Source organism: Acinetobacter sp. ANC 4173 (assembly GCF_004331255.1).
GTDB lineage: Bacteria > Pseudomonadota > Gammaproteobacteria > Pseudomonadales > Moraxellaceae > Acinetobacter.
In genome coordinates, this window is record NZ_SJOF01000018.1 from 1 (window position 1) to 56,716 (window position 56,716).

The 56,716-nt window shown below is 39.5% G+C and carries 56 protein-coding genes and 3 tRNA genes; 20 read left to right on the plus strand and 39 right to left on the minus strand.

Annotated features, from left to right (window positions below):
• The 4 genes from hfq to tsaE form a co-directional block, all read right to left on the minus strand.
• The coding region (gene hfq / locus E0H94_RS16490) for an RNA chaperone Hfq (protein WP_131327494.1) at positions 1 to 305 on the minus strand (305 nt) is incomplete at its 3' end.
• 96 nt (positions 306 to 401) lie between these two features.
• Positions 402 to 1,346 (minus strand): tRNA (adenosine(37)-N6)-dimethylallyltransferase MiaA, encoded by a 945-nt coding sequence (gene miaA / locus E0H94_RS16495; protein WP_131327495.1) that lies wholly within the window; start codon positions 1,344 to 1,346, stop codon positions 402 to 404.
• Between the two features lie 6 nt (positions 1,347 to 1,352).
• Complete coding sequence (gene mutL / locus E0H94_RS16500; RefSeq protein WP_131327496.1) at positions 1,353 to 3,290, minus strand: DNA mismatch repair endonuclease MutL; 1,938 nt, start codon at positions 3,288 to 3,290, stop codon at positions 1,353 to 1,355.
• Positions 3,283 to 3,759 carry a tRNA (adenosine(37)-N6)-threonylcarbamoyltransferase complex ATPase subunit type 1 TsaE gene (tsaE, locus tag E0H94_RS16505; RefSeq protein ID WP_131327497.1) on the minus strand — a complete coding sequence of 159 codons (477 nt, stop codon included), beginning with the start codon at positions 3,757 to 3,759 and terminating at the stop codon, positions 3,283 to 3,285. The genes mutL and tsaE overlap by 8 nt, the downstream gene beginning before the upstream one ends.
• 132 nt (positions 3,760 to 3,891) lie before the next feature.
• Between tsaE and E0H94_RS16510 the strand changes: the two genes are divergently transcribed.
• The 3 genes from E0H94_RS16510 to E0H94_RS16520 all read left to right on the plus strand — a co-directional run bounded on the left by E0H94_RS16510 (position 3,892) and on the right by E0H94_RS16520 (position 5,793).
• The gene (locus E0H94_RS16510; protein ID WP_131327498.1) at positions 3,892 to 4,797 is read left to right on the plus strand and encodes an RluA family pseudouridine synthase; all 906 of its coding nucleotides are present in this window, start codon (positions 3,892 to 3,894) and stop codon (positions 4,795 to 4,797) included.
• 108 nt (positions 4,798 to 4,905) lie between these two features.
• On the plus strand, positions 4,906 to 5,256 hold the full coding sequence (locus tag E0H94_RS16515; RefSeq protein WP_131327499.1) for a type II toxin-antitoxin system RelB/DinJ family antitoxin: 351 nt from the start codon (positions 4,906 to 4,908) through the stop codon (positions 5,254 to 5,256).
• Between the two features lie 93 nt (positions 5,257 to 5,349).
• Complete coding sequence (locus tag E0H94_RS16520) at positions 5,350 to 5,793, plus strand: GNAT family N-acetyltransferase (RefSeq protein ID WP_131327500.1); 444 nt, start codon at positions 5,350 to 5,352, stop codon at positions 5,791 to 5,793.
• On the opposite strand, the gene E0H94_RS16525 is transcribed toward E0H94_RS16520, so the two are convergent.
• Positions 5,786 to 6,496, minus strand: coding sequence for a pseudouridine synthase (locus E0H94_RS16525; protein ID WP_131327501.1), 711 nt, complete (start codon positions 6,494 to 6,496; stop codon positions 5,786 to 5,788). The genes E0H94_RS16520 and E0H94_RS16525 overlap by 8 nt on opposite strands.
• 125 nt (positions 6,497 to 6,621) lie before the next feature.
• Here E0H94_RS16525 and E0H94_RS16530 point away from each other — a divergent pair, with 125 nt between their 5' ends.
• Positions 6,622 to 7,074: a DUF441 domain-containing protein gene (locus E0H94_RS16530; RefSeq protein ID WP_131327502.1), complete on the plus strand. Its 453-nt coding sequence runs from the start codon at positions 6,622 to 6,624 to the stop codon at positions 7,072 to 7,074.
• 68 nt (positions 7,075 to 7,142) lie between these two features.
• On the opposite strand, the gene E0H94_RS16535 is transcribed toward E0H94_RS16530, so the two are convergent.
• Positions 7,143 to 8,063: a LysR family transcriptional regulator gene (locus tag E0H94_RS16535; RefSeq protein ID WP_131327503.1), complete on the minus strand. Its 921-nt coding sequence runs from the start codon at positions 8,061 to 8,063 to the stop codon at positions 7,143 to 7,145.
• 490 nt (positions 8,064 to 8,553) lie between these two features.
• Here E0H94_RS16535 and E0H94_RS16540 point away from each other — a divergent pair, with 490 nt between their 5' ends.
• Positions 8,554 to 9,780 carry an MFS transporter gene (locus tag E0H94_RS16540; protein ID WP_131327504.1) on the plus strand — a complete coding sequence of 409 codons (1,227 nt, stop codon included), beginning with the start codon at positions 8,554 to 8,556 and terminating at the stop codon, positions 9,778 to 9,780.
• 96 nt (positions 9,781 to 9,876) lie between these two features.
• Here E0H94_RS16540 and E0H94_RS16545 read toward each other — a convergent pair whose 3' ends face one another.
• The 3 genes from E0H94_RS16545 to E0H94_RS16555 form a co-directional block, all read right to left on the minus strand.
• Positions 9,877 to 10,860, minus strand: coding sequence for an ion transporter (locus E0H94_RS16545; protein ID WP_131327505.1), 984 nt, complete (start codon positions 10,858 to 10,860; stop codon positions 9,877 to 9,879).
• A 103-nt stretch (positions 10,861 to 10,963) separates the two neighbouring features.
• Positions 10,964 to 12,679: an AAA family ATPase gene (locus E0H94_RS16550; protein ID WP_131327542.1), complete on the minus strand. Its 1,716-nt coding sequence runs from the start codon at positions 12,677 to 12,679 to the stop codon at positions 10,964 to 10,966.
• A 177-nt stretch (positions 12,680 to 12,856) separates the two neighbouring features.
• Entirely contained in the window at positions 12,857 to 14,866 is a 2,010-nt protein-coding gene (locus E0H94_RS16555) for a hypothetical protein (RefSeq protein WP_131327506.1), read from the minus strand.
• Between the two features lie 287 nt (positions 14,867 to 15,153).
• Here E0H94_RS16555 and mdh point away from each other — a divergent pair, with 287 nt between their 5' ends.
• Positions 15,154 to 16,365: an iron-dependent methanol dehydrogenase gene (gene mdh, locus E0H94_RS16560; RefSeq protein WP_131327507.1), complete on the plus strand. Its 1,212-nt coding sequence runs from the start codon at positions 15,154 to 15,156 to the stop codon at positions 16,363 to 16,365.
• A gap of 215 nt (positions 16,366 to 16,580) precedes the next feature.
• Positions 16,581 to 17,549 (plus strand): alpha/beta hydrolase, encoded by a 969-nt coding sequence (locus tag E0H94_RS16565; RefSeq protein ID WP_131327508.1) that lies wholly within the window; start codon positions 16,581 to 16,583, stop codon positions 17,547 to 17,549.
• Position 17,550: 1 nt separating this feature from the next.
• Here E0H94_RS16565 and E0H94_RS16570 read toward each other — a convergent pair whose 3' ends face one another.
• Positions 17,551 to 18,741 (minus strand): transcriptional regulator, encoded by a 1,191-nt coding sequence (locus tag E0H94_RS16570; protein WP_131327509.1) that lies wholly within the window; start codon positions 18,739 to 18,741, stop codon positions 17,551 to 17,553.
• A 196-nt stretch (positions 18,742 to 18,937) separates the two neighbouring features.
• On the opposite strand from E0H94_RS16570, the gene E0H94_RS16575 reads away from it, so the two are divergent.
• A complete protein-coding gene (locus E0H94_RS16575) occupies positions 18,938 to 20,449 on the plus strand; it encodes an aldehyde dehydrogenase family protein (protein ID WP_131327510.1) in 1,512 nt (503 codons plus the stop codon).
• 98 nt (positions 20,450 to 20,547) lie between these two features.
• Here E0H94_RS16575 and E0H94_RS16580 read toward each other — a convergent pair whose 3' ends face one another.
• The 4 genes from E0H94_RS16580 to E0H94_RS16595 form a co-directional block, all read right to left on the minus strand.
• Entirely contained in the window at positions 20,548 to 21,489 is a 942-nt protein-coding gene (locus E0H94_RS16580; RefSeq protein ID WP_131327511.1) for a DMT family transporter, read from the minus strand.
• Positions 21,486 to 22,064 carry a TetR/AcrR family transcriptional regulator gene (locus E0H94_RS16585; RefSeq protein WP_131327512.1) on the minus strand — a complete coding sequence of 193 codons (579 nt, stop codon included), beginning with the start codon at positions 22,062 to 22,064 and terminating at the stop codon, positions 21,486 to 21,488. The genes E0H94_RS16580 and E0H94_RS16585 overlap by 4 nt, the downstream gene beginning before the upstream one ends.
• A gap of 205 nt (positions 22,065 to 22,269) precedes the next feature.
• Positions 22,270 to 22,863, minus strand: a complete 594-nt coding sequence (locus E0H94_RS16590; protein WP_131327513.1) for a 2-hydroxychromene-2-carboxylate isomerase — start codon at positions 22,861 to 22,863, stop codon at positions 22,270 to 22,272.
• Positions 22,864 to 22,902: 39 nt separating this feature from the next.
• Positions 22,903 to 23,655 (minus strand): SDR family oxidoreductase, encoded by a 753-nt coding sequence (locus tag E0H94_RS16595; protein ID WP_131327514.1) that lies wholly within the window; start codon positions 23,653 to 23,655, stop codon positions 22,903 to 22,905.
• Positions 23,656 to 23,746: 91 nt separating this feature from the next.
• Between E0H94_RS16595 and E0H94_RS16600 the strand changes: the two genes are divergently transcribed.
• Both E0H94_RS16600 and E0H94_RS16605 read left to right on the plus strand, forming a co-directional pair.
• Positions 23,747 to 24,307 (plus strand): TetR/AcrR family transcriptional regulator, encoded by a 561-nt coding sequence (locus E0H94_RS16600; protein ID WP_131327515.1) that lies wholly within the window; start codon positions 23,747 to 23,749, stop codon positions 24,305 to 24,307.
• A gap of 78 nt (positions 24,308 to 24,385) precedes the next feature.
• Positions 24,386 to 25,099: a glutamine amidotransferase gene (locus tag E0H94_RS16605; protein WP_131327516.1), complete on the plus strand. Its 714-nt coding sequence runs from the start codon at positions 24,386 to 24,388 to the stop codon at positions 25,097 to 25,099.
• 95 nt (positions 25,100 to 25,194) lie between these two features.
• Here E0H94_RS16605 and E0H94_RS16610 read toward each other — a convergent pair whose 3' ends face one another.
• Positions 25,195 to 25,779 carry a YceI family protein gene (locus tag E0H94_RS16610; RefSeq protein ID WP_131327517.1) on the minus strand — a complete coding sequence of 195 codons (585 nt, stop codon included), beginning with the start codon at positions 25,777 to 25,779 and terminating at the stop codon, positions 25,195 to 25,197.
• Positions 25,780 to 26,051: 272 nt separating this feature from the next.
• Positions 26,052 to 28,040, minus strand: coding sequence for a transketolase (gene tkt / locus E0H94_RS16615; protein WP_131327518.1), 1,989 nt, complete (start codon positions 28,038 to 28,040; stop codon positions 26,052 to 26,054).
• 1,495 nt (positions 28,041 to 29,535) lie between these two features.
• Here tkt and metK point away from each other — a divergent pair.
• A complete protein-coding gene (metK, locus tag E0H94_RS16620) occupies positions 29,536 to 30,702 on the plus strand; it encodes a methionine adenosyltransferase (RefSeq protein WP_116758925.1) in 1,167 nt (388 codons plus the stop codon).
• A gap of 352 nt (positions 30,703 to 31,054) precedes the next feature.
• Positions 31,055 to 31,258 carry a hypothetical protein gene (locus E0H94_RS16625; RefSeq protein WP_016167644.1) on the plus strand — a complete coding sequence of 68 codons (204 nt, stop codon included), beginning with the start codon at positions 31,055 to 31,057 and terminating at the stop codon, positions 31,256 to 31,258.
• 295 nt (positions 31,259 to 31,553) lie between these two features.
• On the opposite strand, the gene E0H94_RS16630 is transcribed toward E0H94_RS16625, so the two are convergent.
• The 5 genes from E0H94_RS16630 to E0H94_RS16650 all read right to left on the minus strand — a co-directional run bounded on the left by E0H94_RS16630 (position 31,554) and on the right by E0H94_RS16650 (position 34,294).
• Positions 31,554 to 31,638: transfer RNA gene (locus tag E0H94_RS16630), tRNA-Leu, on the minus strand.
• A gap of 30 nt (positions 31,639 to 31,668) precedes the next feature.
• Positions 31,669 to 31,742 (minus strand) — tRNA-Trp (locus E0H94_RS16635).
• 31 nt (positions 31,743 to 31,773) lie between these two features.
• Positions 31,774 to 31,858: transfer RNA gene (locus E0H94_RS16640), tRNA-Leu, on the minus strand.
• 107 nt (positions 31,859 to 31,965) lie between these two features.
• Complete coding sequence (locus E0H94_RS16645; protein WP_227548663.1) at positions 31,966 to 32,760, minus strand: serine/threonine protein kinase; 795 nt, start codon at positions 32,758 to 32,760, stop codon at positions 31,966 to 31,968.
• Between the two features lie 19 nt (positions 32,761 to 32,779).
• A complete protein-coding gene (locus E0H94_RS16650) occupies positions 32,780 to 34,294 on the minus strand; it encodes a DUF3336 domain-containing protein (RefSeq protein ID WP_131327520.1) in 1,515 nt (504 codons plus the stop codon).
• A gap of 183 nt (positions 34,295 to 34,477) precedes the next feature.
• Between E0H94_RS16650 and E0H94_RS16655 the strand changes: the two genes are divergently transcribed.
• The gene (locus E0H94_RS16655) at positions 34,478 to 35,350 is read left to right on the plus strand and encodes an ATP-binding protein (RefSeq protein WP_131327521.1); all 873 of its coding nucleotides are present in this window, start codon (positions 34,478 to 34,480) and stop codon (positions 35,348 to 35,350) included.
• A gap of 120 nt (positions 35,351 to 35,470) precedes the next feature.
• Here E0H94_RS16655 and E0H94_RS16660 read toward each other — a convergent pair whose 3' ends face one another.
• A complete protein-coding gene (locus E0H94_RS16660; RefSeq protein ID WP_131327522.1) occupies positions 35,471 to 36,598 on the minus strand; it encodes a tetratricopeptide repeat protein in 1,128 nt (375 codons plus the stop codon).
• Positions 36,599 to 37,137: 539 nt separating this feature from the next.
• Positions 37,138 to 38,154 (minus strand): tRNA (adenosine(37)-N6)-threonylcarbamoyltransferase complex transferase subunit TsaD, encoded by a 1,017-nt coding sequence (tsaD, locus tag E0H94_RS16665; RefSeq protein WP_131327523.1) that lies wholly within the window; start codon positions 38,152 to 38,154, stop codon positions 37,138 to 37,140.
• 145 nt (positions 38,155 to 38,299) lie between these two features.
• Between tsaD and rpsU the strand changes: the two genes are divergently transcribed.
• Both rpsU and E0H94_RS16675 read left to right on the plus strand, forming a co-directional pair.
• Positions 38,300 to 38,515 (plus strand): 30S ribosomal protein S21, encoded by a 216-nt coding sequence (gene rpsU / locus E0H94_RS16670; protein WP_001136722.1) that lies wholly within the window; start codon positions 38,300 to 38,302, stop codon positions 38,513 to 38,515.
• A 33-nt stretch (positions 38,516 to 38,548) separates the two neighbouring features.
• A complete protein-coding gene (locus E0H94_RS16675; protein WP_116758918.1) occupies positions 38,549 to 38,995 on the plus strand; it encodes a GatB/YqeY domain-containing protein in 447 nt (148 codons plus the stop codon).
• Between the two features lie 68 nt (positions 38,996 to 39,063).
• On the opposite strand, the gene E0H94_RS16680 is transcribed toward E0H94_RS16675, so the two are convergent.
• From E0H94_RS16680 to E0H94_RS16745, 14 genes are all read right to left on the minus strand, one after another.
• Positions 39,064 to 39,429, minus strand: a complete 366-nt coding sequence (locus E0H94_RS16680) for a hypothetical protein (protein WP_131327524.1) — start codon at positions 39,427 to 39,429, stop codon at positions 39,064 to 39,066.
• 71 nt (positions 39,430 to 39,500) lie between these two features.
• On the minus strand, positions 39,501 to 39,866 hold the full coding sequence (locus tag E0H94_RS16685) for a GFA family protein (protein ID WP_131327525.1): 366 nt from the start codon (positions 39,864 to 39,866) through the stop codon (positions 39,501 to 39,503).
• Positions 39,867 to 39,913: 47 nt separating this feature from the next.
• Entirely contained in the window at positions 39,914 to 41,317 is a 1,404-nt protein-coding gene (locus E0H94_RS16690) for a M48 family metalloprotease (protein ID WP_227548665.1), read from the minus strand.
• A gap of 120 nt (positions 41,318 to 41,437) precedes the next feature.
• Complete coding sequence (locus E0H94_RS16695) at positions 41,438 to 42,403, minus strand: 2-hydroxyacid dehydrogenase (protein WP_131327527.1); 966 nt, start codon at positions 42,401 to 42,403, stop codon at positions 41,438 to 41,440.
• Positions 42,396 to 43,088, minus strand: a complete 693-nt coding sequence (locus E0H94_RS16700; protein WP_227548664.1) for a hypothetical protein — start codon at positions 43,086 to 43,088, stop codon at positions 42,396 to 42,398. Before E0H94_RS16700 ends, E0H94_RS16695 begins: the two co-directional genes overlap by 8 nt.
• A 97-nt stretch (positions 43,089 to 43,185) precedes the next feature.
• Positions 43,186 to 45,066, minus strand: a complete 1,881-nt coding sequence (locus tag E0H94_RS16705; protein ID WP_413773025.1) for a M48 family metallopeptidase — start codon at positions 45,064 to 45,066, stop codon at positions 43,186 to 43,188.
• Positions 45,067 to 45,166: 100 nt separating this feature from the next.
• Entirely contained in the window at positions 45,167 to 46,708 is a 1,542-nt protein-coding gene (gene purF, locus E0H94_RS16710; RefSeq protein WP_131327529.1) for an amidophosphoribosyltransferase, read from the minus strand.
• Between the two features lie 24 nt (positions 46,709 to 46,732).
• A complete protein-coding gene (locus E0H94_RS16715; protein ID WP_131327530.1) occupies positions 46,733 to 47,317 on the minus strand; it encodes a CvpA family protein in 585 nt (194 codons plus the stop codon).
• On the minus strand, positions 47,314 to 48,324 hold the full coding sequence (locus E0H94_RS16720; RefSeq protein ID WP_131327531.1) for a quinone-dependent dihydroorotate dehydrogenase: 1,011 nt from the start codon (positions 48,322 to 48,324) through the stop codon (positions 47,314 to 47,316). Before E0H94_RS16720 ends, E0H94_RS16715 begins: the two co-directional genes overlap by 4 nt.
• A 90-nt stretch (positions 48,325 to 48,414) precedes the next feature.
• On the minus strand, positions 48,415 to 48,894 hold the full coding sequence (gspM, locus tag E0H94_RS16725; RefSeq protein ID WP_131327532.1) for a type II secretion system protein GspM: 480 nt from the start codon (positions 48,892 to 48,894) through the stop codon (positions 48,415 to 48,417).
• Positions 48,894 to 50,036, minus strand: a complete 1,143-nt coding sequence (gene gspL, locus E0H94_RS16730; RefSeq protein WP_131327533.1) for a type II secretion system protein GspL — start codon at positions 50,034 to 50,036, stop codon at positions 48,894 to 48,896. Before gspL ends, gspM begins: the two co-directional genes overlap by 1 nt.
• A 27-nt stretch (positions 50,037 to 50,063) precedes the next feature.
• The gene (locus tag E0H94_RS16735) at positions 50,064 to 50,519 is read right to left on the minus strand and encodes a SixA phosphatase family protein (RefSeq protein WP_131327534.1); all 456 of its coding nucleotides are present in this window, start codon (positions 50,517 to 50,519) and stop codon (positions 50,064 to 50,066) included.
• A 113-nt stretch (positions 50,520 to 50,632) separates the two neighbouring features.
• A complete protein-coding gene (locus E0H94_RS16740) occupies positions 50,633 to 51,706 on the minus strand; it encodes an NAD(P)H-dependent glycerol-3-phosphate dehydrogenase (protein WP_131327535.1) in 1,074 nt (357 codons plus the stop codon).
• Positions 51,707 to 51,735: 29 nt separating this feature from the next.
• Positions 51,736 to 52,311 carry a nitroreductase family protein gene (locus tag E0H94_RS16745; RefSeq protein ID WP_131327536.1) on the minus strand — a complete coding sequence of 192 codons (576 nt, stop codon included), beginning with the start codon at positions 52,309 to 52,311 and terminating at the stop codon, positions 51,736 to 51,738.
• 196 nt (positions 52,312 to 52,507) lie between these two features.
• Here E0H94_RS16745 and E0H94_RS16750 point away from each other — a divergent pair, with 196 nt between their 5' ends.
• Positions 52,508 to 52,885: a hypothetical protein gene (locus tag E0H94_RS16750; protein WP_131327537.1), complete on the plus strand. Its 378-nt coding sequence runs from the start codon at positions 52,508 to 52,510 to the stop codon at positions 52,883 to 52,885.
• A gap of 79 nt (positions 52,886 to 52,964) precedes the next feature.
• Here E0H94_RS16750 and rhlB read toward each other — a convergent pair whose 3' ends face one another.
• A complete protein-coding gene (rhlB, locus tag E0H94_RS16755; RefSeq protein ID WP_131327538.1) occupies positions 52,965 to 54,116 on the minus strand; it encodes an ATP-dependent RNA helicase RhlB in 1,152 nt (383 codons plus the stop codon).
• Positions 54,117 to 54,214: 98 nt separating this feature from the next.
• A complete protein-coding gene (locus E0H94_RS16760; RefSeq protein WP_005177104.1) occupies positions 54,215 to 54,427 on the minus strand; it encodes a cold-shock protein in 213 nt (70 codons plus the stop codon).
• 384 nt (positions 54,428 to 54,811) lie between these two features.
• Here E0H94_RS16760 and E0H94_RS16765 point away from each other — a divergent pair, with 384 nt between their 5' ends.
• From E0H94_RS16765 to E0H94_RS18790, 4 genes are all read left to right on the plus strand, one after another.
• Positions 54,812 to 55,045 (plus strand): sulfurtransferase TusA family protein, encoded by a 234-nt coding sequence (locus E0H94_RS16765; RefSeq protein WP_131327539.1) that lies wholly within the window; start codon positions 54,812 to 54,814, stop codon positions 55,043 to 55,045.
• 141 nt (positions 55,046 to 55,186) lie between these two features.
• On the plus strand, positions 55,187 to 56,056 hold the full coding sequence (rpoH, locus tag E0H94_RS16770) for an RNA polymerase sigma factor RpoH (RefSeq protein ID WP_116758901.1): 870 nt from the start codon (positions 55,187 to 55,189) through the stop codon (positions 56,054 to 56,056).
• Positions 56,057 to 56,193: 137 nt separating this feature from the next.
• Positions 56,194 to 56,559: a DUF423 domain-containing protein gene (locus E0H94_RS16775; protein ID WP_131327540.1), complete on the plus strand. Its 366-nt coding sequence runs from the start codon at positions 56,194 to 56,196 to the stop codon at positions 56,557 to 56,559.
• A 25-nt stretch (positions 56,560 to 56,584) separates the two neighbouring features.
• A partial coding sequence (locus E0H94_RS18790) for a thiamine biosynthesis protein ThiS (RefSeq protein ID WP_131327541.1) occupies positions 56,585 to 56,716 on the plus strand: 132 nt, incomplete at its 3' end.

The following is a 56,716-nucleotide window of genomic DNA, read 5'->3' on the forward strand; positions in this document are numbered from 1 at the left end:
CCACCACCAAAGCCACCGCCTTGACCGCCACCAAAGCCACCGCCTTGACCACCACCAAAGCCTGTACCTTGTGCACCACCAGCAGGAGCACCAGCAGGACGTGGGTTACGCGCAGGAACAACCGTAGAAATAGCGTGTTTGTAAACCATTTGGCTTACAGTATTTTTTAACAGAACAACATATTGGTCAAAAGATTCAATATGACCTTGTAACTTAATACCGTTTACAAGGAAGATAGATACAGGAATACGTTCTTTACGGAGAGAATTCAAGAACGGATCTTGCAAAGTTTGACCTTTAGACATGTTATACAACTCCAAAAAAATATTAAAAATCAGCGCAAAAAACTATCTTTATTTTTCAATTAAAAATTATAAAAAAGACAGTATGTAAATTTTGCTTTATCCGTAACAGTTTCGCAAGTCTTCTTGAGCCTGCTTTATTGTTAAATATGTTTTAAATTTATGCGACTGTTGCAAAGATCTTAACCAAGTATATTGACGTTTGGCAAGTTGTCGTGTCGCAAAAAGGGCTTTATCCTCCATTTCTTTCTTATTTTCGAGACTTTTGTCGCTTTTTAATAAAAAATCTAAGGCTTGCCTATAACCGACTGATCTCATTGAAGGTAAATCACCCAATAGATCGTATTTTTCAATTAGTGATTCAACCTCATTTAAAAAACCGATTTCCCACATAATTTCCAAGCGTTTTTCAATCCGCTTGTGTAATTCTAACCGATCTGGCAACAAAGCATAATTATGAAAAGTGTAACGATATGGTAAATTTTTAGGTTGTTCTGCTTGTAATTTGGTAATCGGCTGCCCTGTAATACGAAATACTTCCAGTGCACGAATAATACGCTGCTTGTCACTTACCTTGAATTTCTCACCTGCAAGTGGATCCACTTTACATAAAGAAGCGTAAACTGACTCCCAACCCTCTCGATCACCCTGTGCTTCAATTTCAGCACGAATTGCATAATCCGCACTTGGCAAATTACTCGATAAGCCCTCTAGCAAAGCTTTGAAATACAACATCGTACCTCCGACCAAAATCGGGGTTTTTCCTTTAGCATGTATCTCATCAACCAACCTAGTTGCATCTTCTACAAATTGCGCAGCAGAATACACTTCTAACGGGCTTATAATATCAATCAAATGATGCGGATACTGCGCCTGCTCAGCTTTACTTGGTTTCGCTGTCCCAATATCCATATCTCGATAAACCAATGCCGAGTCAACAGAAATCAATTCAAAATTGCCCTGTTCATATAACTCACATGCTAAAGCCGTTTTACCGCTGGCTGTAGGTCCCATCAAATTGATGACAGGCAATTGATTCGACATTTAGGTTTACTCTCCTCGAGCAAAAAGTTTATCTAGCTGAGCCAATGGAAATGCACGCCAAGTCGGTCGCCCATGGTTACATTGACTCGCAAATTCGGTCTGCTCCATTTGACGGAGCAAAGCATTCATTTCAGAAAGGCTCAACAATCGATGTGCACGCACAGCACCATGGCACGCCATACCCGCCAAGATTTGATCACGCTTTTGTAACAACCCGCGCACCTCATCTGTTGGATCCAAATCATTAAGTAATTCAGGAATCAAAGCAGAAAAATCAGCTTTGTGTAAAATCGCTGGTACACCACGAACAATGACTTGTTCATCACCATATTGATCAATTTCCAAACCCAAGCGTGCTAAAGGTTCTCTCAAATCTTCTACTCGAAGTGCCTGCATCCGATTCACATTAACTATTTTCGGAATCAACAATTGCTGTGATATCCAAAATTCAGGATTTTCCCAAGCAGATTTCATTTGTTGTAATAAAATCCGCTCATGTGCAGCGTGCATATCGACAATAATTAGGCCTTCCGTATTCTGTGCCAAAATATAAATGCCGTGTAACTGTGCAATCGCAATACCCAAAGGATGCTCATCTACTCGGGGAGCCATATCATCCACCACAATATCATCAGTGGACTGACCAACTGCTCGTAATGGCGCTAGATAACTCTGTAAAGCTGCAGTATTTACTGGTGATGCAGGATTGACTCGATACGCTTTGGTGTCTTGCGCTACATACTGCACAGCTTGTTGCGGTTGTGAAGATTCAAAGTCTGTTAATATGGCTACGGACTCTGACACAGGTGTTGATTCTGCTGTGCGATGCAACTGAAACTGCTCTTGATAACGGGGTTGCTGTATATTTATTGGGCTTGCTTGCTCGACTTTCAATGCTTGCGCTAAATCTGCACTCGCAGTTTGAAATTGGGATAGCGTGTCTTTTGCAAAATGGCGTACAAACTCATGAACTTCACGTTGATTCAGAAAACGGATTTCATGCTTAGTTGGATGAACATTGACATCGATATTTTCAGGATCAACTTCTAAAAATAACAAATATGCAGAGTGTTGATGTCCGTGTAAAATACCATCATAAGCCATGCGTAAAGCATGAGAAATCGTTTTATCTTTGACAATCCGTCCATTGACATAGACATACTGTAAATCTGCCTGTGCTCTTGCATCCGAAGGATGCCCCAACCAACCACTCAAACGCATATTGACGCTGTCTGCATCAATCCAATAGGCATTTTCTGTAAATTGTCGTCCTAACAATTGTTGTACCCGCTGAAAGCGTAGTGCACCACTATCGGCAACGGGCAAATTCAAACGAATATTATTGTTATGCTCCAACACAAAACGAATATCAAAATGAGTAAGGGCTAAACGACGCACAATTTCTTCGATATGGCCGAATTCTGTACCTGGTTTTTTTAAGAATTTTCGGCGCGCAGGGACATTAAAAAATAAATCCTGCACCCGAATCTGTGTACCGCGTGCTGCTGCTACTGCTTGAATTTGTTGATGTTGAAATGCAGTGCCATTCACTTCAACCTGATAACCAACACCATCGTCTACTTGGCTACTGGTCAAGGTTAAACGCGAAACCGCTGCTATCGATGCCAATGCTTCACCACGGAAACCTAAACTCACAATCGCGTGTAAATCTTCAGCAGTTTGAATCTTACTGGTGGCATGGCGCATCACCGCCAAAGATAAATCATCGGAATGAATACCTCGACCATTGTCGATAATTTCAATCAGCGTACTACCGCCTTGTTCGACCCGAATAATGAGTTCTGTTGCGCCTGCATCAATTGAATTTTCAAGCAGCTCTTTAACCACAGAAGCTGGACGTTCAATCACTTCACCCGCAGCAATCTGGTTGGCAAGCGCAGGATCTAAGGTATGAATGCGGCGTATAGGAACTTCATCACGCATGTTGAAATGCCTGTTCAAGTGCTTTATAGAGCATTTCATCTTGAAAGCTTAATGTTGCCTGACGCGATAATTCATCTTCAGACTTTAAAATTTCAATAGTGAAATCGGCAGCTGGAATTTCTTCACCACCTTTACTTGGCCATTCAAATAAAAATAAAGCATTGGGTGTATCCAAATAATCGCGAATACCCATTAACTCAAGTTCATAAGGATCATTCAGTCGATACAAGTCAAAATGAAAGACTTGTTTGTTCTGAATGCTATATGGTTCAACCAAGGTATACGTTGGACTTTTTACTGAACCTTGATGACCAAGTTGTTGCAACAAATAACGGGTAAATGTCGTTTTTCCTGCACCTAAATCGCCAATTAAATAAATCACACCCTCAGTAAAATATTGTGCAACCACGCGCGCAAGTTGCTGGGTATCTGCTTCAGAGTTTAGGGGCAAATGAAATGAATACGACATATGACTCACAGCATGATTCAAAAGTAGAATTATGATAGCATCGCCACGCTCTTAATACCTATGCAATGCATACGAAATGTGTATTTTTAATACAGCACATGCATTCTGCCAACCTGTTGTGATTGATATCTTATGACTGCGCATGACTTTGTTCCGCCGATGATTCGCGGTGTAACTGCAAGCAAACTGTTCTTACCTGCTTTACAACCTGCGCCACAGCGTTTGTACGATTATCTCTGCCAACAGTTTGCGCATATTTCAGCACAAGAGTGGCAACAGCGTTTTCAAGACCAATTGATTTATGCAACTGACGGTACAATTCTAAGCCTAGATAGCGAATATCTTGCCAATCAACATATCTATTACTATCGTTTTTTAGCACATGAAATTCATATTCCATTTCAGCATCATATTTTGCATGAAACAGATGATCTATACCTTATCGATAAACCACATTTTCTGACCATGAGTCCAACAGGTCAGTATGTGCAAGAAACCCTATTGGTTCGTTTAAAAAATCAAACAGGCAATCCTGATTTAACACCAATTCATCGTTTAGACCGTGAAACTGCTGGACTGGTTTTATTTTCTAAGCGTCCAGAAACACGTGGCATTTACCAACAAATGTTTGCTAATCGCGAAGTTAAAAAGACCTATCATGCAATTGCAGCCTATCATTCCGCGCTTGAATTCCCACAAACTCTCCGCTTAAGAATGGACAAAGGGCATCCGTTTTACACCATGCAAATTGTAGAGGGCGAACCAAACAGTGAAACGCAGATTGATATTTTGGAACACAATGCTCAATGGGCTAAATATCTACTAAAACCCGAAACAGGAAAGCAGCATCAATTACGAGTTCACCTGAATCATTTAGGCATTGCCATTCAAAATGACCCTTTCTACCCAACCGTTCAGCATAAATCTGATGATGATTTTTCCCACCCATTACAACTACTAGCCAAACGAATTCAATTTACAGATCCTGTCACAGGCAAACCTATGGACTTTTCATCTCATTTTGAATTGACACTGTAGCTTGTTTGTCATTACAAAAAATAAAGTTTTCAATTCAAAAATATTGAAATTACAATAAAATTGATTAAAATGAGGGCTAAAAGTTCAATCTTCAAATTTATAAAAATCATGAGAAAAACCGAAGTTTATCAAATTCGTCTCGATTCACAGGAAAAGAAACAGGCCTTTGCTGTCTTTAAACAATTGGGGATTACGCCAGCCCAAGCTGTGCGGCTCTTTTTCAAACAAGTTGTATTGACAAAGTCTATCCCCTTTTCTATTGAAAATCAGAATATCAATTTAGAGCAATTGATTAAGTTAAGACGGCTTAAACAAGAGCAGAAAACCACTGCTGTTACACATGAAAGTGATGACACGATAAACAGCGTTCAATCTAGCGAAGAATTTCTTATGGATGATGACCATCTAGACTTATTTGAAGAACTCAATGCAATCTTGGGTGAAAGTGATAAAAATTAACCCTGTTGCATTTTTATACATTATTTAAATTTTTTCATTTAAAAACTTAGGTATGCTTCATGCAATGACAATAAAAAATGCATGGAGCAATCAATGATTGTAAAAAAAGCCACATTAGATGACCTCAATCAACTTGCAGTTTTATTTGATGAATACCGTCAATTTTATGGTGCTTCTTCTAATTTAAATCTTTCCCAACATTTTTTAAAAAAGCGTTTCGAAAACCAAGAAAGTGTCATCTTTATTCACGTGAAAGATAATGTAATTACAGGTTTTATTTTGCTTTATTTAGGTTTTTCTTCTGTCGCCTGTTCAACCTACTATATTTTGGACGATGTCTATGTAACACCCCAATTCCGTCGTCAAGGCTCAGCCAAACAACTGATTGATACTGCCATTCTGTTTGCACGACATGAAAATGCGCTTCGTATTAGCATAGAAACGCAAAAAACCAATCGTGAATCTCATCGACTATATGAAGCTATGGGTTTTATTGCTGATAATGAATTTAGAACCTATCACTGCTTTCTTAAATAGTTTCTCGGGTACGAGCTAGCGCTATCTGCTCAGGTGTCAAATAGATCCATTCGCCCTCTTTTAGCTCAGGACACTCTAACGCACCAATTTGTACGCGATGCAGTTGTTCAACTTTATTACCCACCGCAGCTAACATTCTTTTTACTTGATGATAAACACCTTGATGAATGGTCATTTGCAATTCACATGTCGCCAACTGCTGTACATCTGTAGCTGCAAAAGTGCCTTGTTCATTGCGTAATTCGACACCCTGTTCAAGCTGCTCAATCTGTTCAGCGGAAATTGGATCTATAGTTTGCATCCGATAAACTTTGCCCACATGCTTTTTGGGATGGGTTAATGCTTGAAGAAATTGACCATCATCCGTGAGCAGCAATAAACCCGTAGTATCCTGATCTAAACGCCCAACGCATTGTAATCCACGATTCAACAGTACATCATCAAACAAATCGAACACACTAAAATGATGTGTAGCTTGATGAGAACATTCATAGCCCGCAGGTTTATTCAGGGCAATATAAACATTTTCTCGATATTGATAGTGCTTTCCATACACCTCGAAAACTAAGTTTTCCAAATTCAGCTTTTGCTTAGGATTTTGCATAATGTCTTGGTCAATGCAAACAGCTCCAGATTTAATCAATTGTTGGCAATGCTTACGCGAACCAAAACCTTGAGATTGCAACATTTTTTCCAAATACATAATGTAAGACCTGACAACAGACTGCAGCATTTTAAACAATTTTCGACTTTTCCGCTGATTTTCTCGATGTGATCGGCAAAAAATCGCTACAATAGTTGCATTTTCACACATTCTCCCTGGGTCTCATGCCTAATTTAGATCTAAATTTGCTTGTACTACTGGTTTTATTGGCTTGTGGTATTTTCAGTCACAACTCTGCTGTCACCATTGCTGCTGGTGTACTGATTGTCTTCAAAATTACCCCCCTAAGTGAGTTTTTCCCGCTATTACAACAACATGGCTTAAATATTGGTATTGTTATTTTAACCATTGGTGTTTTGACCCCAATTGCCAGCGGCAAAATTCCCGGCGAAGCTATTCTTAAATCCTTTTTAAGCTGGAAATCATTACTGGCGATTGCCATTGGTCTTTTTGTTGCTTGGTTAGGTGGTCGCGGTGTAAAACTCATGACCCATCAGCCAAATGTGGTCGCAGGATTGCTCATTGGAACCGTTGCTGGAGTTGCCGTGTTACGCGGGGTGCCCGTTGGCCCTTTAATTGCGGCAGGCGTACTGTCATTATTTATAGGACAATCTTAGTCCAATTCAATTTTGCGTAATGATGCAATCTATAAATTGCATCATCACAGCAAACTGCATTAATGAAATTAAGACAAATAGTATTGATGACGCTTCTGTGAAAATTTATCCAACTGTTTCAAGAAACCTTCAAAATAAGTTTTCTCTTTTTCTTCAATTCGATACCCTGCATATAAAGTACGGCGTAGACCTTTTTCAGACACACAATCCAAACGGCGCGACGTTACCCAACCTTTTTGCTCATATTCATTTACAACCCAATCTGGTAATGCCGCAATGCCACGCCCACTTGCGACCAATTGAATCAACATCTGAGTTAAATCCGTGGTACGGATCTGTTTAGGCTGAATATTCGCTGGAATGAATAATTTTGACATAATGTCTAAGCGATGTTTATCTACAGGATAAGTAATTAAGGTTTCTTCTGCTAACTCTTGTACCGTAATTCTTTCGGAACGCACCAAAGGATGTGTATTGGATAAGACTAAACGCGATTCATATTCAAAGATTGGAAAGTAATCCACGCCTTTCAAAGCAATTGGATCGGCAGTAATGAGTAAATCAAACTCCCCATTTTGCAATAATTCATGCGGATTGGCTTCGAAGCCAGAAGCAAAATCTAAATCGACATCTGGATATTGCTGGCGATATTGATTTAAAAGAGGCATTAACCAATCAAAACAGCTATGACATTCTGATGAGAAAATAATACGTCCTGTTTGACCATGCACAATCCGCGTAATGTCGGTTTGTGCAATTTGAATTTGTGGCAAAACATCGTCTGCAAGCTTCAGCAAACGTTGTCCTACATTGGAAAATGATACTGGGCGACTACGACGATTAACCACCTCTACCCCATACCAATGATCCAACTCTTTTAACTGATGCGAAATAGCAGAAGGCGTCAAACATAAATCATTGGCGGCTGCAACCAAAGAACCATGTTCACGAAGTGCCAGTAGGGTTTTTAGATGTCGAATTTCAAGCATGTTTATTATCAGTCCGCAAAGATCAAAAGCTAAAATGTCAGCGCCATAGTTTAAAACGGCTTAAATGCTGTAAACCAAGAGAGCAAAAAAAGAGATTATTGATGTGATTTAATGTAAAACCACTAAATGAATTTAACTCATTCTATCATAAAATAAATTAGTACATTTCACCTTGAATACAATTTCAGTATTTGTTTATCTAAAGAAATTTATAATATTTGCCTAAATCCATATTAAAAATATGGCATCTTCTGCTTTGTGGTACTTATTTCTTAATCAAACACTTAATATTTCTATTAATTTGCATAGGGTATTTATTTCAAAATCTTATTATATACATGATTATATTAGGTAATTAAAAATATTAAACTTACAGACCTAAATTTAATCTATTCATCAACTCCATGAATTCCGAGTAAATGACTTAACATTATTCGTTCATTTCACCTATAATTAGTTCTTTCCCTCCCTCCCAATATTCCTATTAAAAATGATATTTCCGAGTTTAGATACGGCGACTGATCCTACGCCATCCTATCGCCTATTTTGGGTCATTCTGGCACTCGCCTTAGGTGGCTTTTGTATTGGTACAACAGAATTTGTCGCGATGGGGCTTATTCAAGAAATTTCACATAATTTGAATGTAAGTATTCCTGTAGCAGGACATTTTATCAGTGCCTATGCCTTAGGGGTTACAATCGGTGCTCCAATTATTGCAATCTTAGCAGCCAAAGTTCCGCGCAAAATCCTACTGATTGGGCTTATGCTTTTTTATGGTATTGCCAATGCCATCACTGCATTTGCCAATAATTATGAAAGCATGTTGCTGTCACGTTTTATTTCAGGTCTACCTCATGGCGCCTATTTCGGTATTGCAGCCTTGGTTGTGGCTGACTTTGCAAGTAAACAAAAGCGTGCTTCTGCGGTTGCCAAATTGATGATGGGCTTAAATGTAGCAACGGTCATTGGTGTACCCTTTGCAACATGGTTGGGACAACATTATGGTTGGCGATCTGGGTTTGAATTCTCAGCTTCAATTGCATTTTTAACAGTGATAGCGATTTGTTTTTGTCTGCCAAAAATTCAACTCGAGCATACTGCCAGTATTCAAAATGAACTCCGTGGACTTAAAAACACGCAAATGTGGCTAACTTTAGCTGTCAGCGCTATTGGTTTCGGTGGTCTTTTCTCAGTGTATAGTTACGTTTCACCAATTTTGACTGAATACACACATGCCCGTATTGAAATCGTCCCTTTTGCTCTTGCAAGTATCGGTTTAGGTTTAGTGGTGGGTGGTCTAGTTGCAGGCCATTTTGCTGATAGAAACTTAAATAAAGCAATTATTTGGGTACTTCTTTCAAATGCAGGTTCTTATATCATTTGTGCGCTCGCGATTGGGAATCTATATACCGCGTTTGCAGCATTATTCTTAGTCAGTTTTAGTATTGCAGGCTTAGGCCCACTGCTACAAACGCGTCTCATGGATGTTGCGGGTAATGCTCAGAGTTTGGCGGCTTCTTTAAATCATTCAGCCTTTAATATCGCCAATGCTTTTGGTGCTTTTCTAGGTGGTTGGTTAATTAGCCAAAACTTGGGTTGGCTCGCACCCATTTGGGTTGGTACACTGCTCAGTTTTGGTGGTTTAATCATTTTATTTTTCGCTTTTCAGCACGAGAAAAATAATCTAGTCGTTTCGGCATGTCATGAATCTATCTAACACCATACCTATGACGTGTGCATATGTGAAATAAGCAATGAAAGTGCTTGCTGCTTTCATTGCTTTACTAATCGCTTAGCTCTCAATTTTTAAATATTATTCAGGTAATTTTTTACCACAGTGTGGGCAATAGGCATATTGTTCACGTTCCTGTTTTAAAGATTCCTCTTTTTGCTCTCGAATCAACTGAAGAATAATATCTTGGGTCTGCTCTTGAGTGAGTCCTACTTCTTTACGTATTTCTTCGATCTTTTCTTTTTCAAGAATAAAATCAATATCACTGTTTTGAATCAATTCTCGAAATCTGAGTTCCAATTCTTGTTTGCGCAATTCAAGTTCATTTGCCAAACCATTGGCTAAAATACCCGCGGGTAAAGCCGCCAAGCCCACACCTAAAATGGTAATCAATGCCCCTAAAAAACGGCCAAGCGGCGTTACAGGGGTCACATCACCATAACCGACCGTGGTTAAGGTCACGACCGCCCACCACATTGATGCTGGTATTGAACTAAAGACATCGGGCTGTACCCGACTTTCAATCAAATACACACCTGCCGCAGCCATAATAATCATAATCACCAAGATAAAAATGACGGCTTGGAACGAACCTTTTTCACGTTCGATCACTCGCAATAAAATTTGTAATGAAACAAAATAGCGGGTCAGTTTTAATAACCGAAGTAAGCGTACAATTCGAAGGAAGCGTAGGTCGAAATGAACAAAGAAATTGAGATACGCAGGTAAAATAGCCAGTAAATCAATAATCGCCCCGCCACTTTTAACCCAATTTAAACGATTTTTCCAAGCTGATTCAAAACTGTCTGACTCTGCAACTGACCAGAAACGTAAAATATATTCCACAGTAAAAATAAAAATTGAAAAAAGTTCAAAATAATAAAAAAAAGTTTCGTAACGTACATAATATTGATGTACTGACTCAAGTAATACCGCAGCAGCATTACTCATAATGAGTGCTATCAGAAAATAATTAATCCCACGACTTAAGCGGGTTTCATAATCTTCATTGTGCAAATTGTTATAGACCAACTTGCGTAGCGTATACCATGCCGTAAATTTCATTACTGTTCTAAGTTATTCTTATCGCTTATAAATCAGTGTATATGAACTTTAAATCAAAGTAAGCAAGAATTCCTCTTGCCTACTCTTTTCTCTCATTTAAGTTTTATTCGATATAAAGCAACGCTAAGCGTACTTGGTCATAGCCCATACGCGGATTGGTTGCTTCCACAATTGGACGTAATTTAATAGCACCATCATCCGCAAAATGATCTGGGCTTTGACGCTTCTGTAAACGTTTATAGATTTTACGGACTTCCTCAACAACCTCTTCACCCGGATGCGCAACAGAAATATCCAAAGCTTGCTCTTTATGCAACCGTCCCAAATGATTAATAATAGTGGCAGGCGTGAGTCCACGTTCGCTTGCAATATCTTCTATGTCATAACCTGACTCAAAGAGTTCACGAGTTTCGTCCAAAGTTGCCGAGGCATAATTTTGCTTGCCCGCATTCCGAGCAATTTTCTTTTCATTTCGCTCAATTTCAACGTCATTCAACGTTCCACCACAATGGCGAATAAAAGCTTTATGTTGTACGGTTAAATCAGTTTCAGCAAAATTCGTTTCAGCTTCGGCAGATAGCTCCTGAAAACGGCGATCTGCTTTAATCGCAAGACTGTCTAATTCCAAAGCCTGCATGTTAAAGCCGAGTAGTTTTAAACCATTTAATGATTTTAACCGTGATAATGCGACATAACCTTGACCTTTTTCAAAGGTATGGCTCAAGTTTATTTCAGCTGCTGCCAAGGTCATACCTTGAGATTTATGAATGGTAATTGCCCATGCCAAACGCAATGGAATTTGCTGCAAACTAGCAATACTCTTCCCCGCTTCGTTATCAACTGACCACGTTTCTGGTTCAACCAATAAGACTGAACCATCTGTGAGTTTCACTTTGGGCAAAATGCCATGATCATCATCTTCTTCAAAACCTATAACCTCCCCTAAACTGCCATTGATATAGCCCATGTCAAAGTTGTTTTTTACAAACATCACTTTGGCATTCTTCTTCAATGTTAATGCTTCAGGCGCTCGTACAGAGGATTTCAGAGTTTCAATTAATTTATCATTACCATCACAGACCGCCATGAATTCATGACCTTGCTGCTCAATCGCATTTAAATGTTGAAAATTAATTGAATCAACATCCATGTTATGGGTATATAAACGTGTGAAAGTCTCACCAATATCTTGTGAACGCGTTTGTTCTAATACACGTATATGCTCCGAAGTAATACTCTGACTACGAATTGCGTTCAAAATATCATTCAGATAATCATTACCTTGACGATGTTGCTCGGTCAGGTAGCAAACACGGAACTTGGCTTCTACCCACGCTTCGGACATAAAGCAGAATTTATCCCGATTCAGCTCTTCTTTTTTACCAACGGGTGGCAACTGAAAAAAATCTCCAGCGACAATCACCTGAATGCCACCAAAAGCATCATCACTTTCTTTAAAGTATTTTAAAACCTGATTGACCAAATTCAGTTGTTTTGCATGCAACATCGAAATTTCATCAATAATTAATACCTGTGCATTTTCTAAATGTTCTTTGAGGTATTTGCGCTCTTTCATACGCTTAAGATCATCATCACTTAAGCTATCTTTAATACCAATACCCGCCCAAGTATGAATGGTCATGCCATTCATGTGCGTTGCAGCAATACCCGTAGAAGCGGTAATCGCAACAGGTACCTTACGCGCTTTCAAATAGTTGATGTACTGATTTAAAGTATAAGTTTTTCCTGCACCAGCCGAACCTGTAAGGAAGACATTTTCGCCAGCTTTAAGGAGCTTAAGTGCAGTTTCTTGTTTCATATGACCGATAACCAATAAATAACGGCTATAGCCTAACGAGTTTTGCATTAAAAGTTAAGTCTGAGAAGAAACACTGTTGTTTTTTCTTAGATCAATCCACTAAATTACAAAAGCTTATCCATCAATTTTAAAATGAAGCAAAATAGTTTTTTGTTAATGGGTTAACTCATATGAAGTCTATTTCTGTGCTGGTGAAAAATGTTCGTTAAACCATTGAATAAATTGTTCCGCAATCGTCACCAACAATTGCTCCGCTTTTTGATTATTAGGATACTCCAATTGATCAAACAATAATTTACCTGCCTGAATATGACAACCCAGCGTTAAAGACTGCGCGTAATGTGGCGAAGACATATGAAAAGCAACATATTCTCCTTGCATAATTCGTTCCGCATAACTCATAGCCAGACAATGATGAAATATATTCGACTCTTCAATAATGCGTTCAATTTGATGTAATTCCTCAAAACTCCAACCCGAATATTGCAAAATGGTTTGAGGGGATACGGCATTCCATGTATTCACTGCAAAATTTTGTTTTAACCGTGCCAAAATTTCATCTTTATGTAACTGCCGATGCCATTCTACGGCGTGGTGAAATAAACCAAGCCATGTACTATTTTTGGCAATTTCACGGTTTTCATTAAAACAATAAATCAAATAATCTCGAACATAAGCATCAAATACCGACACTCGTAAATTCTGATATCGTAAATAAAATAAAGCCCTAAACTCATTGACAGGGACATGATGCCGACGCAAGGTCCGATAAAACCCTCGATTCTGGTGCGTACTTGGATGCACATAATTTAATAGTTCTTGTGGTAAATCTTGCACAATATGATGTAAATGCAACATATATGCCTGCATGATGCGGCTAATTTTCTTGTACACCTGCTTGACTATGGTTTCATTCTTGCTGGCAACATTACGCAGTAAATTCATCCATTCATCCAAATATAAAATGGATGGGCTGATAGCAATACGCTGATCCTCAACGGTTTGCTGTTGCCCTTTCAGCACCACACTTTGATTATTTTGATGTTCAAACCATTGTTCTGCGGTTGCATGGATATCACAGCTTTGAATAAACATCCGCGCACAAGTATGTTGAAAATATTGCAACGTTAATAAAATAATACAGGGATGAATTTGACTGGTGTCAACAAAACTTAAAGCTGTCACTGCGACACGCACATGACTGTGTTGGATATGTGCACTTAACCAGTCCAATACCATCGCATCTTGCTTAAACAACCAATTCACGGTTCTGGAATAATCAAATATAGGTAAACGCGCGACTTTTTTTTGCCAGATCTGCGTATTTGGCTGCAAAAAGTTATGTTTAGCCAATAAATCATCTTTATGCCACAACTCGCGATTCATCAAGCGTACAAATGATAAGACATGTCCTTGCTGAACGGCATAAGGCTGTAGCAATGCAAAATCTATTTGATGATCAAGCAGTTCATCTAAATTAAATTTTTGTTCAAAAGTTAAAGTCGCTATCCGATACAGTGCTGAAGGTAAAAACTGCGCTGCACTGTGGCAAAGCTCATCATAACAATCCATGAGGCCCTGTAACGGTAAAAAATCTTCCCCATTCACAATGTGTAAAGCACAAAGCTGACTAAAATGTTGTTGTAATGCAGGATCCAAATCAGTTCCCATTTGTTTGGACTGGGCAAAACAAGCATATTTCGCCATTCCGAGTACCATTAAACGACGATCTAACAACTCAGCTTGAGCCAAGCTCATCTGATTTAAACATGCTACGACACGCGCAGGTCCATCCACCCACTGATAAATTTGTTTCGCAATAAGTTCACGTAATTGCTGTGCTTTATTTTTAAGAAATAAGGAGTGTTGTTCATTCAATTGATCAGTCAAAAAACCGACATCATTCAAAAAGAAATCTTCAAGTAATTCTGCATGTTGATCTTGATAATGGAAGTTGTATTGAATAAAAGCAGTCTGTTGATTTTGGACTAATTCAAAAGTGAGATAAAACATCTCATTCATTATATAGATGGTATGTTTTTCTTGATCTATCCGAAACATATTTTGTGCATTAATATCCCCCAAGGTTTGCCATTGTTGATGCTGCATGGCGATTAAATCTGAAGAAAAACCCAGAATCAATTCGGCAATTTGACGATGTTGCGGTATTAAACGCTCTTGTTCCATACACGCCCCCTCATTCTACTTTTGTATAATGCTTCTATTTATTGTAATCAAATTTTAAAAAAAAGCATCTAAAGAAAAACATTGATATATTTTGTTATTTTTCAGAATATTATAGAAAAATATTACAATATTTATTTTCAATAACCCCCTGTCTCTCCATGACAATTTTCCAATCTCAATATGATGGTAGGTGTTTGGTAGGTAGGCTTAAATGTGTCTTCATTTAATACTCAAACCACGGTGAGGGTCACCGCTTAGAACATAACAATGGTAGAAGGAATCGCACCATGGCTTTTAAAAATATTGCAGATCAAACAAACGGTTTTTATATTCCATGTGTTTCACTCTTTGGTCCAGGCTGTGCTAAAGAGATTGGAACCAAAGCACAAAATTTAGGTGCTAAAAAAGCACTGATTGTTACCGATGCTGGTTTATTTAAATTTGGTGTAGCAGACACGATTGCGAGCTATCTTAAAGATGCAGGTGTCGACAGTCACATCTTCCCAGGTGCAGAACCAAACCCAACAGATATTAATGTACATAACGGCGTACAAGCGTACAACGACCATGCTTGTGACTTTATTGTTTCATTAGGTGGTGGCTCTTCACATGACTGTGCAAAAGGTATTGGGCTAGTTACAGCAGGTGGTGGTCATATTCGTGATTATGAAGGCATTGATAAAAGCTCTGTCCCAATGACACCTCTGATTGCAGTAAACACAACTGCAGGCACGGCATCTGAAATGACACGCTTCTGTATTATTACCAATACAGACACACATGTGAAAATGGCGATTGTCGATTGGCGTTGTACACCACTGATTGCAATTGATGATCCTAAACTCATGATTGCAAAACCTGCTAGCTTAACCGCTGCAACAGGTATGGATGCATTGACCCATGCTGTAGAAGCTTATGTTTCTACTGCTGCAAATCCAATTACCGATGCATGCGCTGAAAAAGCGATTTCTATGATCAGTGAATGGTTACGCCCAGCGGTTGCCAACGGTGAAAACCTTGAAGCACGTGATGCAATGAGCTATGCACAGTATCTTGCGGGTATGGCATTTAACAACGCATCTTTAGGCTATGTACATGCCATGGCACACCAATTAGGCGGTTTCTATAACCTGCCACATGGTGTATGTAATGCGGTATTACTACCACATGTATGCGAATTCAACTTAATTGCCTGCCCTGACCGTTATGCACGTATTGCCGAGTTAATGGGTGTTAACACCACTGGATTGACCGTGACCGAAGCTGCCTATGCCGCGATTGATGCAATCCGTGAGTTATCTTCTTCTATCGGTATTCCATCAAGCCTTGCTGAACTGGGTGTGAAGGAACAAGATTTAGGCATTATGTCTGAAAATGCTCAAAAAGATGCTTGTATGTTAACTAACCCTCGTAAGGCAACACATGCTCAAGTGGTTGATATTTTCAAAGCAGCATTAAAAAGTGGTGCTGAAGTTTTAGATTTTAAAGCAGCGGTGTAAGTCTCTCCAATCTCTTACTTTTTGCTTTTGGCAACCCAGTTCTGTTTGAATCAGGCATAGAATGTAGCCAATGTTGACTAACCATTGGCTACAGTCTAGATTCTTTACAGAAGAAGGCACTGGGTTGCATTTTTTTATTCTACAATCAATTCTGTTTGACAAATCTTCCAACATCATCAAGGATTAAACCATAATAAATCTTGATGAGTATAAAAATGACATCGCTCAAAATTCCTACCATATATCAAGCCGATGTTTTAGGGCCAGATTATCAACAGCTTGTGCTTGAATTCCCCGATGATTATGAAGGCAAAGTCATTGCGACTCTAGTCCGCAAAAAAAACACTCAAGCCACCACCAAAGCAATTTTGTACATTCATGGTTTTATTGATTATTTCTTTCAAACTGAAATGGCAGATCAGTTCAATCAGCATGGTTTTGATTTTTACGCGCTGGATTTACGTAAATATGGACGTTCCCGTTTAGGGCATCAACAACTCTATAATCTACGTGATTTAAGTGAATATGATGCAGAAATTAATAAAGCGTTAGAAATTATTCAAGCTGAAGGTCATGATGCTGTGTTGTTAAGCGGGCACTCAACGGGTGGACTGATTTGTACCTTATTTGCAGCCCATCATCCGCAGCATTCATTGATTAAGGGATTATGGGCAAACAGTCCTTTTTATGATTTCAACATGAGCGAGTTTGAGAAAAATAAAGCGTTACCGCAACTCATCAAGCTAGGTCGATTGCTTCCGAATCTCACTATTCCAAGCGGTCTGAATAAATGGTACGTTCCTAGCCTACATTGCCACTATCATGGTGAATGGAATTTTAACCTTGAGTGGAAACAACCCAGCTACACCATGGTGAAGCTCAGCTTTGTTCGTGCCATCTATGAAGCTCAAAAAGAGATTCACGCAGGCGTAACAGTCACTATTCCCACCCTTGTCATGCACTCACATCAAACCACGAACCCGAAAAAATGGGGGATTGAAGCTCAGACCAGTGACGTGATTTTAAACGTTAATGATATTCAAAAATACGCCGAGAAAGTGATCGGGGATATCAGTATTCAAACCATTGAAAATGGTTTGCACGATTTGGTTTTATCCGCACCTAAAGTTCGTGAACAGGTTTATCAAAACTTATTTGCTTGGATAAAGGAGAAAGGAATCTGAATTAAAAATCCTCCCTATCCTTAAATTTCAACAGCGTTTGATGAACAGGATGTGTCTTAGGCATCAGTTCAATCAAACGCTCTACCGCATCTATTGCTTCTGGAAAATGTGCCACATGTTTTAGTAACACATCGGTTTCATTGGCTTTAAAAATGGCATCACTTAAACGTGACTCCAAACAATCTCGCCAAGCACATAAAAATGGGCTTTCAGTTCTCGCCAAGAACACACCTGTATACAACTTTAATGCGGTTTCCAAATAGCCCGCATCTAAAGCTTGTTCTGCTTGTAAAAAATCCGCATCGACATTGACCAACAAGCGGTAAGGTCTTGAGCCTAACATGCCTCCCAAAATATCACGGAGCTGTGACATTTCTGCCTTTAATGTCCCCACACTGACCTTACGCTCACCATAAAGTGCTTGATGCAAAGTATCTAAGGTTAGCCCTTGAGGACACAAAGCCAAAATCGCCAAAATCTCAATTTGACGTGGCGTCAGTACCAAGGCTTTACCATTAAATAAAATTTGCGGAACAGCAAATGCACGAATAAACAACTGCTGCTTTTGATGTTCCAATAAAGCCGATTGAATAATCGAGGAACAGCGCTCAGCAGCCAAAAGCCCTAGGCTATTGTGGTTTTTCCATGTGGTCGATAAATCAATGACCCCTAAGAGTTGCTTTGAGTAAGGATCAATTATCGGTGCCGCATAACACACCCAATCTTGTATTGAGGTCATGTAATGCTCATTGGAAAACACACAACTCGATTGCTGGGTTTTTAATGACAATGCCAGTGCATTGGTACCGACCAACTCTTCTCGCCACTGCCCACCTTCAACAAAGTGTACACTTTCAGCCGCGCTCTGCATTTGATGGCTCGATGCCGACCACACAATGGTACTGCCGATATCACCCACAGCAATCACCATGGAAGATTGCTGTGCAATATGTTTAAGATCTTCAGTGCAAAGTTGTAAGGCATGCTCTAAGGCGCCGTTTAAACCACGACGATGCTGATGATTAATTGGAGCAGCCATACGATCTTTCGGAATCGCTGCGGAGGCTGAACGCTGCCATGAGCTTGCAATACTTTGCCCTAATTGTTCTGCATGTAACGGCGAAAGGCTACTACTTTGGCGAAACTGATCAATCCGTTGTCTTTTTTCTACTAATGCTTGCTTATTCATCATTGCTTTCTCTCAACAACTAATGATTCGACGTCCTGTACTTAACTGTTTTTGTAAGCATTTGTCGTCCTGTTGTAAACCTTCTACTTTCCAACCTTTCTCCAACCTTATGCTAGTTATGCTAAACAAATAATGTACTGCTGTACCTTATACCAAAGCTGTAGAAGCTTAGACAAACAACAAGCAAAGGAAATTATATATGCGTTACGTCGATCCTAATCAACCTGGTTCTAAGGTTCAATTTAAAGCACAATACGAAAACTTTATTGGTGGCCAATGGGTTGCACCTATTAAAGGAGAATACTTCGAAAACATCTCGCCTGTCGATGGCAAAGTATTCACCAAAATTCCTCGCTCAACAGTTGAAGATATCGAACTTGCGCTTGATGCAGCGCACAAAGCTAAGGCTCAATGGAACAAATCTTCTCCTACAACACGTTCAAATCTGTTACTTAAAATTGCAGATCGTTTAGAACAAAATCTTGAATTACTGGCAGTTGCAGAAACTTGGGACAATGGTAAACCTGTCCGTGAAACACTTGCCGCAGATATCCCTCTAGCAATTGATCACTTCCGTTATTTTGCAGGATGTATTCGTTCTCAAGAAGGTGGAATTTCTGAGATTGATGAAGACACAATTGCTTACCATTTTCATGAGCCATTGGGTGTTGTGGGTCAAATTATTCCATGGAACTTCCCAATTCTTATGGCGGCATGGAAACTTGCTCCAGCATTGGCAGCAGGTAACTGTATTGTTCTTAAGCCTGCGGAACAAACCCCTGTCGGTATTTTATTGGTTGCTGAATTAATTCAAGACCTATTACCAGAAGGTATTTTGAATATCGTGAATGGTTTTGGTGCTGAAGTAGGTCGTCCACTTGCAACTAGTCCACGTATTGCAAAAATCGCCTTCACAGGTTCTACGCAAGTGGGTCAGTTAATTATGCAATATGCGACTGAAAACATTATTCCTGTGACTTTAGAACTTGGTGGCAAGTCACCAAATATCTTCTTTGAAGATGTGATGGATCGCGAAGATGACTACCTAGATAAAGCCCTAGAAGGCTTTGCTATGTTCGCTTTAAACCAAGGTGAAGTCTGTACGTGTCCTTCACGTGCGCTAGTTCAAGAAAGTATTGCCGACAAATTCCTTGAAAAAGCAATCGAACGTGTTAAGCGTATTAAAACAGGCCACCCTTTAGACACAGAAACCATGATTGGTGCTCAGGCATCTCAAGAGCAGCAAGATAAAATCTTGGGCTGTATTGCAACAGGTCGTGGCGAAGGTGCAGAAGTTCTGACTGGTGGTGGTGCTCGTCACGAAGTGGGTAGTGGTTTCTACATTGAACCAACGATCTTCAAAGGCAACAACAGCATGAAAGTTTTCCAAGAAGAAATTTTTGGACCAGTCTTGTCTGTAACAACCTTCAAAGACTTTGATGAAGCCATCAAAATTGCCAATGACACCATTTATGGTTTAGGTGCAGGCGTTTGGTCGCGTTCGGCGCATACCTCTTATCGTGCTGGTCGTGCGATTGAAGCTGGTCGTGTATGGACCAACTGTTACCACATTTACCCTGCACATGCGGCATTCGGTGGTTACAAAAAATCAGGTATTGGTCGTGAAAACCACAAAATGATGCTAGATCATTATCAACAAACTAAAAACTTGTTAGTAAGCTATTCGACTAAACCAGCAGGTTTCTTCTAATTCCCTCTTTTGAAACTTGTTTCCTTTGCAAGAAAACTGAAAACAGCGAACCTAGGTTCGCTGTTTTCATCTTTGGATCTGCTATTAACCATTTCACACTAGGTAGAAACGACCGTGTGATTTGTTTCAGTCTCTGGTTCTTCTTTAAATAAAATCGCCAAACAAACAAAAATAAGCCCCATTCCTAACCACCCCAATCCATCTAATTGCTCCCCTACAATGAGCATGGCAAATATTGCTGCCATAAATGGCTCAAACAAAGTCAGCGTAACAGCACGGCTCGCCGGGACTGTTTTTAGACCATAACCAAACAATAAATAGCCCAAAAACATCGGGATTAACATCATATAGCCAACCACATAGATATTGATGGCTTCATCAAAAAGATTTATCCCTGTATAAAATGCTGTCGGTAACAATAACATTGCCCCAAAACCAAAAATTAAACCAATTGATGCTTTCGCTTCGACGCCACGATCAATTAATTTTTTCGCAGCCCACGAATAAAGTGAATAAGTGAGACCCGCAACCAAACCCAGAATAACACCCAAAATTTTCTGATCGGTAGTCTGCTGTTGTAACTGTGTCGTAGCATATGATTCCCCCAACGAGAGCAACAACACCCCGAATATGCCAAAGAAACAACTAAAGAACCAACGTTTTGATAATTGCTTTTGATCAAAAATGCGCTCTAACAAGGCAGTAAATAAGGGAGCTGTGCCAATAGAAACCACCGTACCAATGGTGATGCCTGCCAAATGCATAGAGCTGTAAAAGGCTAGAGGATAAATCGCCACGGAAAGAGCACCCAATAACAGTATGCCTCTATTTTTAGGAATATCTTGAAGATGGTTGGCAATCTTCTTTCTGGCTAATAGCGCTTGTAAAAATCCACCGCCACCCATGGCCAAAGCCCCTATTGCCAAAGGACTTAAATTGGGTGCAAATGATGCAGCTGTCCCTGTGGTTCCCCATAGCACCGATGCAATGAGTACGGCAATAAAGCCATAGTGGGCAGATAAATCCAGCTTTTGGCTCACGTGTTTAGTTCCTGTTGCAAAAGTCGTTCTATCATTTGTTTCGCTGCATGCACTTTATCTCCATTACCGTCTAAGCCTGCACGTGCAATAGAACCCTCCAGTACAAAAGAAATAAACAGTGCCAACTCTTGTACTTTATTCTGGTTCTGAAATAAAGCACCCAGATGTTCAAGCAGAATCTGCTCGACCTCTTCTTTGTGTTGCTTCACTGCAATTCGCTCGGGACTATCTGTAGGAAATTCGGCTGCTGCGTTCAATAAACCACAACCTCTAAATCCCTTTTGATAGGCACATTCCGCATGATCTTGATAGGCATCAAATACTGCCAAAATTTTCTCATAAGCCGAATTACAATGACTTAATCGCTTGGCATACAGGTCTAGCCATTCCTGATGGCGGGCTTGTATATAGGTCACAATCAGATCAGATTTGGTCGGGAAATTATTGTATAGCGACATTTTAGCCACGCCTGCCCGATCGGTTATCGCATTGATTCCTGTATTGGCAATTCCATCGTTATAAAACAAGGTTGCCGCTGCATCTAAAATCTTTTCTTTTGCCGATTTATTGCTCATGACAAGCACCCAATTATATAGACCGATCTATCTAATTTATAAAAATAGTTTGTTTTTTGCAATCTAAATTTGATGTTATGGAAAAGTGACAACAATTTAAATTGAATAAAAATATTTAAAATATCATTATATAATAATATCTTGTACAACTACTGGTCATACAAGAGCTGCTTTGTTTTACAAATAATTGGCTTGAGTATGCTACTTATGAGGTTGTTAAAACATCTTCTAAAAAGTGTAAATGATCGATTCCCCAATAAATTTCATCTTGATTAAACCATGTTGGTGCCCCAAATACCCCACGGTGCACAGCTTCTTCAGTGATCGTTTTTAATTGCTGCTTAACTTGTTCATCATCTAACCAAGTTTGAACTTGTTGAACATCCAGTTCTAAATCTACAAGCATTTTTTGAAACTCTTGCAAATCATTCAAATTACGTGGTTCCCCAAACATGGCATGAAATGCACCTGTCAATACACGTAAGAATTGATCAGGTTGATACAACTGCACGGCTGTGATTAATCGCATCAATTGCAGAGTGTTCATTGGGAAATACGGATTCATTTGCATTGGAATCTGCCATAGTTCTGACCAACGCTTTAAATCATTCATAACATATTGCGCTTTGGCAGGTACAGTGATTGGGCTACTGTTACCAGTTGCTTTAAATACCCCACCCAAAAGCATCGGTTTCCAAATCATATTGGCATGTTTGTCTGCGGCTATTTTTTGAATACGATGAAAGCCTATATAACTGTATGGGCTACCTAAATCAAAATAAAACTCAATCGTTTGCATCGTTAAATCCCTCTATTTAAACGTTTTAAAATCTAGAAATTACCAGCGTTCAATCCACGGTCTTAAATCCAATTCATGTGTCCATGCATCACGCGGTTGGTGTACCAAATGCCAATAGTTTTCCGCAATATGTGCAGGGTTTAATATTCCATCTTGCGCCTTAAGTGCATAAATATCAGGGAAAGTTGTTTCAATAAAATCGGTATCAATTGCCCCATCGACCACCACATGTGCCACATGAATATTCTTTGGACCTAATTCACGCGCCATACTTTGCGCCAAAGCACGTAATGCATGTTTAGCTCCTGCAAAGGCTGCAAAATTAGCAGCCCCGCGCACACCAGCCGTCGCACCTGTAAAAATAATATTGCCTTGTTCACGCTGCACCATACGCTTAGCCACCTCACGTCCAGCCAGAAAAGCACTAAAGCAGGCCATTTCCCAAATTTTAAAATATTTACGTGCGGTTTCTTCTAAAATACTACATGGCACATTTGCGCCAATATTAAAGACCATCACTTCAATCGGACCAATTGTGACTTCAATCTGCTCAATTAATTCAATCACTTGTTCTTCTTTACGTGCATCAGATGCAAAACCGTAAGCCTTACCCCCCATTTGCTCAATTTCATCAATTAAAGGCTGTAACTTATCAGCATTACGGCGTGTCATACATGCAATATAGCCTCCACGTGCGAAGCGTTTAGCAATCTCACCGCCCGTCGCATCGCCTGCACCAATAATGAAGGCAACGCCTTTTTGACGAATTTCTTGTTCATTCTTCTCTTTCATTTTTTGTATTCCATTAGATAACGACCGTTACCATAACGAATACTATGTTATAATTTAACCATCGTCAAATCTCGTTAACTAAGTCATTCACATGCGATATAAACCTGGATACAAACAAGAAAAACGCAAAGAATTACTGCATATCAGTAGTCAACTGGCAAAACAACAAGGCTTTGCTGCAACAGGCATTGACAGTTTTATGAAAGCAGCAGGTGTGACCAGCGGTGCTTTCTATTCACACTTTGCTTCCAAACATGCATTATTAAAAGCGTTGTTAGAGGCCGAACTACAGCAAAGTTTTTCAAGATGGGAAAATAATCCCCACGACAGCCCTTATGAATGGCTGGATTTTGAATTAAACCGTTACCTCAATATCTCTCATGTGCAACATGCGGATTATGGCTGTATTTTACCCGCACTTGCCAGTGAGGTTGCCCGTTCAGATATCGAGATTAAACAACTTTATCAGCAAGAATTACTCCGTGGACATGCCCTATTTACACAACATTTAGGCTCTGAAGACAAAGCTTGGGGAGTACTTTGCCAACTGGTTGGTGCGATTAGCCTTGCACGTGGCATGGCAGATGAAAACATACAAAAACAAGTGATCGAGTCCAGCAAGGCATTTTTAAAAGCGAGCCTTGCAGTTTAAATTTTATTACTTACGCAACTTTATTATTTTGGTATATATTCAAAACCATTTTCGTTTATTCATCACAATTCAAAGCATATGAAAACAACAGCTCCCGATTTTCCAAAAACCATTTATGCGATTCAACATCTTGCTTTTGAAGACCTCGGTGCTCTAGAAGATACTTTTTACCAACTTGGCTTTCGGGTGAGATATGTAGAAGCAGGTGTCGATGACTTGCGTAAAGCGCTTGAACATGAAGGACTCACCGTTATTTTAGGTGGTCCAATTGGTGTCTATGAGACCGAGGATTACCCATTTTTAAAGCAAGAAATTGAACTATTACAACAGCGCTTAGCTGGTAATTTGCCAACACTCGGCATTTGTTTAGGTGCACAACTGATTGCTCATGCGCTTGGTGCCAAAGTCTATGCTGGAGCACAAAAAGAAATTGGCTGGAGCACCTTAGAAATCAAACCTGTCGCACAGAATCCTCTTGCGAGCCTCACCAATACGCCAGTTTTACATTGGCATGGCGATACCTTTGATTTACCAGAACAAGCTGAGCTTTTAGCAAGTTCTGCGATCTATCCGCATCAAGCATTTAAAATAGGCAGCAATATTCTGGCGCTACAATTTCATGTTGAAGTTGCTGCAGATGCAATGGAAAAATGGTTGATTGGTCATACTAGCGAATTACGTCATGCAAAAATTAACATTCCTCGCCTACGTGATGATAACCAACGTTTTGCACCTGCTTTGGAGCAAAATGCACCGCAAGTACTTGAGTTTTTTATGCAACATATTGAATAAGATTGCTGAATCTAACCACTCCTTCAAAAATCAACAGACCTAAAAAAGGCACTCATATGAGTGCCTTTTACTTTCCCGAAGAAATCGTGGGGAGATTATTTCTTCGCAGGAACTGATGCTTCAGTCGTGATGTTGACTGTAATTTTATCACCCACATTCGGCACGTATGCACCGACACCAAATGCAGAACGGTCAAATGAAGTGGTTGCATTAAAACCAATCGATTGAAGCTTCGTCATTGGATGCTCACCCTGCTTGTTCAATACTGCATCAAGTACAACAGGCTTAGTCACATCTTTAACGGTTAAGTTACCCGTAATTTTATATTGATTATTGCCTAAAGATTCTACTTTAGTACTTTTAAATGTGATGTTTGGATAATTGATTGCATCAAAGAATTCAGCTTTTTTCAAATGCTCATCTAATGCAGCCACATTGGTATTTAAGCTAGACAACGGAATAGTCACATTCACTGAAGAATTCACAGGCTTGTCATTATCTACATTAATTGTGCCTTGAATATTGCTAAAGTTTGCAGATGGTGTAGAAAAACCGAAGTGGCTCCATGAAAATACTGTTGCTGTGTGTGTAGGATCAATTTGATATGCAACAGGTTTTGCCATAGAAAATGTTGCAACCGAAGCAATAGCCAAACCCAGCGTTAATGTTTTTAAATTCATGTGATTGTATCTCATTTCAGAATGATTATTAGTGTATACCTTTCAAATTATAATTCACTGTTATGCATAAGACGATATGTTTCAAATTTAGAACAATTTAATGTAATTAAACAACTACAGAACTTAACGCAACAATCCAAACAATATATGAAGCATTAACCGAGCATTTAAAATATTGATTGTAGCCAAGAAGCATGACCGCTATAGCGCGTCTTGAATTCTAAAACAAAAAAAACGCCTCACATTAGAGGCGTTCTTTCAGAAATGACCGATTAAGCTGTCAATTCTTGTACTGCATTTACAACTGCTTCCGTTGTAATACCAAAGAACTGGAACAAGTCTTTCGCAGGTGCAGATTCACCGTAAGTGGTCATACCGATCACTTTACCGTCTAGACCTACAAACTTCCACCAGTAATCAACATGAGCAGCTTCAACTGCAACACGTGCACGGATGTGAGCTGGTAATACAGCTTCACGGTAAGCAGCATCTTGCTTCACAAATTCTTCTGCACATGGCATAGAAACCACACGCACACCTTCTAATTGTGCATAAGCTTCCATCGCTAGAGAAACTTCTGAACCCGTCGCAATAATAATTGCTTTTAATTCACCTTTTTCTTCAGCAAGCACATAACCGCCTTTCGCTACGTTTTCAATTTGTGCTTGAGTACGTGTTTGGAATGGTAAGTTTTGACGAGAGAAAATTAACGCAGAAGGACCGTCTTTACGTGACAATGCAGACTTCCAAGAAACCGCAGTTTCTACAGTATCTGCTGGACGCCATGTATTTAGGTTTGGTGTACCACGTAAAGATGCAATTTGTTCAACTGGTTGGTGTGTAGGACCATCTTCACCTAAACCAATAGAGTCATGTGTATAAACATGAATGACACGTTGTTTCATCAATGCAGACATACGGACTGCATTACGTGCATATTCCATAAACATAAGGAATGTTGCAACGTAAGGAATAAAACCACCGTGCAATGCAACGCCATTTGCCATTGCAGTCATACCAAACTCACGTACGCCATAGTGTACGTAGTTACCAGCAGGATTATCTTGAACGCCTTGGCAACCTTTCCAAAGTGTTAAGTTAGAACCCGCCAAGTCCGCAGAACCGCCTAATAATTCAGGCAATAATGGACCAAATGCTTGTAATGTATTTTGACTTGCTTTACGCGTCGCAATGGTTTCTGCTTTAGCGTTAGTTTCTGCAATAAATGCATCCGCTTGAGCAATAAATTCAGCAGGTAAATTACCTTCGATACGGCGTAATAATTCAGCCGCTTCAGTAGGATATTTTGCTTGATACTGAGCAAATACCGCATTCCAAGCTGCTTCAGACTCAGCACCTTTCGCTTTTGCATCCCATGCAGCATAAACATCAGCAGGAATTTCAAATGGACCTTCAGTCCAACCTAAAGCTTCACGTGTTAATGCAATTTCATCATTACCTAAAGGTGCACCGTGACAATCTTCTTTACCTTGTTTGTTTGGAGAACCTAAACCAATAATCGTTTTACAGATAATAATCGTTGGTTTTTGTGTTTCAGCTTTTGCTTCCAAAGTTGCAGCACGTAATGCATCTGTATCGTGACCATCTACACGAAGTACCTGCCAGCCGTAAGATTTGAAACGCTGCTCTGTATCGTCAGAGAACCAACCTTCTACTTCACCATCAATTGAAATACCATTGTCGTCATAGTAAGCAATTAACTTACCTAGACCCAAAGTGCCTGCAAGTGAACACACTTCGTGCGAAACACCTTCCATTAAGCAGCCATCACCCAAGAAACAGTAAGTGAAGTGGTCAACAACCGTCAGGTCTTCTTTGTTAAATTGAGCTGCCAAAGTTTTTTCAGCAAGCGCAAAGCCTACAGCATTGGCAATACCCTGACCCAATGGACCAGTTGTAGTTTCAATACCAGGTGCATAACCTAATTCTGGGTGACCCGGTGTTTTAGAGTGTAGTTGACGAAATGCTTTTAAATCTTCAATTGAAAGCTCATAACCCGTTAAATGTAACAATGCATACTGAAGCATTGAACCATGACCATTTGACAATACGAAACGGTCGCGGTTCGCCCATTGTGGGTTAGTCGGATTGTGATTTAAAAATTCACGCCAAACGACATCTGCAATATCTGCCATCCCCATTGGTGCACCTGGATGTCCTGAGTTGGCTTTTTGCACAGCATCCATAGCCAATACACGAATTGCATTTGCAATACGACGTTCGTTCAAAGGGGTTGTCATAGATCAGAGTCCAATTAAAACAATTTAAGAAGATGAATATCACATTCAATAGTGCGCCTATTGTCTTAAAAAAAGTGGGATGGGTAAAGCCTTATACACAATTTTTCCCTATTAATTGCTACTTATGTGGACTTGAATGAATAGAAATTTTAGGATTTTAATTTAAGCGACCAAGCAATCTTTATTTTTTATTATTGATATCAATCGCTACACGCTGCAATGTATTTCAAATTATCGCCATCCCTGTAAAAACTCAGCTTGAAATTTAAAGATGCAATCAATATCAACTCTAACTTCACATCACACATGGAACCCATTTCATCTCAGATATCTGAAAATGAATAATAAATTTAAGCTCGTACTGGCAATCCTCTCATACCAATAAAAGCATCAAGGACGTTGCACTAAAGAGCGTTATAGATCTTGTCATAATCATTTTTATAAAATTGAATTTCGAGCAATGAAACCTGTATTACATTCACCCACATCAACATTCTGTAGTCTATTTTCTTTAAATATAAATACCCCTTCTCATCCTGCATGAGAATACATAACAAGCCCCAGAACAATATAATACAAAGGTTCTTATGAGATTAATTCCACTTTATGCCATAGCGTTGTTGATGTTCACAGGCCATGTCATGACCTAAGACGAAGAACAAACAACCGTAAATAACAATGTCAATAAATTAGCGATGATCCAACCAAAGTCACCACCAAGTTAAGCGTGTCTTATACCAATAATTTTGATTTTAACGATGATAATGATTCCTTGTCTGGCTCATATGCTTTAGGTCAGGCACGCAAACTCAATGCACGGATAAACAGTGATGCGAGTGAATGGCGAATTAGTGGTTCATGGTTCTGAAAACGGTGCAGGCGAAAACGACAAAGGCTACTTTGCTGGCTTGTGCCTTGGTTATTTAGTACAAAAGCGTCATTCCATCTAATGCGATGGCTTTTATGATGGATAACAACTCTTATTTAGACAATACAGATGAACGCCTCATACTCTCCTACATGTATCAATTTAATGAATGCAAATGATCTTCCAAAATCACACTCACACAAAATATCACTAGGATGCCCCCTCCACACCTTAGTCCTATCACAGATGATTTGCCTACTCGTGAATTCTTTTAAACCGTCGTTATTGTTATCTTACTGTACTTAGTTCGCTTTTATTTTTTCATCATCACTTTTTAAGTATGCACACGGTTAACCAATAGCCAGAAAAATGCTTTCCCTCCCCCTCAAATTTCATCAATTTTTCTCTATTTAAGTATAACTTTGTATTAAATTGTCTAATTTATATACGCCGCATATTTAAAACCAAAACAATTAATTGCTGCTTTATCAGTTTTATAGATGCTTATATCAAATAAAAAGTCATTGAATTGAAATAAATTCATCCTTTTTTATACAAGTTGAGCTAGTCCTAAAGTCTAACTCGATGTAACATATTGCGTCTTTAAAATTAACTGTGATAGGACTTATGCGCGAGTACGCTGTATTTACTTCGGAATCTGTAAGCGAAGGCCATCCAGATAAAATGGCTGATCAAATCAGTGATGCTATCTTGGATGCAATCTTAAAAGAAGACCCATATGCGCGGGTTGCTTGTGAAACGCTTGTAAAAACGGGTGCTGTCGTACTTGCTGGCGAAATCACAACAACTGCAAACATTGATGTCGAAGCAATTGTCCGCCAAACTGTAAACGGTATTGGCTACCACCATTCAGACTTAGGTTTTGATGGTTCAACTTGTGCCGTCATTAATATGATTGGTAAACAGTCTCCTGAAATTGCTCAGGGTGTTGACCGTCAAAAGCCTGAAGATCAAGGTGCAGGTGACCAAGGTTTAATGTTTGGTTATGCAAGCCGTGAGACAGATGTGCTTATGCCTGCTCCAATTTCATACGCTCATCGCCTAATGGAAAAGCAAGCTGAGTTACGTCGTAATGGCTCACTTCCATGGTTACGTCCAGATGCCAAAAGCCAAGTGACTTTTGCTTATGAAAATGGCAAGCCTGTACGTTTAGATGCGGTTGTACTGTCTACACAACACGATCCTGAAATTTCACAAGCCAACTTAAAAGAAGCTGTGATTGAAGAAATCGTGAAAAAAATTATTCCTGCTGAAATGTTCCATGCAGGTACCAAATTCCACATCAACCCAACAGGGATGTTTGTCATTGGTGGTCCAGTAGGTGACTGTGGTTTAACAGGTCGTAAAATCATTGTAGATACTTACGGTGGTATGGCGCGTCACGGTGGTGGTGCTTTCTCTGGTAAAGACCCATCTAAAGTTGACCGTTCTGCTGCATATGCTGGTCGTTATGTTGCCAAAAATATTGTGGCTGCTGGCTTAGCAGATAAATGTGAAATTCAAGTGTCTTACGCAATCGGTGTTGCTGAACCTACTTCGATTTCAATCAATACATTTAACACAGGCAAAGTGCCTGATGAACTGATTATTCAATTGGTTCGTGAACACTTCGACCTACGCCCATACGGCATTACCCGTATGCTTGACCTGATTCAACCCATGTACAAGCAAACTGCTGCATATGGTCACTTCGGTCGCCAAGGTTCTGATACCGCATTTACTTGGGAAAAAACAGACAAAGTTGAAGCACTTAAGTCTTCTGCTGGTCTCTAATATTTTTCCATTCTGTAAAAAAGCTCACTTCGGTGAGCTTTTTTATGACTATTCCAAAATAATTTCTCATAACAAAATATTTCAAACATATTTTCTGCTTGATGTTTAATGGCAAACAATCACTCATATTCAACATAGAATAATATGTTATTAATCTTATACTTAATCTAAAAACAACGAGTAATCGCCACTTTAATTCAAACATTACCCTTGTATTAAACCCGCCAAAGTAATTACACATCAGCATAGAAATTAGGCAAAAAAGAGCATATAAATAAAAAAATAGGTTTTTGCCCTTTAAAAAATTTTGCCTATCCCTATTAAATATTTATATGTTTACAGGAGTTGTCTCGTGAAAAAGGTTGTGAAAGCAAAAAATTTAATCGCATTTCGTATTTGGTTAGAAAAATTAGGTTATTCAGTAAAAAGCCTTGCCGATGACCGTGGTTTTACTTTTAGTTTTAAAAAAGAATATGGCTTAGTCACTTGTGATTTGGCTGGAAATTCATTAGCCATGCAATTAGGCGAAGAGTTTGAAGATCATTTAAAAGCATAAAAAAATAAGAAAACCTGTAAGTCGTACACGATATTCACCGTTGATCGAGTTGCTCTTTCTATGTATTTAAGCCCTACGGGGCTTTTTTTATTCGCTGCTTTAAACCCATGCTCAAACAGTCATCTTCGCAAACTAAGCCGCAACAGATGCAATCTCCTCTACACCCAGCGCCTTCATGCTCGGAAAATCTAAATTTAATTACCTAAATTGCTTAGCTAGTTTTAAACATCAAGTTTTCTACAGACGAAAAAAAAACAAGGCTTTAACCTTGTTTAATTCTTCCCAGTTCACTAAGTGGTGGGGGCGAAGAGACTCGAACTCTTACACCTTGCGGCGCTGGAACCTAAATCCAGTGCGTCTACCAATTTCGCCACGCCCCCATACTGGGTTTCACCTAAAGTGAATAAATTTGGCAGAGGATCAAGGACTCGAACCTTGACGAACGGTTTTGGAGACCGTCATGCTACCATTACACCAATCCTCTGTTACCTAAACATCATCAACTGATGATTAAGTGGTGGGGGCGAAGAGACTCGAACTCTTACACCTTGCGGCGCTGGAACCTAAATCCAGTGCGTCTACCAATTTCGCCACGCCCCCGATGGCTGTGTATATTATAGAGATCACCCTACTCTGGCAAGCCCTTTTTATAAAAAAACCTCTTGTTTGATTAAATATAAAACAAAAACCACTTTTATGTACTTTTCTTAAGCAATTTCAGATACTAAGGCCTGTTTTATTGCATAAATATTGTCAAATCTAGCTTCTTTATGCTTTGCCAACATCTTCAAAAGAAGTGATTGAAAACCTAAAAATTTCTCTGGTAGCTCAATCTGCAACCGCTGACAATGTAAATATGCCCAATCTGTATAATTTTTCGCACTTAATCTCTGCCCAGACAGCCATTCATAAAAAATAATGCCTAAAGCATAAATATCGGTTTGTATTGTTTTCACTTCACCATGAAATAATTCTGGCGCCATATAACGTGGCGTTGCGTTCATTTCAGTTTTCACTTGTTGGGTCATGGATTGCACCTGCTCAAAGTCAATCAGTTTGACTTGCCCCTGATATTCTACAAAATGCTCTGGTTTTAAATCAGCATGTATCCATCCAGTTTCATGTAATCCCTGTATGACATCCAAGGCACGTAATAGATAATCCTGAATACTTGCAATCGGCAATGTCCGAGCACTAACTGTAAAGTATGGCACTGCATGAGGCAGGATAAGCATCTGCGCTAAGGATTGCTCGATTTCAATATCTACCGCCCTAGATGCGATAAATGCTTTAGACACGATTTCACAAGGCAATATGATGCTAGATAATGATGTAGAGTTCAGACTCTCTTGATAAAAAGCCAATTCATGCTGAAATCCTTGTTGGTAGATATGATGCCCTTGTTTCATTTGCATCTTTAACCAATAAAGCTGTTCTTGATACTGAAAATAATAAAGCCTGCGTCCAAATCGCAGGCTAATAGGCTTGGTTTTTAATTCCAAACAATCTATATGATTAAAATCAGGCAGTATGAACTTGGACATGTGTTTCTTGTCGGTGTAATTGCTGATAATTCAAAAGCTCTAAAGCATGTTGGATGGTCTTCCCAATTCGAGCATGAGTTTCAATGCTCGATATTTTTGGCCATGTCGCACGCTCTCCTTCGCGTTGTAACAACTTAAATAAGTGCGGACGAGGGTTTTGTAGCATATAGGTATAATGACGCAGGCTATAATCGCCAATAATATTGACATCACCATAATAGCGCTGATCCACCATACCATAACCATGATCAAGTAAGCGGCGTATAGAAGGCACTTTCCCTACCCGTTCACGGGTAAAGTCCATTACCCCCTTAGCAATAACTTTGCCTTGACGACGAATAATACGCTCAGGCCAACTCAACATATCACGTCTGAACCGAGAAACATCATCCTGCATAAATGGCACAATATGTGGGTTAACCTGACTTGCGATACTGTAATTCAAATTATAAAGGCGTGCCATTTTCTGTTGCGGGAAATCACTCCGTACACTGCCATCTACCCAACGTGTCGTTGCCATGTATGGCGTAAGTTCGCCATCATAGCGTTTACTGGTGAGCTTGACAGGCGGAAATAAAATAGGAACCGCACAGGAAGCCAATACTGCACTCCACACCAGTAAATCAGGTGAAGTATAGGTATTCATAATACGCGCTTCCTGTGATGCATCATAAGGTGCTACCGCAACATTGATATATAACCCAGACTGTTTAAACGCCTCGTCAAAAGTGACATTGCCTAAATTTTCAACCAGGAACTTTTTCAAATACTTCACATCGGCAACACCACCATTGCCTTTTAATAAATCACCCAATTTCCGGAAATGGAAAGCTTCACTAAAAAAGTTCTCACCATTTAATATTTTCGAAATATTTTCAGGGTTTGAGACACCAAGCATAGCGGTCATAATTGCACCCGCGCTTGAACCTGAAAGCACTTTAGGCATTAAATCCTGCTCAAGTAGGGCTTTACAAACCCCAGTATGAAACAGACCTAAAGTTGCACCGCCAGAGAACATTAACGCTGGCTGTCCATAGGCTTTTTCACAATGTTTAAAGAAATCCATTTTCTCTTGATAAGAAAGACACTCGCAGGCGTCTGAGGCAATAAACGCTAAGCTCGCGCTTACTTCTTCAATATAGTCCTCAATAATGGTTTTCGTACCTACATACGTCGCCGCAAAAAGCATTGGATGTGCGATATTGGCGATGTCATAGGTCAGCCCCTCGCGCAATAAATACATTAAGTCACGCGTTCGGTGCTGGTAGCGATAGCGTTTTAATAATTTCAAACGATACGAAATCATTTCCGCATCAAAATAAGGTGAGCAGTTATCATACTTCCACTCTTGCGCCCCTGACTCTTGGTCAATTTTAAGCGCGATACTTTTCCACTCCGAGTAGCTTTCCGCATGCTCCAATTGGCGTTTTAACTTTTTTATACGATAGGCTTGGTGTGGATTCATGTCCTGTATGAATTCTTGAAATAACATAGCTTCCCTCAAAACACCTGCGCTTAAATATACTGACTTAAAATCTTTATCATTCAATCTTAAAATTTGGCGAAATCGAAGCATGATTCGATTAGCATTCATTCATATTATACTATACAGTCTAAAACCAAGGCCGAGGTTGGTCTTATTTGCTACTTTATCGTATTTATCAGCTGAATGACTATGGCAACTATTGAATTACCTGACACGATTTTACAATCCCTATCACAAGTTCTTGCTCAATTACATCAAACGCTTCCCTCATTGAAACAAGAACCTGACTTTTCTGCTCCAGCATTTAAATGGCAAAACCAACAACTGATTCCCATTTTCCATCCCAAAAAAATTGATTTAGACGACCTAAAAGGGATTGAGCGTCAAAAAGCTAAAGTCATTCAAAATACGCTACAATTTTTAAATGGATTACCTGCAAACGATGTATTACTGACAGGCTCGCGTGGTACGGGTAAGTCATCTATTGTTCGTGCTTTATTGAGCCAATATCAAGATCAAGGCTTACGTTTAATTGAAATTGAACGTGATGATTTGTCAGAGTTACCCGAAATTCAAAAAATTATTCAAAACCGACCTGAAAAGTTCATCGTCTATTGTGACGATTTGGCATTTAATGCTGAAGATGAAAACTATCGCAGTTTAAAAAGTGTATTAGATGGTTCGTTACAATCTGGTGCAAGTAATTTTATTATTTATGCAACCAGTAACCGTCGTCATTTACTGCCTGAGTTTATGCATGAAAATACACCAGCCACGCGTGTTGATGTCCCTCAATATACAGAACTGCATCCTCAAGAAGCGATTGAAGAAAAGATTTCACTGTCTGATCGCTTTGGCTTATGGTTGTCGTTTTATCCTATGGATCAGACACTTTACTTAGAAATCGTTGAGCACTATTTAGCAAAATCAAACATGCCAATGGCAGATGAAGTACGCGCAGAAGCACTGAGATGGTGTCAGGCACGTGGACAACGTTCTGGGCGTGCCGCTTATCAATTCTCAAAACATTGGGTGGGTTCACAGCAGTTACAGCAGCTCTAATTTTTTATCGCTATATTAAATTTATGCAAAAGCTCAATCGTCTCAAATTGAGCCTTTCCATTCGATTTAGTTTATTGTCTTATAAATGAAAAAACATTTGTGCATTAGCGAAATCTATAATTATTGCATTTCATCAAGTACCAATTGGGCTTGGGCATGACCATTATTCGCGGCTTTTGAATACCATTCTTTTGCCAATACAGTATTTTTGACAACTCCATAGCCGTTGTCATACATAGTCCCTAGGCTATATTGAGCGCTCATATCCTCCTGTTCAGCTGCCTTACTAACCCATTCAAACGCTTTCTCATAACTTTGAATTATGCCAAGACCTTGGTAGTACATTGAGCCAAGGTTAGTTTGCGCACTAGCACATCCCTGAGCCGCTGCAGTACTAAACCATTCAAATGCATTCATATTGCTTTGAGAAATACCTTGACCCGTAACAAACATTACTCCAAGGTGATTTTGTGCATCCATATCTCCCTGAAGAGCAGCCTTATGAATCCATTCAAAGGCTTTCGTATCACTCTGGGTCACACCTTCACCATTCAGATACATCCTTCCAATATTATATTGCGCCTTTGTAACTCCCTGTTTAGCTGCCTTGCGATACCATTTCAATGCCAGAGTATAATTTCGAATTACTCCTTGACCTTGCTGATACATCCAGCCGAGGTTAGTTTGTGCTAAAGAACTCCCCTTTGCTGCAGCCTTACTCAACCACTCAAAGGCTTTTTCATAGTTTTGTAACGTGCCTTCACCATGCTGATACATCCAACCTAAGTTATTTTGCGCTTCAGTATCTCCTTGTGCAGCAGCTTTGCCAAACCATTTAAAGGCTTTTTCATAGTTCTGCTCTACACCTTGACCCTTCTGATACATTAATCCAAGGTTATACTGTGCTGTATCAATCCCTTTAATCGCCGCCTTGCTAAACCACTCAAAAGCTTTTTCATGATTCTGCGCCACACCTTGCCCCTTCTGATACAACACTCCAAGATTATACTGAGCCAAATCATTACCTTGAATAGCCGCCTTTCTATACCATTTAACTGCTTCCTCATAATTTTGAGGTACACCTTGGCCAACCTGATAAAGTGTTCCCAAATTATACTGGGCATTTGCATATCCTCGATTAGCGAATATTGATGTGTACTTAAAGATTACAAATTTGGTAAAAGTAGGACTAATAGTAAGCAATATAGGTAAAATAGTTACTTTAAATAAAATATTTTTAATACTCATTTTTTTAACATTTAAACATCGTTAATTTAATCTAGTTGATTATAAGCTAAATTAAGATAACTCTTATAAAATTGATAGTTATCTAAATATGAACTCACTCACAACATACTTAACTCACCACCAATACATCACATGAAAAATTATTCATATTTTAGATCATCTACTTCTTCTCAACAGTATTCTCATTTTCAACACACAAGCTAGATTAAAAAACACACTAAAATTCAATAACTCTAGTTAAATCAAGGCTTAGAACCCCAAATTTTATCCGCAATTTCTGTGGATAACCCTAGGGGTAAGTATTTTACAACGTTGTAATCCTTGGCTTAAAAAATTTCAGTCATATCAAAGCTACTTCGATCGAGAAAATATTTATGAGATATGACTGTAGAGAACTGGATGTTCCAAAACATAAAACAATAATGATAAGTTCAGCACAAAAACGTGAGGTATGACAGGAGTTATACCGAATACCCAATACGAAAAAGCCCGACAAGATGTCGGGCTTTTTTATGGTAGTACAATTTAGTTGAGATTGATTAAATTTCCGCAGGATTACTTAATTCTGTCATTGGCCAGCGAGGAGTCGTCGTCACTGCCAAACCATCTTGTTGCCCTGCTTTTAAACGCTGATAGCCTGCAAATGCGATCATGGCACCGTTGTCCGTACAAAGTGCAGGCTCTGCATAATAAACCTGAGCGCGAACTTTGACTAAATCTGCTTCCAAACGCTCACGTAAACGCTTATTCGCACTAACACCACCCGCAATCACTAAACGTTTTAAACCTGTTTGTTTTAATGCTTTAACAGATTTTTTAACCAAAGTGTCCACAATGGCTTCTTGGAAACTCGCTGCAATATCCGCATCACGGTTTTCATCACCTAATTTTTTCATTTGCACTGATACGGCTGTTTTTAAACCACTGAATGAAAATTCTAAGCCTTGATGTAACATAGGTCGTGGAAAAGCAAATGCGTTCGGATCGCCCTGTTCTGCCAGTTTAGAAATATTTGGACCACCTGGATATGGTAAACCCATCATTTTCGCGACTTTATCAAATGCCTCACCCGCAGCATCATCAATGGATTCACCGAGTAATTCATATTGCCCAATGCCATAGGCTGCCATTAACTGCGAATGCCCACCAGACACAAGTAAAGCGACAAATGGAAACTCTGGTGGTGTTGCAGATAGCAAAGGTGCCAACATATGCCCTTCCATGTGATGCACACCAATCGCAGGCTTATTCAATGCAAAAGCCAAAGTGCGTCCAAATAGCGCACCTGTCATAAGTGCACCCATTAATCCCGGTCCACGTGTATACGCAACCGCATCAATTTCGGATTTTTTAACGCCACTATCTGAAAGTAGCTGATCCAACAAAGGAATAAGTTTTCGAACATGATCACGAGATGCCAGTTCAGGTACGACGCCACCATATTCTGCATGCAGCTTAATCTGACTATACAAAACTTGACCGCGTAAGCCGTTTTCACTGTCATACAGTGCTAAACCTGTTTCATCACAAGATGTTTCTAAGCCTAAAACGATCATTAAACTGCCTATAACCTGTATCAAATCTATTGCGTGAGCCATTATAGACTTGTGGTATGAGATGTAAATGAGTAAAATACTGACCTTCACTTGTGATCAGGGCAATGTCGCCCAGATCTTATCCATAACTTAATGAGGATTCTTCATGCCACAAGTTAAATTGAAAGAAGGCGAACCAGTAGACGTAGCTATCCGTCGTTTCAAACGTTCATGCGAAAAAGCGGGTGTTTTAGCTGACGTTCGTAAGCGCGAATTCTACGAGAAACCAACTCAAGAACGTAAGCGCAAAAAAGCTGCTGCTGTTAAACGCTACCAAAAGAAATTGGCGCGTGAATCAGTACGTACTACTCGCCTTTACTAAGATTAATTTGTGATTGACTGCCTGGATTAAATAATGACAACTTTAAAAAACCAAATAACTGAAGTTTTGAAAGCCACTATGCGTGCTAAAGAAATGGATAAGTTAACGGTAATTCGTGGTCTACAGGCAGCAATTAAGCAAATCGAAGTCGATGAGCGCAAAGAACTTGACGATACTCAAGTTCTTGCGGTCATTGAAAAACAAATTAAACAACGTAAAGAATCGATCAAAGCCTTTGAAGGCGCTGGTCGAGAAGATTTAGCTAGTAAGGAACAAGCCGAACTTGAGGTTTTATCTCAATTTCTACCAGAAGCTATGACTGAGGAAGAACTTGATTCCATGATTGCGCAAACGATTGCAGCGCAAGAAGCTACTAGCATGAAAGATATGGGTAAGGTGATGAATTCTCTGCGTCCGCTCATAGCCGGGCGCGCCGATCCTTCTCAAGTTTCAGCAAAAATTAAAGCAAAACTGGCTTAATCTTTCACAATATTCTTTCTTTATCGTTGAACTGCCTTAACAATAAGACAGTTCTTAGATAACAGCATTTAAGTCAAATTACACTGCACATTGTATTTCCTCAAAATCATCATTTCTTTAGACGACATGACTTGTTGAATTACATCTTGTTTAGTCAAATTTCGATATTGCGCATCAAGCGAACTTCTATTCTTATCAGCCGCTATATATAGCTGCTCTACATAACGCCCCATAATTCCACAATATCGTGTTTGCTGTTCGGCAGTGAAACTCGTTTGTTGCGGATTAAGTTGCGAAAAGAATTGTCGAATATCAGCCTTGTAATTACGATTAATTTTATCAACCGTAACCACATAATCCTCCACACTCGCAAAAGCAGAACCACAAGATACAGCAAACCAAAGTGCTGCTAAACATTGAACTTTATTCTTCATGTGAACCATTAAAAATCAAAACATGATTGACCGCCATCATACAGCGCCTACTATAGCAAAACTAGCATCGTTTATTTAATTTGAATAAATTCAGGCTTATATTGCTTATATGCCTCTTCAGTTGGTGCAGGTATTTGTCCTACAGTGACCGTACCCAGTCTTAGCCGAATAATATCTGGTAAATCTACACGATAGGAAAAAATAGGGCTTCCACATTCCTGACAAAAAACACGGGCTTTGTTTGGGCTATGGAAATACTCTTTTAGTACTTTCACACCACGTACAATTTCAAATAATGATTTTTGTAATGGGCTATTCCAACCAGCAAAACTGCCTTGTGCTTTTTGGCAATGCTGACAGTAACACAAAATTGATTTCTCAATTTCCCCATGATAACGGTAACTAACCGTTCCACATAAACATTGCCCCTCTATCATTTTATCCTCCTATTATTCTTATAATTTTTAAATGCCGTATTGATACACTAAATTTTAAGTTGGCGTTCCTGTTGCATTTGATCAATACGCTGTTTTAATTGCGCAGACATTGCAACATTATCCTTCGCCAAACGCTGTGCATGCAATAATGACTTTATAGCACCTTCTTCCAAACCACTCCAATACTCAACTTCAGCACGATAACGTAATACATTGACAGCTCTAAGCGGTGAAGCCATATCAATATTCGCCGACTGTTGCAGCAAGTTCCACCCCGTAATATCACGTGGATTTTGATTCACAAATTTTTGTACCAAATTATTCGCTTGTGCGGGTTGCTTTTGACGAATCAACACCTCCGCCAACTTATAAGCCAAAGCTCGATTCTCAGGCATAATTCTTGCCGGTGATTCAATGGTCTGATAAGCATCTTCTAATTTATTTTGACCAAGATAAACATCTGTTTGAATCAAAGTGAGTAAATTATGTAACTTCTTTTGTTTTTTAAGCTGATCCAACTGTGCTTGTGCCAACACATAATCACCCTGCTGATTATAAAAAGCCGCTAAGGCTAATTCCCCAGCAAAGCTTCCCTGTTTCGCAAGGGTCTGCAATTGCAATTCTGTCGCTTGATTAGTAACAACCAAGGTATGCCATTTTAAGATTTCAAAATTTTCATCACGCATACCACTTTTAACTTGAGGTAACTGATTCGCACGTAAACGTGCTTCACTCATACGCTCTGTAGTTAAGGGATGGGTCAACCAAAAATCTGGCAAGAAACTGACTCGATTGGTTGCTCGGTGCATCACCTCAAAATAATCAGCCATGCTTTGTGGGTTATAACCCGCAGCATACATATACTGCATTCCAATCCGATCAGCTTCCCGTTCTTGATTTCGACTATACGTCAGTTGTTGATCCATTAACGCAGCTTGAGACCCCATCATCACCGCAGCCCCAGCATTGCCGTCTGCCTGTGAAGCCACCAAAGCCCCAACAATGATGCCCGCTAAAGCCAATAAGCTCTGTCCTTTGAATGCCTCTTGAGAACGACTGTAATGTCGTTGTGTAACATGCGCAATTTCATGCGCCATCACCCCTGCAATTTCATCCATATTGCGTGCAGAAGTAATCATGCCTGTATTTAAGGCAAATAAGCCCCCAGGCACTGCAAAAGCATTGATTTGAGCATCATTAACCAAAACCAAACCAGTTGGCTGACCCAACTGAGTCTGACTTAAAATATTTGAAAATACAGATAAAAGTTGATCTTCTAACCACGTATTATGTGCAATAGGTAATTGATGTTGTACTTCACGATAGACTTTCTCACCAATCATTTTTTCATTTTGGCGATCAATCAAACCTATCCCACTGCCAATTTCAGGAACATTAAACTGAGGGGATGATGAGAAGTATGTAACATCTGCCCAAGCTATATGGGTGATTACACACAAACTACCAATAGCAAAAAACCGTTTCAATGTTACGTCTCAGGATCTTATTCATTCTGAGCAAACTATAACATTGAAACAACTTAGGATTTGCAATGATGTGTTATCAATATTTTAAAAGTCAGGATTGACCAAATAACGAGGCTGATGTCCTTCCAAAGCATCAACTAGATTACGATAGGCAAGTTCAGCCATTTTTTTCCGTGTCTCCGCTGTAGCAGATCCTACGTGTGGCAAAGTCACCACATTGTCTAACTGAAATAGTTCAGACGTTTGCAGTGGCTCTTTCTCGTAAACATCCAAACCAGCAGCAAAAATTTTACGATCTTTCAATGCTTGAATTAAAGCTTGCTCATGAACAACTGAACCGCGTGCAATATTTACCAATACCGCATGTGACTGCATCAGGTCAAAATGTGGATGTGAGAGCAATGCTTTAGATTCATTATTTAAATCAACCGCAACCACAACAAAGTCTGACTGTTGCAACAGTTGCTCTAAAGAACGGTATTGCGCATTGAGTGGCTGTGCCATTTCTAATTTTTCGCGGCGATTATGGTACAAAATATTCATATTAAAGCCATATAAACCACGACGTGCGATTGCTGCCCCAATATTACCTAAACCAATAATTCCTAAAGTTTTCCCATAAATATCTTGACCGAACTGCGCCTGAGATACTGTACGCTTCCATTCACCCGTTTTAGTCCAATGATCTAAATACGGTACTTTACGCGCTGCGCTCATCAGTAAAGTAAATGCCAAATCCGCTGTGGTTTCTGTTAATACATGTGGTGTATGACTTAACCAAATATTTTTTTGATTTAAATAGGCCACATCGTAGTTATCGTAACCTACACTAACACTAGAAATAATCTTGAGCTGCTGTGCAGTAGCCAAATTACTTTCATTAAGTAATCGACCCGCACCAATCATGCCATCTGCATCCAGAACATGCTGTTGAATCTGCTGATTCACATCACCTTGTTTAGGGTCTATAACCACAACATCGTATTGTGCCTCCAAGCGAGTTAGAATTTCTGGATCAATTTGGCTAAAAACAACAACTTTTTTATTCATCAGTCATCCGTGTATTGAGTGATTTTTGCATAAACTGCCACAAACGTTTTTTCAAAATTGGCTGATCAAGCATTTCTTGCAAACTCGCCAATTGATGGAGATCTACTTGTTGTAATTGAGAAATCCCCCCTAATGCTATCAGATCTTTATCCACCCCAATCGCATCAATAAAACCCCGCACATAACTTGATGCACCACGACCATCTTGCATTTCAGCCAATGGAAATGGCCATTTCAACTCATGATATTCGGCGGGTATCGCACGTTGTATATTTATCCACAACTCGGCTTGTTGCTCACTTAAGACAGATGCATCTATGACAATTAAACATGATGTCATACTGATTGCTTGTAGCTCGAATGCATCTATGTGAATCGCAGGCTGTGGATCTACTTTTAAAGGCTCAGCCAACGGTACTTGGGTATGTTGTTGATGGCTTTCTTGTTCAATTTCAACAAATTGAGTTAATATTGTATCTATTTCTGTAATATCTGGCTGGCTCAAAGCAGAGATCTCAATCTGACTTTGAGGCAATTCTGCCATCACCTCAGCGAGAGCCTGATCACGCCATAAAGAAGATAACTGGGTTTGCTGTACACGAGCGACATGATTAGGAACCCATATATCAATTCCCATCGTTGCCAATATATCTCGCTGGTGCCCCATCATTTCTATGTTCAACATCTCAATCTTTAGCGCTATTCTAACGACATTCACATCATTTTGCTGTGCTTTATTAAAGCGCTCACCAATATCTATCAGATCTGCACTTATACCCCAATCACATAATCATTAAACTATTTTTCTTTTGCATTTGCTCAATAATTTCTGAAGTTTCAAAACCAAACCGCCAATATAATAACTCCAAAACATCCAATTCATCTTGCGTAATAATACGGTCATTCCAAAGACATAACTCCGCAATCCCCAATATAATTAAGCGATCACGCAATAACAAACCTGATATATCATGCACAATTTCTGCAAGATCAATCGGCTCATCAGAAATTTCTTCATAAATTTCCAACTCTTCTGCCGTTAAAATTCGTTTTAATATTTTCTCACGTACATCTAACTGATTATCGCTATTGATTTGTTGCACATGCAATAACGCATCAACTAAACGAACAATTTGAGGCTTCACCTCATCTAAAGCAGTTGGGGTATGCGTAGGCAATAAGTTTAATTCGTATTTTACCCGCTCAAGTAACAGCGCATCCAATAGCCCAATCTCACCATCCTCTTGAATAATTCGAGCCAGTTTAGTGACAAATTGGCGAGCAATTGTCGCTGGCATTCCACCAATATTGGCACATGCTTCATGAAAAATAGATAAATGGACGCGACCATCCAAATGGAGTAATGCATCTATAATCGCACGACTCACTTCCGCTTCAGCTGGAATAAACTCACGGTATTGACGAATCATCAGAATCGCAACCATTACCTCGCGCGAGCCTGTGGCTGTCTGTAATGCGCGTTCAATCAATTCAGGGCGCTGCATAGAACTACGCACCTCAGGATTCAATGGTTTTATCGCATCTTTAATGGCAAAACTAATTGGAGATAAACGCAAAAGGGGCAATGGCTGAGGTGAACTCCAAGGCATATGATATTCAGCATTAATTTCTTCTAATGGGCGAAACAAACCAAATAGCGGCTGATTTTTCAGTCTTTTTAGATTTTCCAGCTGTAAATCTTGTACTAATCCAGGATTCATTTCATAAATCCGCTGCTCAATACTTGGATGAATATTCATCCAACTTTGCGGACTAAGTGAATTAGCAAAACACATATGTGAAATGGATTCTGAGTATTCGCTGTGAATTTGTGAACCTGCATGATGCACATAAATACGCAATAGCGTCTGTATATTGGCATTATTTTGAATCAGCCGCTTGGTTTTTAAATCATTTCTAAAGGTCCGACTGCCTAAAGTTAAGTACTTAATAAATCGAGTTATTAAGACCCCCAAACTCCCCACTAACCAAATGACACCGCCAAGTGCCACTAAAATAGTTTCGAATTTTTGCGGCTGATTATATTCGCGTCGACTAAATCCTAATTTCGCAACCTTACTCCCCCATTGACTGAAAGTTGTTAGCCCACTGTATAAAATTTTAAGACGCGTATTGTCCGCAGTTTCACCTGATAAAATCTGATTAAATTCATGACTCAGTAAGCCAAACAGCTCAGATTCATCTAAATTCTGCAAAGCTCCCCAAGTTAAAATAATAGCAATATCACGTGGTAAAAAACCCGCTGTGAGTGCATTCACTCCAACTTCATCGGGCAGTACATATACAGCAGGAGTATCAATAAGAAATCGATCGGAAAGCTGTTCCGTAATCTTCAGCGCAATAAATTCTTCAGGAGTACTTTCAATCAGGCTTATTCTTCTTGCGCGCAATTGTTTTGCTAGTGAATGCCCACCCGAGCGAAACACATAAAACTCATACAGAATAGATGAACCAATAATCAGTAACAGTAAAGCAATCACGTAGGGGCTGAGTTGATGCCAAAAAATAGATTGTGATTGATCAAAATAGTAAACCAAAAGCCCCAAAACAGTATTGAGAATAAACATGGTCAAAAGAACAGCCAATGCACAAATACTGGCAGTCCACATCATATTTTTATTTTTGATCAAGAAGCCACCCATTTCTTTCAATGTAAAATTCCTTTATTACATTGTAATTCAGCCACATCATAAATGAAAAAGGCGGGAAATACCCACCTTTTTCACGCAAAACAATTGAAAATTATTGCTCGGTCACACCTGTTAAATCAACAGAAGCGGCATCAATGTTGACATCAATATAACCATCTTTAGTTTTTTTAGCCGTGTCGCTACGCTTCTGCTCCAACTCATCCAAGTAAGCAGCATCAATACCACCAGCCACATAAACACCATCAAATACAGAGCAATCGAAGTCTTGTAAATATGGAACTTTGCTGGTGCGAACCGCAGCTTTTAAATCTTCCAAATCTTGGAAAATTAAACGATCTGCTTCAATGATTTCACGAATTTCTTCAACACTACGCTCTGATGCAATCAGCTCTTGTTTGGCCGGCATATCAATACCGTAGACGTTTGGATATTTCACCATTGGTGCCGCCGAAGCAAAGAATACTTTCTTTGCACCAGCATCACGCGCCATTTGAATGATTTCGTTACACGTTGTACCACGTACAATCGAATCATCCACCAACAATACGTTTTTATCTTTGAACTCGAGTTCTACAGGGTTCAATTTTTGACGTACTGATTTTTTACGTTGCTGCTGACCTGGCATAATGAAGGTACGACCGATATAACGGTTTTTCATAAAACCTTCACGGAATTTCACACCTAAAGTATTTGCCAACTCTAATGCCGAAGTACGTGACGTATCAGGAATTGGAATCACCACATCAATGTCGTGCTCCTCACCCCATTCGCTTAGAATCTTGTGTGCCAACTTCTCGCCCATTTTTAAGCGAGCTTTATACACTGAAATCCCATCAATGATTGCATCTGGACGTGCGAAATACACATATTCAAAAATACATGGACGGTACTGTGGATTTTCAGCACATTGCTGCGTGAACATTTCACCATTCACATTAATAAAAATTGCTTCACCAGGTGCAATATCACGCTCAACTTTAAAGCCAAGTGCTGTAATTGCTACAGATTCAGAAGCAATAATATATTCATGCTCACCAGTCTCGGTTATACGTGAACCGTAAATCAATGGTCGGATACCATTCGGATCTCGGAAGCCAACCAAACCCTGACCTGTAATCATGGCAACTACACCATAAGCACCTTCACAACGCTCATGAACACGTGAAACTACATGAAAAATATCGTCTGGAGTTGGAACTAACTTGCTACGTTTTTGCAATTCATGCGCAAAAACGTTCAATAAAACTTCTGAGTCTGAATCGGTATTCATATGACGTAGATCTGTTTTAAACAAATCGTCATGAATTTCTTCGGCATTGGTCAAATTACCATTGTGCGCCAAAGTAATACCATAAGGAGAGTTTACATAAAATGGTTGCGCTTCCGCACTACTTGCAGAACCTGCAGTCGGATAACGCACATGACCAATACCATAATTCCCAAGCAAAGCACGCATATGACGAGTATGAAAAACATCTCGCACCATGCCATTGTCTTTACGAAGAAATAGGCGTCCTTCATGGCAAGTTACGATCCCAGCTGCATCTTGTCCACGATGTTGTAACATCGTTAATGCATCAAACAACATTTGGTTAACGGGTGATTTACCAGCTATACCAACAACTCCACACATAGCAACCTCGCAGACAAGCTAGGATTAATAAAAAGGATTATTCGTTGAATTGCCTGAACGCGAATGATCTTTTGGCGTTGGTTCAGACAAGGAGCGAGAAGATTTCTGAGCATCTTCCGACTGAATATGTTCAAGCGCTTCGTGTGCTGCATCTTTAGATAACTGAGCAGCCCATGGCGCATAAGGCAATAAAGATTGAACCATTTTAGATTGCTTCCAATGCGGAGAGCTTTCCACCCATGGACTTAAACCCTGCATTGTGATTAAAACCACCATCAGCCCTTTTAGTGTTCCAAAGGCACCACCCGCAAGACGATTAAGCGGACCCAACTTTAAGGTACTTAAAACACTATTTAACAATGCTGTTGCGAGCCAAGTCAGGACAATAATGACCAACACAATAAAGGCAAACGCTGCAATTTTTTGAACCACTGGATCTTGACTGAGAGCACCCATTGAAGGAGCGATGATAGCGGCATATTTTGCACCGACAATCAGCGCAAAAACCCAACCCACCAAGTTCGCAAAGGCTTTAACAAATCCTTGTCGCAAACCGTTTAGCCCTCCAATGAGCAAAATGATCAGTATGAAGATATCAATGGTATTCATTTTGCGAGCATAGCATCAACACAATCTTTAACCAGTTTAGGTCCAGTATATATAAGGCCACTATACACTTGTACAAGTGTTGCGCCTGCATTTTGTTTTACCAGTGCTTGTTCGCCTGCCAAAATCCCACCCACACCAATCAATGGCACTTGACCATTTAGGGCTTGGGCAAATGCAGATAAACATGCCGTACTCTTCTCAAATACAGGCGCACCAGACAATCCACCTGCCTCATCACCTTGTGGTAAATTTTCTACGCCTTCACGAGATAAAGTCGTATTCGTGACAATTAGACCATCAATTTTATTCGTAATTAATTGTTGCGAAATAAAGCTAATATCTTCAGGCGTTAAATCTGGCGCAACTTTTAGTACTAAAGGTACATAATGCTGATGCTCATCTGCCAACTCAAGCTGACGCTTCTTTAATGTCGCCAATAACTCAGTCAGCGCATCACCACTTTGTAAACTACGTAGATTTTTAGTATTCGGAGAAGAAATATTAACCGTAATATAAGAAGCGTAGTTATAAACTTTTTCTAAGCAAATGAGATAATCATCTACCGCATTTTCTACAGGTGTATCGGCATTTTTACCAATATTAATCCCTAAAACACCTTTAAATTTAGCCGCTTTAACATTTTCAATTAATTTATCTACACCATCATTATTAAAACCCATACGGTTAATAATGGCTTGTGCTTGTGGCAAACGGAAAAGACGTGGTTGAGGATTACCAGCTTGCGGACGCGGTGTAATGGTTCCAATTTCAATAAAACCAAAGCCAAGGGCAGCTAAGGCATCAATATAGGCACCATTTTTATCTAAGCCAGCAGCTAAACCAACGGGGTTAGGAAATTCAATACCCATACAAGTCACAGGCTTTGCCGCAACATGTTGGCGCATCATCCCCATTGCATGGGCTGATTTCAGCAAGGATAATGTTAGCTCATGTGCACGCTCTGGTGCTAAAGAAAACAACAAAGGGCGGGCTAGAGAATACAACATATCTAGAAAAGTCTACTACTTTTTAAGTCGGTATATTATAGGCGTAGCCCACCAAAAACGCCATGCTTGGCAACTGTTTATTTTGACCTATTATTGTAGTGTCGCTGTTAATTTAATCTGTCCAGCATTGGACTGAAGCTCCATTTTTTCAATGCTTAAGCCCATCTGGGCCAATTGGGTGAGAAAATTTGCCAAAATAGAATAATTTGCATGACTGACCACAACTTGAATTTGCTCACCGACCTGCTGTGAAGCAACACCCAATCCTTGTTGCTGTGCAACACGCTGTACTTTTTCAGCTGCGCTGAGTTGCACATCCCCTGCTGGCTTCATGGTGACCACATTACTTTGCATCCACACCACTAAATCCTTCAACTCACTCACTCTTTGCTGTTGATGTTCTGCCGCTTTATGCATATACCATAAAGCGGATCCCACCGCTGTAACCAATACAAAGACCACAGTAAAAATCACCATGACGCGCTCGCGAACAGACAAACGCTCTAGATATTGTGTGAATTGCTCAACCCAACTATCCAATCTATTTTGAAATTTTTCTATTGCATTCATTATTGTATTTTCACCGAACCAATGACCCCAGAACCATTTGGCTGAATATTACCAAGCTCCACTTTAAAGCCCTGTTGATTCAATTGCTGTGTCAAGTTTTGCAATACTACCGATGAATTGGCCTTTAAATCCAAATTAAGAATTGATGCATCATACGAGACACGATCCGCAATAATTTTATTTTGCATCAGCACTGGACCAACGCGACTCAATAATTGTAGTCCTGCATTTTGCCCCATTTGATTGGTCCGCATCTGAAACTCAAATTGACTTTTCAAGGTCTGCTCAGTTACAGGATAGTTTTGCCCAAACCAATATTTAAATTGCGATACTGCTTGCAGTGCTGTCTCATCAGCCACCTTCTTATTTTTATACCAACGACTCGCATCATAGCCAAACTGAACAATTAAAATGGCAAACAACACAGCCGCACAAGCTTTCCAATAACCAGAGACTTTTGTTTCTGATTTTAGCTTGGGTAAAACATTAAAAGGATGTTGTTTCGGCTTGTTCAGTTTCGCAAAGTGATATTGAAATTCATGAATCTGATCTTGCGTTACACGCGCCTGCAAGCTATTCAGTTGCTCCACATTCAAATTAGCGATGGTATAATTTCGAGACCCCTCTTGATAGTCTAAATAGAGTGGTAAATCATCAATAGAGCACCCCATCCATTCACTTTCTCGCACCAATAAACGCCCATGCAAATCCAACAAAACTGTTTCATCTGCCTGTTGGGGTTGCGGTACTGCATAAAAGTCAGGAAGCAGTGCAGTAATTTTTGTAGGCAACAAGGAAAGCGAATGCTGCCATGTTTCTACCAAATGCTGCGAAATACCCAACAATGTAAGTTGATCTGGATTTTGGAAATGATGCAAGATTTTCATACTATCGACAAGGAATACAATATATTCCTCTAACAGATACTTGATTCCTTCTTGTCCCAGTTGTTTATAATTTGCCTTACTCAACTGCTGTTGCAACATTTGCACATGACGGCTTGGAAAAAAAACAGTCGCTTCTTGAGCAGCAAAAGGCTGCAAGTCTTGAATCAACTGCTCCAAACTCAAAGCACTTTGCCAGAATTCCCCTTGCGACCACTGCCATGTCTCATTGGCTTCAGGCATCCATATATACAACATTTATTTTTATCTGCCGTTTCGAATAATTTAAGCTTGGGGAATAAAGCGCTTTTGAACTGTTGATAAACCTGCTGCAATAACACTTTGATCATAACAGCGTGCTTCTGCCAACGAAAAAGGATGAAAAGGCTCAGCCGTCAGTAATTCCTCTATATGTGCCACAACATTCATATGACAGACCACCACAATTGACTCATACGGCAAATGCGACAACCACTCTACTGCTACGCGTGCATCATCGTCTGGTTTAATTGCATTACAAAGTAAAACAGGCACACCTTTAAAATGTGTTTGAATATGTGCCAAAGTTTCTTGTGCCCTTAATAATGGACTCACAATAAAAATATCGGGTTGCACAATATTTTTTAAATAATCTGCTGTTTCCTGCGCCTGTAGATGACCTCGTGCAGTAAGAGGTCTTTTCATATCATTACCGTCAATTGCAGGTGAGGCTTCGCCATGACGAACCAATGTAAGTAACATAAAATTTCCTTATTATTTCAGGGCACTCAGCAGCGTAATCAAATTAAAATTCAGCAGGCGCCCAATTCTCAAGTATAAACAAGATTTATGACAATTCTAATGCTTTCAATTCATTAAACTTCATGATGAGGCAGTACGAATTCGACATCACTACGATGACCATTCTTCATTAATGACACTGCAATAGATAAAGGTGGAGCACCTTCAAAAATAACATCATAGAGTGCACAGGTAATTGGCATATACACATCTAACTCTTGTGCCCGTGCACGAACTTGAACGACAGTATTGATCCCTTCTGCGGTTTGTCCCAATTCTTTGGTTGCTTGCTCTAAGCTTTTTCCTTTTCCTAAAGCGTAACCGATTTGAAAGTTACGACTGAGAGGACTATTACAAGTCGCGAACAAGTCACCAACACCAGACAATCCCAAGAAAGTTAATGGGTTCGCACCTAACTTCACTGCAAAACGGCTCATCTCTGCCAATGCACGAGTTAATAGCATACTCTTGGTATTTTCACCCACATTATAAGCAGCAGCCATCCCCATCGCGACGGCGTAAATATTTTTCAGCGCACCACCCAGCTCGACACCATTCACATCATCACTCGCAAACACACGAAATAAAGCACTATGCAAAGCTTGCTGTACAGCATAACGCACCAACTCAGAGTCGCTTGCTATGACCGTACCCGCAGGCTGCCCTGCAACAATCTCTTTTGCCAAGTTCGGACCCGAAAGAACACCAAAAGGGATTTCTGGTAATTCTTGCTGAATAATATCGCTCATAAAGCAAAAGGTTTTTGCCTCAACCCCTTTAGTTAAAGACACCACAGCTTGCGAACTAATAAATGGGCGAATCTGCTTAAGTACATCGCGAAATGAGTGACTTGGAATGGCAACCAAAATAATATCGCGATCACGCACTGCTTTTTCTAAATTCGAAACTGCAACCAAATTTTGCTCTAACTGAAAATCGGGTAAATAACGTTTATTCACATGAGTACGGTTAATCTCTTCAGCAATCGCTTCATCACGAATCCAGATCATGGTATCGCAACCATTCCGAACAGCCGTGTTGGCCATTGCCGTTCCAAAACTCCCCCCGCCCAACACCGTTACACGTAAAGCCGTTTTGCGATCAATAATTACAGGTTCTAGCAAATCACTAAAGTTTAATTCAGACATTTATTTTTATATCCCAAAATGGATCTAACTTATTTATTCCAAGTACTTACATAGTCAGCAGTATTGATTTCAGCTCGAGCAGGAATTGCTTTAGCCGCTGTACCCACATAAATAATCCCTGAAATCAAATCATGCTCGGTTAAGCCCAAAGCCTGTTTTAATAATTTTGACTCAACCACAGCACCACTTCGCCACATGGTCGAAAAACCTTGTGCTTGCAAAGACAATAATAAATTTTGAATTGCCGCACCAGTACTTAAAGTCTGCTCAAAATCAGGAACTTTAATATGCGCTTGAAACTTAGTCAGCGCAAGAACCAGCAACGGTGCACGAAATGGATGATTCTTAACTCGATCAAGTTGAACTTGGTCTTGCTCCCCCAAATCTGAAAGAGCTTGAGACAACAATAAACCAAATGCTTCACGTTGCTCAGATTCTATCACCACAAATTTTGTTGGTTTTAGGCGATGGTGATCGGGCGCAGTTAAGGCGGCCTGAAATGCTAATTCGAGCTGCATTTTATTTGGAGCGGGTTCAACAAGTTGCCCAATTGACTGACGTTGATGAATATTTTGATGAATAAGGTCAGCTGCTAAATCCGTCATTGATTTAAAGATCTATACATAAATACTTCAGCAAGAGTATCACAATATTTTCATATTACTCTAGCCAACTGAATAAATTGTCTTTGCAAATCATGTTTCACACAGCAATAAAATAAAACTGCATTTTTAATACAGCGCTCACAGCACAATCATGAAATTATGGTTTCGCATATTTCTTATGATGATTGGGGAAAACATGAATAAAATTTTAACTTTAAGCACTACAGCATTATTCACTATTTTACTAACGGCATGTGCATCGACACCCACGTCTTCCACTGTAATTCAAAAGGAAAATAACCAATTTGAAGTTACAGGACTAGGCAAAACCAATATCATCGCTAAAAATAATGCCATTGAAGCAGCAAACAAGACCTGTAAAAACTCAACGCCCATCGTCGTCAGTGAAAAGACCGAATACAATGGTGCTTTAAAAGGTGTAGTTGATGATAAAACTGGACAAATGATTCAATCAGCCGCTGATGTGCTTGGCAGCATTGCAGGCACCAATACCAGCATTGCCAAAGATACAGACTATCAAACAGTCGTTACCTTTTATTGCAAAGCCAACTAGTACAACCAAGCCCAAGATATTACCTAACAATAAAAAAGGGTTAGCTTCAATGCTAACCCTTTTCAGTTTTAAACCTGTATTAACAATACCCTTCCAAACGGGTTAAAGGCAACTTCTGACCAATTGCTTTTTCAATTTCAGGTAAATGAAACGCATCATCCTCAGAAAGGAAGCTAATACTTACTCCACGCGTACCTGCACGACCTGTACGTCCAATACGATGCACATAATCATCTGACTGTTCAGGTAAAGTGAAATTAACCACATGGGATACACCATCCACATGAATACCACGCCCAGCAACGTCCGTTGCAATCATAATATTATGCTGACCATTCTTAAACTGGTCTAACATTTTAAGGCGTTTATCTTGTGCAATTTCGCCCGACAACATCACCACTTTATAGCCATCACGCTTTAAGCTGTCATATAACTTACGAACTTGATCTCGACGATTGGCGAAAATCATGACTTTTTCAATCGGCTCGTCATGTAAAATATCTTGGAGCAATTTATATTTATCAGACTTCGCAACCATATATACACGTTGCTCTACATCTGAATTGGTTTTCTTTTCAGGTTCGATTTCTACCGTCACTGGCTCAAATAACCATTGTTGTGCCAAGTTAAGGACATCATAGCTAAAAGTTGCGGAGAACATGAGGGTTTGGCGCTGCTCTTTACGCGGCGAATAACGCACAATCCGTTTGACCGAAGGAATAAAGCCCATATCCAATAAACGGTCTGCTTCATCAATCACTAAAAATTCAATTTGATCTAACCAAACTTCTTTTTGCTCTACAAAATCAATCAGTCGCCCTGGCGTAGCCACAATAATATCGACCGGTTTTTTATCGAGTTGTGCTTTTTGCTTATCAAAATCCACCCCACCCAATAAAGTCACCAAGTGCAGGTCAGTAAACTTCGTTAAATATTTCGCATCACTTTCAATTTGCAATGCCAATTCACGAGTCGGTGCCAAAATTAAAGCACGTGGTTCACCACGAAAACGTTGTTCTTTAATCGGATTATTGAGTAAGTCATTAATCACACTAACCAAAAATGCAGCTGTTTTCCCCGTACCGGTTTGTGCACGACCAATCGCATCATGCCCAGCCAAAGTAAATTTGAGCACCTTTTGCTGAATTGGCGTCATTTCCTTAAACCCTAAAGCGTCAATCGCTTGTTTAAGTTGCGGGTGTAAATTTAGGGTTTCAAAACCAGATGACATAAATACGTGCTCAAATTAATGAATATTGAAAAACAGAGTCATTATAAACAAAAAACGCCCCAATATACATTGAGGCGTTTCGAAGAATCTTTAGCGTATTAGTCTAAAGGTTGAACTTCTTCAGCTTGGAAGCCTTTTTGACCTTTTACAACGCTGAATTCAACACGTTGGCCGTCACGAAGTGAACGGTGGCCTTCGCCTTGAATAGCACGGAAGTGAACGAATACATCGTCACCGCCATTGCGTTGAATAAAACCAAAACCTTTAGTGTCGTTGAACCATTTAACTACGCCTTGTTCACGAGCTGTCATAAGTTAATCCTCATTGTATTTAAAAGAAGGACCACCCGGTGTTGCAAACAGCAGAGCAAACAAGGTTTAAAAACATTTATTATTTCTAAGCTTGTAATCATTCTGTATAACTATTAACAAAATCCCGGTTACATCCATTTGTAGAGTATGGGTTTAAAACAATTTATAGTTGTGTTAAATCCCCAATACGGCATCGAGCTTAACATGGGTTTATGACAATTAATAGAATTTTTTTCACTTATTCCACATCAAATTTAGTATTTTTTTTTCGATACTTATTTATCGCCAATATAAACATAAATATAGTTTTACTGTGATTTAAGTTGGGGTTTGGCATTAAATTTGCTAATATTTGGCTGTGTATCCTGAAATTTCTCACTCCATATGTCGAATCAAAACGAATATGACCTCATTATTGATACAATGGGTAAGCCTTGCCCTATGCCATTACTCATGTTGAAGCGTTCTTTAAAAAATTCGCCGCATTGTCGGGTCTTACTTAAGTCTTCCGATCCACATAGCCAAATTGATGTAACACGGTATTGCCAAATGCATCAAATGACTTGTGTAGTGCAAAAAATTTCAGAGCATGAATATCATTACTTAATTGAATCTTAATTATTTTCAATTAAACTACATGGTTTCAATTTGGCATAAAAAATTACATAACACTACCCAAATTTCCTTAATGTGTGAGCGTATTGGCATTAAGATGAAAGGTAGTGGAACATCAATGTCCAGTTTTATTAAGGAGTACCTATGAGTGACAGCAGCAATCAATTGATGCCCCTGTCATTATCTGCACCAGGTGTAAACCTTGGGGCATATATTAGTACTGTCAATCAGATTCCAATTTTAACAGCTGAACAAGAAAAAGAGTTAGCTGAGCGTTATTACTACGACCAAGACCTTGATGCTGCAAAAATGCTGGTGATGTCGCATTTACGTTTTGTAGTACATATTGCACGCAGTTATGCAGGCTATGGATTACCCCAAGGCGATTTAATTCAAGAAGGTAACCTAGGCTTAATGAAAGCCGTAAAACGTTTTGACCCAAATATGGGCGTACGCTTGGTTTCATTTGCAGTACACTGGATTAAAGCTGAAATTCATGAATACGTTATTCGTAACTGGCGAATCGTAAAAATTGCAACAACCAAAGCACAACGTAAATTGTTCTTTAATTTACGCAGTCTGAAAAAATCAAGCAAAAAACTGACGCTAGAAGAAGCGCAATCGATTGCCAATGACTTGAATGTGACGCCAGAGCAAGTCATTGAAATGGAAGGCCGTTTAACCGCTTATGATGCCGCATTCGAAGCACAAGGTGATGACGATGACGAAGGCTCAACCCATGTCGCTCCTGCATTATATTTAGAAGATAATCGTTACGACCCTGCTCGCTTAGTTGAAAATGAAGACTATGAGGAACAAAGCACCTCTGCCTTACATGAAGCAATGGAGCAACTGGATGATCGCTCACGGAATATTTTACAACGTCGTTGGTTAGATGATGATAAGTCGACCTTACATGAGTTGGCTGCTGAATATAACGTCTCTGCCGAACGTATTCGTCAGTTAGAAAAAAATGCGATGGAAAAAATTAAAGTTGCTATGTCATCTAATTAAGTTTTTTGTTTTTAAAGGCACAACTTGAAGTTGTGCCTTTTTTATATTAGCGCTTTGAACAATGTCACATTTCGCTTTTTTACCTTGGGCAGAATATGCTAAGGTTATGCGCAAACTTGTTCTGGTCATCATGGCTTATGTGGATCGCAATCTCTGCACTTAATTTAGCAATTGCTGTCATGCTAGGCGCTTTTGGTGCACATGGTTTAAAAGCGCGTGCAACAGAAGTTCAACTGGCTTGGTGGCACACAGCAACAGATTATTTTTTCTATCATGCCTTGGGCTTATTGGCGCTCGCCATTTTGGCAAAAGTCGTTCCCCTACTGCCTATTAAAATGAGTTTTTCCCTTATTCAAATTGGAATTTTCTTCTTTTGTGGCTCATTGTATGTCATGGCTTTAGGTTTACCTCGCATCTTAGGTGCCATTACACCTATTGGCGGTGCCCTCATGATTGCTGGATGGCTGGTTCTGGCTTGGAATGCTTACAAATATGCCAAATAAAGTCGCAGATTTTCGGGAATGAAACATGCAAATTTTTTTGAATGGTGAAGCAAAAGACACCACTTGTCGCAATCTTTTACAACTGGTTCAAGAGTTAGAACTAGAAGGTAAACGCTTTGCGGTAGAACAAAATGAAATGATTATTTCTAAGTCTAAA

Bases quoted from the DNA above. Each gene is read 5' to 3' on its own strand.
- miaA (WP_131327495.1), bottom strand. From the start codon at position 1,346: ATGTCGAATCAATTGCCTGTCATCAATTTGATGGGACCTACAGCCAGC.
- mutL (WP_131327496.1), bottom strand. From the start codon at position 3,290: ATGCGTGATGAAGTTCCTATACGCCGCATTCATACCTTAGATCCTGCG.
- tsaE (WP_131327497.1), bottom strand. From the start codon at position 3,759: ATGTCGTATTCATTTCATTTGCCCCTAAACTCTGAAGCAGATACCCAG.
- E0H94_RS16510 (WP_131327498.1), top strand. From the start codon at position 3,892: ATGACTGCGCATGACTTTGTTCCGCCGATGATTCGCGGTGTAACTGCA.
- E0H94_RS16515 (WP_131327499.1), top strand. From the start codon at position 4,906: ATGAGAAAAACCGAAGTTTATCAAATTCGTCTCGATTCACAGGAAAAG.
- E0H94_RS16520 (WP_131327500.1), top strand. From the start codon at position 5,350: ATGATTGTAAAAAAAGCCACATTAGATGACCTCAATCAACTTGCAGTT.
- E0H94_RS16525 (WP_131327501.1), bottom strand. From the start codon at position 6,496: ATGTATTTGGAAAAAATGTTGCAATCTCAAGGTTTTGGTTCGCGTAAG.
- E0H94_RS16530 (WP_131327502.1), top strand. From the start codon at position 6,622: ATGCCTAATTTAGATCTAAATTTGCTTGTACTACTGGTTTTATTGGCT.
- E0H94_RS16535 (WP_131327503.1), bottom strand. From the start codon at position 8,063: ATGCTTGAAATTCGACATCTAAAAACCCTACTGGCACTTCGTGAACAT.
- E0H94_RS16540 (WP_131327504.1), top strand. From the start codon at position 8,554: ATGATATTTCCGAGTTTAGATACGGCGACTGATCCTACGCCATCCTAT.
- E0H94_RS16545 (WP_131327505.1), bottom strand. From the start codon at position 10,860: ATGAAATTTACGGCATGGTATACGCTACGCAAGTTGGTCTATAACAAT.
- E0H94_RS16550 (WP_131327542.1), bottom strand. From the start codon at position 12,679: ATGAAACAAGAAACTGCACTTAAGCTCCTTAAAGCTGGCGAAAATGTC.
- E0H94_RS16555 (WP_131327506.1), bottom strand. From the start codon at position 14,866: ATGGAACAAGAGCGTTTAATACCGCAACATCGTCAAATTGCCGAATTG.
- mdh (WP_131327507.1), top strand. From the start codon at position 15,154: ATGGCTTTTAAAAATATTGCAGATCAAACAAACGGTTTTTATATTCCA.
- E0H94_RS16565 (WP_131327508.1), top strand. From the start codon at position 16,581: ATGACATCGCTCAAAATTCCTACCATATATCAAGCCGATGTTTTAGGG.
- E0H94_RS16570 (WP_131327509.1), bottom strand. From the start codon at position 18,741: ATGATGAATAAGCAAGCATTAGTAGAAAAAAGACAACGGATTGATCAG.
- E0H94_RS16575 (WP_131327510.1), top strand. From the start codon at position 18,938: ATGCGTTACGTCGATCCTAATCAACCTGGTTCTAAGGTTCAATTTAAA.
- E0H94_RS16585 (WP_131327512.1), bottom strand. From the start codon at position 22,064: ATGAGCAATAAATCGGCAAAAGAAAAGATTTTAGATGCAGCGGCAACC.
- E0H94_RS16590 (WP_131327513.1), bottom strand. From the start codon at position 22,863: ATGCAAACGATTGAGTTTTATTTTGATTTAGGTAGCCCATACAGTTAT.
- E0H94_RS16595 (WP_131327514.1), bottom strand. From the start codon at position 23,655: ATGAAAGAGAAGAATGAACAAGAAATTCGTCAAAAAGGCGTTGCCTTC.
- E0H94_RS16600 (WP_131327515.1), top strand. From the start codon at position 23,747: ATGCGATATAAACCTGGATACAAACAAGAAAAACGCAAAGAATTACTG.
- E0H94_RS16605 (WP_131327516.1), top strand. From the start codon at position 24,386: ATGAAAACAACAGCTCCCGATTTTCCAAAAACCATTTATGCGATTCAA.
- E0H94_RS16610 (WP_131327517.1), bottom strand. From the start codon at position 25,779: ATGAATTTAAAAACATTAACGCTGGGTTTGGCTATTGCTTCGGTTGCA.
- tkt (WP_131327518.1), bottom strand. From the start codon at position 28,040: ATGACAACCCCTTTGAACGAACGTCGTATTGCAAATGCAATTCGTGTA.
- metK (WP_116758925.1), top strand. From the start codon at position 29,536: ATGCGCGAGTACGCTGTATTTACTTCGGAATCTGTAAGCGAAGGCCAT.
- E0H94_RS16650 (WP_131327520.1), bottom strand. From the start codon at position 34,294: ATGTTATTTCAAGAATTCATACAGGACATGAATCCACACCAAGCCTAT.
- E0H94_RS16655 (WP_131327521.1), top strand. From the start codon at position 34,478: ATGGCAACTATTGAATTACCTGACACGATTTTACAATCCCTATCACAA.
- E0H94_RS16660 (WP_131327522.1), bottom strand. From the start codon at position 36,598: ATGAGTATTAAAAATATTTTATTTAAAGTAACTATTTTACCTATATTG.
- tsaD (WP_131327523.1), bottom strand. From the start codon at position 38,154: ATGATCGTTTTAGGCTTAGAAACATCTTGTGATGAAACAGGTTTAGCA.
- rpsU (WP_001136722.1), top strand. From the start codon at position 38,300: ATGCCACAAGTTAAATTGAAAGAAGGCGAACCAGTAGACGTAGCTATC.
- E0H94_RS16675 (WP_116758918.1), top strand. From the start codon at position 38,549: ATGACAACTTTAAAAAACCAAATAACTGAAGTTTTGAAAGCCACTATG.
- E0H94_RS16680 (WP_131327524.1), bottom strand. From the start codon at position 39,429: ATGAAGAATAAAGTTCAATGTTTAGCAGCACTTTGGTTTGCTGTATCT.
- E0H94_RS16685 (WP_131327525.1), bottom strand. From the start codon at position 39,866: ATGATAGAGGGGCAATGTTTATGTGGAACGGTTAGTTACCGTTATCAT.
- E0H94_RS16695 (WP_131327527.1), bottom strand. From the start codon at position 42,403: ATGAATAAAAAAGTTGTTGTTTTTAGCCAAATTGATCCAGAAATTCTA.
- E0H94_RS16700 (WP_227548664.1), bottom strand. From the start codon at position 43,088: ATGTTGAACATAGAAATGATGGGGCACCAGCGAGATATATTGGCAACG.
- E0H94_RS16705 (WP_413773025.1), bottom strand. From the start codon at position 45,066: ATGGGTGGCTTCTTGATCAAAAATAAAAATATGATGTGGACTGCCAGT.
- purF (WP_131327529.1), bottom strand. From the start codon at position 46,708: ATGTGTGGAGTTGTTGGTATAGCTGGTAAATCACCCGTTAACCAAATG.
- E0H94_RS16715 (WP_131327530.1), bottom strand. From the start codon at position 47,317: ATGAATACCATTGATATCTTCATACTGATCATTTTGCTCATTGGAGGG.
- E0H94_RS16720 (WP_131327531.1), bottom strand. From the start codon at position 48,324: ATGTTGTATTCTCTAGCCCGCCCTTTGTTGTTTTCTTTAGCACCAGAG.
- gspM (WP_131327532.1), bottom strand. From the start codon at position 48,894: ATGAATGCAATAGAAAAATTTCAAAATAGATTGGATAGTTGGGTTGAG.
- gspL (WP_131327533.1), bottom strand. From the start codon at position 50,036: ATGTTGTATATATGGATGCCTGAAGCCAATGAGACATGGCAGTGGTCG.
- E0H94_RS16735 (WP_131327534.1), bottom strand. From the start codon at position 50,519: ATGTTACTTACATTGGTTCGTCATGGCGAAGCCTCACCTGCAATTGAC.
- E0H94_RS16740 (WP_131327535.1), bottom strand. From the start codon at position 51,706: ATGTCTGAATTAAACTTTAGTGATTTGCTAGAACCTGTAATTATTGAT.
- E0H94_RS16745 (WP_131327536.1), bottom strand. From the start codon at position 52,311: ATGACGGATTTAGCAGCTGACCTTATTCATCAAAATATTCATCAACGT.
- E0H94_RS16750 (WP_131327537.1), top strand. From the start codon at position 52,508: ATGAATAAAATTTTAACTTTAAGCACTACAGCATTATTCACTATTTTA.
- rhlB (WP_131327538.1), bottom strand. From the start codon at position 54,116: ATGTCATCTGGTTTTGAAACCCTAAATTTACACCCGCAACTTAAACAA.
- E0H94_RS16760 (WP_005177104.1), bottom strand. From the start codon at position 54,427: ATGACAGCTCGTGAACAAGGCGTAGTTAAATGGTTCAACGACACTAAA.
- E0H94_RS16765 (WP_131327539.1), top strand. From the start codon at position 54,812: ATGTCGAATCAAAACGAATATGACCTCATTATTGATACAATGGGTAAG.
- rpoH (WP_116758901.1), top strand. From the start codon at position 55,187: ATGAGTGACAGCAGCAATCAATTGATGCCCCTGTCATTATCTGCACCA.
- E0H94_RS16775 (WP_131327540.1), top strand. From the start codon at position 56,194: ATGTGGATCGCAATCTCTGCACTTAATTTAGCAATTGCTGTCATGCTA.